Consider the following 56,805-nt stretch of genomic DNA (forward strand, 5'->3'; position numbering starts at 1 on the left):
CGGCGTCGGCGATCAGGCGCTCGATCTGCGCGGGCTGGTCGGCCAGCTGATGGGCGCTGTCGCCCAGGTGGCCGCGGTCGGCACCAAGGAGCAGGCGGCCAAGGCGGCAGAGGTGCTCACCGAGGCGCGCCGCTCGCTCTACCGGATCCTCGCCGAGGATGACACACCCGAAAAGTAATGGCCGCGAAACACCCTCTTTCGCTGGAACTTTCGGCCTGTTTCGGGTCACTATCGTGACATGGGACAAAAGCGCCCCATGCGATCTTGTGACATGGGACAAAAGAGGAGCCGGACCCGCGCACTGCGTCGCGTGGCACCGGTGGGGGTGATGGCGCTGGCGGCCGCCATGATCGGTACGGCCGCCACACCGGCGGAGACATACGCACGGGCCGAGCCGGCCGTGAATCCGATACTCCAGGTGCCGACGCAACAGGGCCCGCCGCAGACCGAACATCTGGCGGCGGCCCGCTACCTCAGGGAGCATCCGGACGCGGCGCCCCAGGGCGCCAACGACTTCGGCTGCACACCGACCGCCGAACATCCGCGCCCGGTGGTGCTGGCGCACGGCACCGATTCCTCGGCCTATTCCGACTGGTCGGGCATCAGCCCGCTGCTGGCTCGGGCCGGGATCTGCGTGTTCGCCCTCAACTACGGCGGCAAGCCCGGCAAGGACAGCTTCGGCACCGAGGACGTGTGGGCCAGCTCCGCGCAGATCGGCACCTTCGTCGACCAGGTGCTCGCCGCGACCGGTGCCACCCAGGTGGATCTGGTCGGTTTCTCCCAGGGCGCCAGCGTGACTCGCTACTGGATCAACAAGCTCGGCGGCGCGCCCAAGGTCGGCCAGTGGATCGGCCTGGCCTCGCCCAGCTACGGCGGGATCATGTACGGGCTGGTGCCGGTGGCCGACGCGGTGCCGGGTATCTACACCATCGTCGAGATCGCGGCGTCCACCGCGGCGGTCCAGCAGGCGGCGGGGTCGCCGTTCATTCGGGACCTCAATGCCGGCGGCGACACGGTGCCCGGTGTGAAATACACGACCATCGGCAGTCGGGTGGATGAAATGATCCAGCCCAATACCAATATCGCGCTGCACGGCGCCGGCGCCACCAACATCGTGCTCCAGGAGCAGTGCGCGGACGATCTGACCGGGCATTTCCACCTCGTCTACGACCCGTACGTGCAGCAGCTGGTGGTCAATCTGCTCGATCCCGCCCACGCGGTGGCACCGACCTGCGTGCCGGTGGCGCTGGGCACCGGCATCAGCGATGTCGTGTTGGCGGCGCATTCCTGATCAGGGTGGTCACGGGCGTCCGTAAAATGAGACGACCGTATTCGTTCGCTACCGGGAGCTGCCCGTGACCATCCAGCCTGTCCGCCTGTTCGGCGATCCGATCCTGCGCGCCCGCGCGGCGGAGGTCGAGACGTTCGACCGGGAGGTGCGCCAGCTGGTCACCGACCTCATCGACACCATGTACGAAAGCGGGGGTGTCGGCATGGCCGCCCCCCAGATCGGGGTCGGGCTGCGGGTATTCGTCTACGACACCGGCGATGCCCAGGGCCATCTCATCAACCCGGTCTTCGAGGTCGTGGGCAAGGAGACCCAGACCGGGCCGGAGGGCTGCCTGTCGATTCCCGGGGTGCGCTTCGACGTCACGCGACCGCTGACCGTGCTCGCGCGCGGTGTCGACATGCACGGCGAGCCGGTGGAGTTCCGGGCCGAGGGGCTGCTGGCGCGCTGCGTCCAGCATGAGACCGACCACCTTGACGGCGTGCTGTTCCTGCAGCGGTTGGACTCGGCCTCGCGCAAGGAGGCCATGCGTACGATCCGCGAATCCGGTTGGTTCACACAGGGAATCACGGTGCTGCCCGCGTCCGAAATCGGCGGCGGCCGCATCTCGGCCGGCAGCCGGGAACGGAGCCGCTGATATGCGTCTGGTCTTCGCGGGAACCCCCGAACCGGCGGTGCCGTCGCTGCGGCGGCTCATCGAATCCGAAAGGCATGAGGTGGTCGGGGTGGTGACCCGGCCGGACGCGGTGGCCGGGCGCGGCCGCAAGATCACCCGCTCGCCCATCGGCCGGCTGGCCGACGAGCACGGGATTCCGGTGTTCACGCCCAAGCGGCCGTCGGAGCCAGAATTCATCGAGCAGCTCACGGCTCTGGCGCCCGACTGCTGCCCCGTGGTGGCCTACGGCGCGCTGCTGCCCGAACCGGTACTCGACATTCCCCGGTACGGCTGGATCAACCTGCACTTCTCGCTGCTGCCCGCCTGGCGCGGCGCGGCCCCGGTGCAGGCCGCCATTCTCGCCGGTGACGAATACACCGGCGCCTCGACCTTCCGCATCGAGAAGGGCCTGGACACGGGCCCGGTCTTCGGCACCATGACCGAGAAGATCGCCGTCACCGATACCGCGGGCACCCTGCTCGAGCGGCTCGCCGAGAGCGGTTCGGTCCTGCTGGAATCGACCCTCGACGGTGTGGAAGACGGTACCGTGCAGGCGATTCCGCAGCCCCTGGACGGCGTCTCCTACGCCCCCAAGGTGGAGTCCGAGGCCGGCCACATCCGCTGGGACCAGCCCGCCCTCGCTATCAGCCGCCGCATCCGCGCGGTCACCCCCGCCCCGGGCGCCTGGACCGAGATCGCCGGCAAACGCCTCAAACTCGGCCCCGTCGACATGGTGGAGGAGAACCTCCCCGTCCGCACCATCGACATCCGCAAGACCGGTGTCTACATCGGCACCGCCACCACGGCCGTCCGCCTCACCCAGGTCCAGCCTCAGGGCAAACGCATGATGCCCGCCCTGGACTGGGCCCGCGGCGCCCGCCTCGAACCCGGCACGGTGGTCGAGTGATCCGCCCCGAGGACGAAGGCCGCGACCGCGACTCCCGCAACGTCGGCGGCCCGCGGTCCGGCGACCCGGATCGGCGCCGCGGCTTCCGCCGTTCCGCATCCGCCGATTCGAGCGCGTCCCAGTCGCGCGCGGGCGGGCGATCAGAGGACGATCAGCGCCGCACGGCCGGATACCGAACCGACGACGCGCTCGGCGACCACCACAACGCGGACTCACGCGGCAGCGCTCGCGCACAGTCCGGGGACAGCGACCAGCGTCGCGGTTTCCGCCGCTCCACATCGTCCGGGTCGCCCGGGGATTCGGACGTGACGCGATCCTCCGGATCCCGCGGGACCGACAGGGGCGGGCAGCCGCGCGCGGGTTTCGGCCGCGGTGGACGCCCTGCGGGAGAACGTAACTCGGGGTCCAACCGGTCGGCCGGCGGCCTACGCGGGCGCGACGGCTACCAGCAGGGCTCGGGCCGCGGGAGCTTCGACGCCGGCCCGGATGAAACCGACACCGCCGCCGGTCGGAACCGGTCGGCCGCAGGCAACTCGGGCCGGTCGGGCGGTGGTCGGTCAGGCGATCGCCGGAATGACGACCGGCGCGGGGGATCCGCTGCGGACGACCGCGGTTCGCGGTCGAAGCGTTCGGCTCGGGACAGCGGCACACGCGGCTGGGACACGAGCGGTGAAGGCCGTGGTCGCACTTCGGGCGATCAGGGTCGCGGCGGCGATTCATTCGGGCGCGGCGGTGGCCGGAACGGCTCGTTGGACCGGGAAAGCGCTGCGGGGCAAGGAGATCGGGGCTCGAAGCGAACTGCAGCGGGTGCGCGGGGTGGCGACACGAGTACGGCCGCGGCGCGGCGGGCCGAGCGGGCGGGCGCGGATCCGGTGCGGGTCGTGGCGCGGGATGTGTTGCGGGCCGTGCGGGAGCGCGACGCGTACGCGAATCTGGTGCTGCCGGGGTTGTTGCGGGAGCGGAAAATCAGTGGGCGGGATGCCGCGCTGGCGACCGAATTGGCCTATGGGGCTTCGCGGTCGCAGGGGCTGCTGGATGCGGTGATCGCGGAGTGCGCGGGGCGGAGCGTCGAGGAGATCGACGGGCCGTTGCTGGATGCGTTGCGGCTGGGGACGTACCAGTTGCTGCGGACTCGGATCGGGGCGCATGCGGCGGTGGATACGTCGGTGGCGCTGGTGCGGGCGGAGTACGGGCAGGGGCGGGCCGGGTTCGTGAACGCGGTGCTGCGGCGGGTGGCCGAGCACACTCCGGAGGAATGGGTGGAGCGGCTGGCGCCGCGGGATCCATTGGGGCACTTGGCATTCGAGTACGCTCATCCGGTGTGGATCGCTCAGGCGTTCGCGGACGCGCTGGGAGCGCGGGCGGGTGAACTCCGCGATGTGCTGGAGGCCGACGACGCGCGACCCGCGGTGCACCTGGTGGCGCGGCCCGGCGATATCACCGCCGAGGAGCTGGCCCTGGTCACCGGTGGTGAGGAAGGGCGCTGGTCACCGTACGCGGTGTATCTCGAGGGCGGTGATCCGGCGAAGCTGGAACCGGTCCGGGAGGGGATGGCCGGCGTGCAGGACGAGGGCAGCCAGCTGGTGGCCCTGGCCCTCACCCGCGCACCTCTCGAAGGTCCGGACACCGGACGCTGGCTCGACCTGTGCGCGGGTCCGGGCGGAAAGACCGCTCTATTGGCTGCGATCGCCGATATCGACGGCTTCCGAGTCGACGCCGTCGAACCCGCCGAGCATCGCGCCGACCTGGTCCGCCAGGCCACCCGTGGTTTGCCGGTCGACGTCCATGTCGCCGACGGCCGCGACAGCGGACTCACTCCGGGCTTCGACCGCATTCTCGTCGACGCCCCGTGTACCGGCCTCGGCGCGCTGCGCCGGCGCCCGGAGGCTCGCTGGCGTCGCCGGCCTTCCGACGTCCGCGACCTGGTCACCCTGCAACGCGAACTTCTCACCGCCGCATGGGATCTCCTCCGCCCCGGCGGTGTGGTGGTCTACTCGACCTGCTCTCCGCACCTCCCGGAAACGGTCTCCGTGGTGGCCGATATGGTGCGTCGCACCGGCGCGGAGCAGCTCGACACGCGCGCTCTGCTCCCGGGTGTCCCCGAACTCGGCGACGGCCCCGGCGCACAGCTGTGGCCCCATCGCCATGGTACGGACGCCATGTTCCTGGCCGCGCTGCGCAAACCCCTTCAGCCGCAATAAGACCTGGCACGGCCCACGGCGCACCCATGCGCCGGGGCCGGCGCCTGGTCGCGGTGGATTGTCGGCCTGTCGTCGCCGACCCCACCGGCCGTAGCGCGTCCAGCGGATAGTGCCGCAACGGTACTGAATCGCGTTCGTGCTGGTGGGTGTGTTGTGTGATGTTGGACCATATGGTGGCCGAGTTGGATTCGCCGACGACCGGGATCGGTGGCCGGTTCACCCCGTCCGAGTCGCGGGGGTGTGCGTCGGGGATGTGGTCCGGTTGGAGCGGAAGAAAGGGGGACCCGGGCCGAACACGCCGGTGATGTCGGTGAATTCTCCCGCTTTGCGTCAGTGGTGTTGCCTGCTTCGGTGGGCGTTGGAATGCGTGAACGGCGTGCGTCGAAGGGACCGGTCGGGATATCGTGGCTGGTGCCCTGCGGGTAGATCACGAGTAGCCGATGGCCGAGAGAGATCCGTTCAAGACGCAGCGTGATGTCGGTGTCGATGTCGTCACGGAGTTGCGCGCTGCCGGTTTCGAGGAGGCCGAGGAGATCGGGCGGGGCGGTTTCGGGAAGGTGTTCCGCTGTATCCAGCCTACCGCGGGTCGTACGGTCGCGGTGAAGGTGTTGACCGGCGAGCTGGATGAGAATCGGGAGCGTTTCTTTCGCGAGCAACGCGCGATGGGGCGGCTGACCGGGCACCCGAATATCGTCGACATGCTCGAAGTCGGTGAGACCGCAAGTGGTCACCCGTACTTGGTCATGCCATATCACGCTCGCGGGTCCCTGGATGCGCGCCTGCGCCGCGACGGTCCGTTGTCGGTGGCAGAGTTGCTGCATCTGGGGGTGAAGATCGCCGGCGCGCTGGAAACCGCGCATCGAGCCGAGGTGCTGCACCGCGATATCAAGCCGGGAAACATCCTGCTCACCGACTACGGTGAGCCCGCGTTGACCGACTTCGGGATCGCCCATATCACCGGTGGATTCGAAACCGCGACGGGCACGATCACCGGATCACCGGCGTTCACCGCACCGGAGGTCCTCGGTGGTGACGCCCCGAGCCGAGCCTCGGATGTGTACGGCCTGGGAGCCACACTGTTCTGCGCGCTCACCGGGCATGCGGCCTTCGAACGCCGCAGCGGCGAGGAGGTCGTCGCGCAATTTCTGCGAATCACGCAGCAACCGGTACCGGATCTGCGTGAGCAAGGAATTCCCGACGACGTCTGCGCTGCGATCGAGGCGGCCATGTCACGCGAACCACGCGGCCGCCCCACCGCCGCGGAGTTGGGTGAGCGACTGCGCCGGATAGAGCGCGATCACGGTTTCGCGGTCGATGCGATGGCGCTGCCGACCGAACCAGGAGCCGAGCCCGCATCGGTTGTCACGTCGGTGCCCGCGGCGGGGAATCGTACTGGAAACCTGCCGCTCGAGCTGACCAGCTTTGTCGACCGGCGGGTCCAGATGACCGAGATCAAGAACCTGCTGGCGGGGTCACGCCTGGTGACGCTGACCGGTATCGGCGGGGTCGGCAAGTCACGGCTCGCGCTGCGCGTCGCCGACAAGGTGCAGCGAAGTTTCACCGCAGGCGTGCGGCTGGTCGAGTTGGGTGATCTGCACGATGAAACATTGTTGGTCGACGTCGTGGCCACCGCCCTCGGTCTGCGAAACCAGAGCGCCCGGCCGATGCTCGAGGCGCTTGTGGAGTTCTTGTCCGCGCGCAATCTGCTGCTCGTACTGGACAATTGCGAGCACATGATCGAAGCGGTCGCGGCGCTGGCCGAATCACTGCTACGGACCTGCCCGCACGTGCGGATTCTGGCGACCAGTCGAGAGGCACTCGGCGTCGGCGGGGAATCGGTGTTCGCGGTGCCCCCACTGGCGATTCCCGATATGGCGAGCAATCCCGGGCTGCGCGGGGTGACCCGCCACGACGCGGTGACATTGTTCGCCGAGCGAGCCGCCGCGGCCGTGCCGGGCTTCGAGGTGACCGATGACTCCATGCTCAGCGTGGCCGGGATCTGCACTCGACTCGACGGGCTACCGTTGGCGATCGAACTGGCCGCGGCCCGGCTGCGCACGATGTCGCCCGAGCAGATCCTGACCCGGCTCGACGACCGCTATGCTCTGTTGACTCGCGGGAGTCGTGGGGCCCCGATGCGGCAGCAGACCCTGCGGTGGTGCATCGGCTGGAGCTATGACCTGTGCGTACCGGCCGAGCAGCGGTTGTGGGACCAGCTGTCGGTGTTCGCGGGCAGTTTCGAGCTCGATGCGGTCGAGCAGGTGTGCGGCACCGATCTGACCGAGACGCAATTGCTCGACGGATTGTCCGCGCTGGTGGACAAGTCGATCCTGATCCGCGAGGAAACCCGGGGCACGGTCCGCTTCCGGATGCTCGAGACCGTTCAAGAATACGGCAGGGAGCAAGCCCAGGACGGCGGGAGGTACCCGGAATACGTTCGGCGGCATCGAGATTGGTGTGCGCGGTTGGCACTCCAGGCGGAAGCGGAGTGGATCGGTCCGAACCAGCTGCAGTGGGTTGCCCGGCTGGAGCGGGAGCTGCCGAATTTGCGAAACGCGCTGGAATTCAGCCTGTCCGAGTCGGGCGAAACGGCGTTGCGGATCGTCACCGCCCTGTACATGTTCTGGACATTGCGTGGGCGGCTCGACGAGGGACGTCGTTGGTACGAGCGCGCGCTGGCCCAATCGACCGATACACAGCCGCTGGGGCGGGCCAAGGCTTGTTGCGGGGCCGCCACGATGGCTGTCCTGCAGGGTGACCTACCGGCCGCCGCCGAGCACGTGGCGCAGCTCGAGACCCTGGCCGAGCAGAAGATGGACCCGCTGGTCGCAGCGCTGCTCGCCCACGCCAAGGGAAACTATTGTCTCGCGCGCGGTGCTGACGATCTGGCTCGTGCGGGTACCGCCCTGCTGGCCGATGCCATCGACGCCTACGAGGCATCCGGTGACCTCAAATCGCAGCTGGACGCGCGGATCTCACTCGGCTGGGCTTACGCGCAACAGGGCGACATCGCGCGGGCTCTCGCGGGCCTCGAGAAGGCGCTCGCGATCACCGAATCCGCCGGTGAAACGATGCTTCGGTCCTGGGTGCTGTGGGCAATGGGATTCGCCGTATGGCGAACGGGTGAGCCCGATCGCGCTGTAGCTCTGTTACAGGAGGGCATTCGAGCGGCCCGACTGGTGTCCGATCCGGTCGTCGCCACCGTCTGTTTGGAGGCATTGGCTTGGATCGCGACCGAGCAGCGCCATGCCCGCCGCGCCGCTATCTTGCTGGGCGCCGCCGATACGCTGAGCCGCATCGGCGCCAGCTCCGTCTCCATGTTGCCCAATCTGCTTGTCTACCATAAGGAATTCACCCGCGGCAGTCGCGAGATGCTCGGTACGCGGGCGTTCGAGGCGGCCCATCAGGAAGGCGCCGCAATGAGTTTCGACGCCGCGGCGAGCTTCGCGCTCGGCGAGCGAGCCGAAGCGACCGCGCCGCCCCTGCGTTCAGGAGGGAAACTGACCAAGCGTGAGCGCCAGGTCGCCGATCTCGTCGCGCGCGGCCTGACCAACAGGGCGATCGCGGCCCGGCTCGTGATCTCACCGCGCACCGCCGATGGACACGTGGAACATATCCTGACCAAACTGGGGTTCATCTCGCGCGCACAGATTGCGGCATGGGCCGCCGAGCAGCCTGAACTCTGAACTGTGTCATCGATTCGCCACGCCGACATCAGCTCGCCTCAACCCATACCGATCAGCCGCAAGAGCCTTACCTCCGTCTGACGCCCAGCGCATCGCCGGCATCTGCGCTCAGTCGCCGATCCGGGTCGTAGATATCACGCATACCCGACAACTCCGTCGGCTGACAGTGTTGTGGAGTTTGCCCGCCATGCCTCGCTCAACGACTGCTTCAGCTGACGCTTGAGCCCGCGAACCATAGCGGTATCGGTCCGTCTGAGGTTCAATGCGTCATCGACGACCCGGAGGAACCGCCGACGGCTCATACCGAAGGTCACGAGTAACTCGGCTGCGGTGGCACCGCCGAACGGCGCCCACCGAACGGCAAAGCCGAGAACGGACTTCGTGCTCGGATCGAGGCAATGTGCTCGCTCGAGCAGATCACAGTTGTGCAGAGCGTCTCGAATCCAGGAAGTGTCGTAGAGACGGCCGGCCTCCGGCCTCGGTAGTCGTCGCGCCTGGTCGAAAGCGGTCGTGGGTTGCGAACCAGCCCCCGTCGCAGCCGATGTGGCGCAGACCGTGAACACCGGAAAGCTGTCCGTTCGAGGTCGCGGCTGAAATCGGACGCGAACAGGTCCATCCGCTACCGGCGGAACGTCGCCCTCGATCGTCGTGTACATCCATGGACCTTCGTCCAATTCAACGATGGCGATGGTGGACGGAACCACGTCGGTGGATCCTCTATCCATTGCCCGGTACACCAGCCTCCACGAGACGATGGAACCGAAACCGGACGAGTCGGCCCACTCGAAATCCTCCGACCGACATGACGAACACGTCGCGATGAACGGCGCGTGCAATGTTCGGCAAACCACACAGCGCCGCAGCGTCAATGCCTCATCACCTGTGGAATTTCGACTTACGAATCGTTGGAGCTCATTCATGGCTACCTCTGGGCAACATGTTCCATACGGTTGGTTCCAGACTCACCCTCGCGCCGCGAAATCACGACGGTAGAACGACCCGTGCGATACCTATTTCTTGGTACACCGCCGCTACCTATTTCCGGATGCACCGCACTGCTCTGCGGATTCACCGGGCTGCCGGCCGCGCCCGATATCGGGACAGAGCAGCTGCGTCGACTGCGACGAGGGTACGGCAGCAGATGGCCTCCGCCAGAGCCCGAACCGCTCGATACCGCACGGTAGCCGCCGGCGAATCCGTCGGGGACTCGGAGTTGGGCAGTCGTTGGGTCAGACCCGGGCGGAGGCGTTCACCCCCATCCTCTCTGTCAGTCGGGGACGTTGCGGTCGAGCTCTTCGAGCCAGGCGGCGGCCGACGCGTCGCTCGGCGCGCGCCAATCACCCCGCGGGGACAGGGATCCGCCCGAGCCGACCTTGGGGGCATTCGGCAGAGTGGAGCGTTTGAACTGGCTGGTCTGGATGAAGCGGCGCAGGAATTCGGCCAGCCAGCGCTTGATGGTGGGCAGATCGTACTCGTGGCGCTGATCGGCGGGGACGAGGTCGGGCCAGCGGCCGCGGGTCCGGTCGGACCACACGTGGTGGGACAGGTAGGCGATGCGGCTGGGCAGGTCGCCGAAGCGAAGCAGGTGGTAGAGGTGGAAGTCCTGGAGTTCATAGGGGCCGACGGTGGCCTCGGAGCTCTGGGCGGGGGCGTCGCCGTCACCGGGGATTAGCTCCGGGGAGATCTCGGTGGCGAGAATGGAGGTCAGGACCTCGCCCGCCTCGCGGCCCAGGCCGCCGGTGTCGATCGTCCAGGCCACCAGGTATTTGATCAATGTCTTGGGGACCGAGGCGTTCACGCTGTAGTGGGCCATATGGTCGCCGACACCGAATGTGCACCAGCCCAGCGCGAGTTCGCTCAGGTCGCCGGTGCCGACCACCAGGGCGTCATGCGTATTGGCCAACCGGAACAGATGCGAGGTGCGTTCACCCGCCTGCACGTTCTCGTAGGTGACGTCGTACTGCGGAACCCCTTCGGCGGCAGGGTGTTTCAGGTCGCGCAGCATCTGCATGGCCGATGGCCGGATGTCGATCTCGTGCGCCGTGGCCCCGACCGCCCGCATGAGCCGCCGCGCGTCCTGCAGGGTTCGGCTGCTGGTGGCGAAGCCGGGCATGGTGTAGGCCAGCACATTCGAGCGCGGCAGTCCCAGCCGGTCCATGGTCTTGGCCGCGACGATCAGCGCGACCGTGGAGTCCAGTCCGCCGGACACCCCGATCACCACCCGCTGCGAGCCGGTGGCCGCCAGCCGCGTGCTCAAACCCTCCACCTGGATGCGGTGCACCTCCGCGCACCGCTCGTTGCGGCGGGCCGGATCGGCGGGGACATAAGGAAAGCGCGGGATTTCGCGCCACAGCGGCACCGTCCCGGCGGGGACGGGCAGCTCGACCTCGATGCGCCGGAAGCGCGCGAGCCGTTCCCGGTGATCGTGGACGTTGTCGGCGAAGCTGGTCGTGCGCAGCCGGTCCGCGGCCAGCCGTCGCAGGTCGACATCGGCGGTGATGACCTGCGGGTGCTCGGCGAACCGCTCGCCCTCGGCCAGCACATTGCCGTTCTCGCACACCAGCGCCTGTCCGTCCCAGGCCATGTCGGTGGTCGACTCGCCATGCCCGGCAGCCGAATACAGGTACGCGGCGATGTACCGCGCTGAATGCGAGCCGCACAGTTCGCGCCGGTAGTCGGCCTTGCCGATGACGATATTGCTGGCCGACAGGTTCACCAGCACGGTCGCCCCGGCAAGCGCGGCGAAACCGCTGGGCGGCAAGGGGACCCAGCCGTCCTCGCAGATCTCGAGATGGAACACGAAATCCGGCAGGTTGCTCGCGGTGAACAGCAGATCCGCCCCGAACGGCACCCGCTGCCCGGCGATCACGACATGGTCGTCGAGCGCCTCCCGCGCCGCCGCGAACTGGCGTTTCTCGTAGAACTCCCGATAGTTGGGCAGATAGCTCTTGGGTGCGGCGCCCAGAACCCGTCCCCGGTGAACCGCGATGCCGCAGTTGAACAGCCGCCCCTGCGTCCGCACCGGCGCGCCCACCACCAGTACGGTGTCGATTCCGGTGCTTTCCTCGACGACGCGCTCGAGCGCCGAGCCCACCGCCGCGTCGAGCGCGTCCTGATGGAACAGGTCGTCGGCGGTGTAACTCGACAGTCCGAGCTCGGGGAAGACCGTCAGCACCACGTGCTCGGCTGCCGCGCGCCGGGCCAGCAGCAGGGTCTGCTCGGCATTGAAGCCCGGATCGGCGACCCGTATCGGTGGCACCGCCACCGCGACCCGCGCGAAGCCGTGCCGATACAGCGAATCGAACGGCAGTTGCTGTGACAACACCGACCCCTTTGCGTCCGGCCGAGGTGATCATGGTCTCCGCCCGCAATCTACCCATGCCGGGCACGCGGCGGGGGCCAGGCCACGCCACACTCACTCGCGGGCGGACTGCTCCCGCAGGCGGGCAAGGGTTTTCGACAGGATGCGGGACACGTGCATCTGGGAGATGCCCATCTGCTGGGCGATCTGGGTCTGGGTCATGGATTCGAAGAACCGCATGGTCAGGATTCGGCGTTCGCGTTCGGGCAGCCCCGCCAGCAGCGGGCGGATGGCCACATACTCCTCGACCCGGTCGAATTGCGATTCCTCCTCGCCCAGGGTGTCGAGCAGGGAGGCCTCGGTATCGCGGCCGACGGAAACGGCGTCGATGCTGCTGGGCTGGTAGGCGTTTCCGGCGATGACCGCCTGGGTGACCTCATCGGCGTCGATGTCGAGTGCGGCGGCGATCTCCTTGGCGGTGGGGGAGCGGCCCAGCTGCTGGGAGAGCGCGTCGATGGCCGAGCCGATGCGCAGGTGGGTTTCCTTGACGCGCCGGGGAACCCGCATGGCCCAGGTATTGTCGCGGAAGTAGCGGCGGACCTCGCCCATGATGGTGGGCACCGCGAAGGACAGGAAGTTGGAGCCGCGGGAGATGTCGAAGCGGTCCACCGCATGGACGAGGCCGACCCGTGCGACCTGGGTGAGGTCGTCGAAAGGCTCACCGCGGCCGCTGAATTTGCGGGCGATGTGGTCGGCCAAGGGAATACAGCGATTGATCAGCTCGGTGCGCAGCGCGGCGCGGCGCGCGGATTCCGGTGCGGCGGCGGCCAGTTCCTCGAACAGCGTGGTGACGTCGTCGTAGCCGGAGACGCTGCGCGCGACCTCCTCAGCCTCCTCGGCGTCGGCGCCGTCCTCCGTGTCGGTCTCTTCCGGTTCCCTCTCCTCGCGCGGATCCTCGGGCTCGGGTCCGTCGATGGATGTGGCGAACACGTTGTCTCCGTCGGTCACTACGCCTTCCCCCGGACCCGCCGGAACTCCACTGCCGTCGGGTATCCGGAGATCGCCGGATCGAAGGGCTCCTGGGTGGCGGTGACCTCGTCGGACAGGGTCCGCAGCACATGCCAGCCGAAGCTGCGCTGATCCGGTAGTCCCGCGGCGGCGGCGATGCCGCTCACCCGGACGATCAAATCGGACTCCCCGACGGTGAACAGGCACTGCAGCGTGGTATCCGGGGCGGCCAACGCGATCAGCGTGGAGGCGGCCTCGTCGACGGCGAGCCGGATGTCGGCCACTTCGTCGAGGGTGAAATCACTGAGCAGCACCAGGGTTTCGGCGAGTCCGCGCACGATGGGCAACTGGGATACGGAAGCGGCGACACCGATCTCGACCGGTGTCCCGCGCAACCCTTGTTCCGCCGAAATGTTGATCACCCTGTAGAGGCTACCCATTCCGGTACGCGGCAATCAGCCATTCACGGTTCACGCTGACGCCGGGACCACGGGTGGCTCCCGATAGACTTCCGCCCGTGTGCACCTCTTTCTCCCCCTTTCAGCGGCCCGCGCCGATGATCGCCCCGTCCATCCTGTCCGCCGATTTCGCGAACCTCGCGGCCGAGCTGCAAGCGATCGAGGGCGCCGACTGGGTGCACGTCGATGTGATGGACAACCACTTCGTGCCCAACCTCACGCTGGGCCCGCCGGTGGTGCAGAGCCTGCTGAAGGTGACCGACATTCCGATGGACTGCCACCTCATGATCGAGAACCCGGAGCGCTGGGCCCCGGGGTACGCGGAGGCAGGCGCCTACAACGTCACCTTCCACGCCGAGGCCACCGACAACCCCATCGCCGTGGCTCGCGACATTCGCGCCGCGGGCGCCAAGGCCGGGCTTTCGGTCAAGCCGAACACCCCGATCGAGCCCTACCTCGACATCCTGCGCGAATTCGACACCCTGCTGGTGATGAGCGTCGAACCCGGTTTCGGCGGGCAGTCTTTCATCGCGCACGTGCTCGACAAGGCCCGTCAGGTGCGCCGCCTCGTCGACGCCGGTGAGCTGCGCCTGGTGGTGGAGATCGACGGCGGCATCAATATGGACACCATCGAGCAGGCCGCCGAGGCCGGCATCGACTGCTTCGTCGCGGGTTCCGCGGTGTACGGCACGCCGGACCCGGCTGCGACCGTGGAAGCCTTGCGGCAGAAGGTGATCGCGGTCGGGGCGGCGTCCGCCCAGTAACCCGGTCAGCGCCGCAGCAGCGCCTCGATCACCGATTCCAGCGGCGGCACGGTGTCGATGGTCTCGGGGGAGTGGATCCAGATGCGGTATCCCGTCCGCTCGTCGTCGGCGGACGGGAGCACGACCTGTGCTCCCGGGCACGCGACGGTGGCGTAGAGCCGGAACAGCGCGGCGGCCACCGATTTGGTCAGGGACTCCGGTCTGGCGGGTCCGGTGATGAAGGTCCACCGCCGTGCCCGGGGATGGTGCACCACCGGCCCGGCCAGATCGGCCTGTGCCAGCTGCTGCTGGACGCGTTCGCCGAGGTCGGCGGGCATGGTGATGGCTCCGTAACGATTGCCTATATCGAGCAGGATGTGCCGTGACGTCGGATCGATCGATGCCGGCAGGTGAAATTCGCGTCGATACTGCATGCAGCGAACTTCGAGCGTCGAATCGAGAAGCGTGGTCACGCTGCACCCCCAACTGTGCCGATTGTGTTGTCTGCCACCTGGATCCGACCCGCGTGGGTCCAACTGTCGTTCGATTCGGCTTGCTCGCGATGACGTCACCGGCCCGGATCGGCCGGGGACGCGTTGACCATTCTGCGTTGAAGCTCGCGGAGACGTTGAGCTGCCGTAATCAACTGCATAACAATCTTGCGACCGTTTTCGCCGCTGCGCAAGATTCCGGTGTAAGCGAGTTGCGAATTGGGTATCAAGCAGTGTTCAGCCTGGTCAGGCCATCCATTGAACCGGTAGAGACCATTGAACCGGTAGAGACCGGAATTCCAATCATCGATCTCGAGTGGTGCGGACAATTTAGCGATCGCGAGTTGGCTTACGTCCGATTTCGTCCACCCACCGGTATCGAACGCCCCACTGAACGAGGCCGCATGTCGCCTACGACCCAGCGTCGTTAGGCTGAGGGAGACGGCCGTTCGCGCGGGGAATACCGCGTACCGCACCGGCTGTTGGCTCGAGCGGAGCACGCACAGGTGATCAGGGAGAGGTACGCATGTTCACAGGCATCGTCGAGGAGCTGGGCGAGATCGTCGCCACCGAGCAGCTGGACGATTCGGCGCGGCTGACCATTCGCGGCCCCCTGGTGACCTCCGATGCCGGACACGGCGATTCGATCGCGGTCAACGGCGTCTGCCTCACCGTGGTGGACCGGACGATCGAGGGCGACACCTTCACCGTGGACGTCATGGCCGAGACCCTGGACCGCTCCAGCATCGGCGCGTTGGCCGTCGGTTCCCGGGTGAACCTCGAGCGCGCCGCGGCGGTGAACAGCCGCCTGGGCGGGCACATCGTGCAGGGCCACGTCGACGGCACCGGCACCATCGTCTCCCGCACCCCTCACGAGAACTGGGAGGTCGTGCGAATCTCCCTGCCCGACAGCATCGCTCGCTATGTCGTGGAGAAGGGCTCCATCACCGTGGACGGCATCTCACTGACCGTCTCCGGCATAGGCGTCGCCGAGGACGCCTTCGCCGACGGCGCCAAGGACTGGTTCGAGGTTTCCCTCATTCCCACAACCCGCGAACTCACCACATTGGGCACTGCCCCGGTCGGCACCACCGTCAATCTCGAGGCCGACATCATCGCCAAGTACGTCGAGCGGCTCGTACAGCGTGGCTGACCTGCAAGTTCGCGGCCCGTCTCGGTCTGGACCGCGGGTTGACAGACCTCCGCGGTGGAGCGGGGGAGCGAAGCGGAGGAGGGAAGACCGAGACCTCGCAGGTCGCGAACTCGCGACGCCGGAGGCGGCGCAAATTGGGCACTGCCCTACTGTAGTGGGGCACCTAATTCGAGATGGAGCACAACAGACGTGACCAGGTTCGACACCATCGAGCGCGCAGTCGCCGACATCGCCGCCGGTAAAGCGGTCGTCGTCGTCGACGACGAGGGCCGGGAGAACGAGGGCGACCTCATCTTCGCGGCGGAGAAGGCGACCTCCGAGCTCGTGGCCTTCATGATCCGCTACACCTCCGGTTACATCTGTGTGCCGCTCACCGGGGAGGACTGCGATCGCCTGGGCCTGCCGCCCATGTACGCGGTCAACCAGGACAAACACGGCACCGCGTACACCGTGTCCGTCGATGCCCGCGAGGGCATCAGCACCGGTATCTCGGCCGCCGATCGGGCCACCACCATGCGCGTGCTGGCCGACCGCAACGCCAAGTCCGACGACCTGACCCGCCCGGGTCACGTGGTTCCGTTGCGCGCCAAGGATGGTGGCGTCCTACGTCGGCCCGGCCACACCGAGGCCGCCGTGGATCTGGCCCGGATGGCCGGGCTCAGCCCCGCCGGCGTCATCTGCGAGATCGTCAGCCAGAAGAACGAGGGCGATATGGCGCGCACCGAAGAGCTGCGCATCTTCGCCGACGAGCACGACCTGGCGCTGATCTCCATCGCCGACATGATCGCCTGGCGCCGCCGCAACGAGAAGCACGTCAAACAGGTGGCCGAGGCCAAGCTGCCCACCGAGTTCGGCGACTTCCGGGCCATCGGCTACGAGAGCGAATACGACGACGCCGAGCACGTGGCCCTGGTCATGGGCGACATCGGCGACGGTCGGGACGTACTCGTGCGCGTGCACTCCGAATGCCTCACCGGCGACGCCTTCGGTTCGCTGCGCTGCGACTGCGGTCCGCAGCTCGACGCCGCCATGGAGATGATCGCCCAGCAGGGCCGCGGCGTGCTGCTGTACATGCGCGGCCATGAGGGCCGCGGCATCGGCCTGCTGCACAAGCTGCAGGCCTACCAGCTGCAGGACGACGGCGCCGACACCGTCGACGCCAACCTGGACCTGGGCCTGCCCGCCGACGCGCGCGACTACGGCATCGGCGCGCAGATCCTCGTGGATCTGGGCATCACCTCGATGCGGCTGCTCACCAACAATCCCGACAAGCGCGCCGGGATCGAGGGCTACGGTCTGAGCATCAGCGAGCGGGTGGCGATGCCGGTGCGCGCCAATAAGCACAATCTGCGGTACCTGCGCACCAAGCGGGATCGGATGGGCCACGACCTGGTCGGCCTGGAAGACTTGGATCTGGGCGAAACCGCGAACTGACGCGCGGCACACCGACTACCGAGAGGGCGGAACAACGATGAGCGGTACGGGCGTACCGACTTTCGAGCTCGCCGACGCCAATGATCTGAAAGTCGGGATCGTGGCGTCGCGCTGGCACACCACCATCTGCGACGCGCTGGTCGCGAACGCGGAGAAGACCGCGCGCGACGCGGGCGTCGCCGATATCACCGTGGTCCGGGTCGCCGGCGCCATGGAGCTGCCGGTCGTGGCGCAGGCGCTGGCCCGCAGCCACGACGCGGTGGTCGCGCTGGGTGTCGTGATCCGCGGTGAGACACCGCATTTCGATTATGTGTGTGATTCGGTGACCGCCGGGCTGACCCGGGTGTCGCTGGATGAGAGCACCCCGGTCACCAATGGCGTGCTCACCGTGAACACCGAGCAGCAGGCTCTGGATCGCGCGGGCCTGCCCGGCTCCACCGAGAACAAGGGTGAGCAGGCCGCGGCCGCCGCCCTCGACGCGGCGCTCACCCTGCGCGAGCTGACCCAGACCGTCTAGCCATGCCGGTCGTGCGGATCTGGAAGCGGGACGGCTCCGACGAGCCGCCCCGCAAGCCTGCCGCCACGACGGAAGCGCCTGCGGCGCGTGAGCGACCGCGGGCCGGTGCCGAGCAGAGAGCGGAGTCCGAGGAACCCATGGCAGAAACGGAACCAGACGTGGCCCCGAAGCCCGCCACCGGCGACGGCGAGTGGGATCTCGAGGTGCGGCCGCACCGCGCCATCGTCACCGTGCGGATCGTGGCGGCGGTCCTGGCGGCCATCTTCATCTTCGGCGGCATAGTGCTGCGGCACGGCTCCACCGGCGTGAACTTCCGGGTCTCCGACCAGATCGGCCTGATGGTGTTCGGCCTGCTGCTGGCCGGTGGCGTCCTGACGCTCACCCGGCCGCGGGTACGGGTCGGCAAGCGCGGGGTGAGGGTGCGGAACATCGTGGGGGACAGCGAGTTCCAGTGGAAGGACATTCGCGGGATTTCCTTCCCGGACAAGAAGTCCTGGGCCCGGCTGGAACTGGTGCACGACGAATACGTGCCCATGATGGCCATCCGCTCCAATGACAAGATGCGCGCCGCCGAGGCCATGGACCGGTTCCGGGAACTCGGCGCGAAGTACAGTGCGCAGAACTAGGGCTGAGCAACCGGATCCGACAGCGCGATCGCGAAGGGCCCGCCATCCGCCTACCGGATGGCGGGCCCTTTCACGGCGGAGTGGCTAGCGCGGGCCGCCCAGCACCGCACCCTCCCGACGCGGGTCCGCGCCGCCGATCCAGCCGTTGCCGTCACGGACCAGCGCCGACAGGCCACTGGACTGCGGGGCGACCGAGACCTGGTCGCCGTACTGCCGCAACTTCTGAACCAGCGGATCGTGGTCGCCATTGTCGGCGGCATTCACCGCGGGATGCTCACCGCCCACATACGTGGTGGGGGAGTTGGCCGCGCCGAAGTCGATCATCGACACCGCCTGCTGCGGGTTCATGCCCCAATCCAGCATGCCAACCAGGGTTTTCACCACGAACTGGATGATGACCGCCCCGCCGGGCGAGCCGGTGACGTAGCTGAGCCCGCCGCGGGTGCCGTCCGGATTGCGGTCGAACACCAGCGTCGGGGCCATGGAGCTGCGCGGCCGCTTGCCGGGATCGAGCCGGTTGGCGACGGGGGTGCCGTCCTTGTCCACCGGTTCGGCCGAGAAGTCGGTGAGCTGGTTGTTGAGAATGAATCCGTCCACGAAATGGAATGACCCGAACGCGGATTCGACCGTCGTCGTCATGGACGCCGCATTGCCGTACTTGTCGACGATGGAGATGTGACTGGTGCCGTGCTCGGGCTGCTGCGGGCCGTCGCCGACCGGCACCGGGCCGAAGTCACCGGGCTTGGCGGTGCCCAGGCTCTTGGTCGGATCGATGAGCGCCGCGCGCTGTTTCAGATAGTTCGGGTCCAGCAGGGCCTGCGGCGAATTGCCCGGCAGCGGAACGAAATCCGAGTCCGCGATGTATTTGTCACGGTCGGCGTAGGCCAGGCGCTCGGCCTCGGCGATCAGGTGCACGGCCTCCGCGGTCGGCTTGCCGCCGTCGCGGGCGGTATCGCTGTCACCACCGAGGTCGGTCGGCTTCATCGACGCCAGATCGAAGTTGGACAGGATGCCCAGCGCGGCCTCCACCGTGATGCCGCCCGAGGATGGGTTGGGCATGCCGCAGATCTCGTGGGCGCGATACGGCGAGCACACCGCGGTACGCTTCTTCGCCTGGTAGGACTGCAAATCCGCCAGGGACAGCAGGCCCGGGGTGCGCCCGCCGGAGGTAGTGGCGGCGGTGTCCACGATGTCGGCGGCGATGGCCCCGGTGTAGAAGGCGTTCGCGCCGTCGGAGGCGATGGCCGAGAGCGTCTTGGCGAAGGCCGGATTGGTGAGCGTGGTGCCGGACGGCTTCGGGCTGCCGTCGGGCTGCAGGAAATACGCTCTGGCGTTGGCGTCGCGCGCGAGATCGGTCTTGGAGTCCGAGATCTGGCCGGCCATGCGCGGTGAGATCTCGAAGCCCTGATCCGCCAGGTTGATCGCCGGCGCGAACAGGTCCTTCCAGGCCTGTTTGCCGTGCTCGTTGTGGGCCAGTTCCAGCATCCGCAGCACGCCCGGCGTGCCTATGGAGCGGCCGCTGGCGCGCGCATTCGGCTGCGGCACAGTGTGATCGGCGGCGCTGATGTAGCGCAGGTAGTCCTCGGTAGCGGCCGCCGGGGCGGTCTCGCGGCCGTCGTAGGCGTCCACGGTCTTGCCCGCGGCGTCGTAGTACATCAGGAACGCGCCGCCGCCGATGCCGGTGGCCTGCGGCTCCACCAGGTTCAGCACGGTCTGCGCGACGATGAGCGCGTCCGCGGCGGTGCCGCCGTCGCGCAGTACCCGGCAAGCCGCCTCGGTGGCAACGGGATTGGCGGTGGAGACGGCGAAGTCACCAGTGCGCACGGCCGTCATGCCGGTGCGGTAGCCGGTGGCGACCTCGGGGTGGAGGGCGAGATTGGTGCTGCTGGGCTCGGCGGGCACTCCGGAGGTGACCGGAGTTCCGTTGGGGGACACAGTGCACGACGCGCTCTGGTTCGTCGATGACGAACAGGCGGTGAGCAATCCGACCAGCAGCAGCAGGGCGGCAGCGCCGCTCCCGATTCGTCGCAAGCGCCTCATTACCGGACTGTAGCGCCGTGGGCTCGCGCGGGCGGGGCTTTGGCGGGGCCCGATCGGTGGGTTGCCAGGATGACTCACCATCAGAGGTCATGTATGGACGAGTGGCGATTTCATGGCAATCTCCGGTGAATCTCTTGATAGGTCACTTGAACAGCTGAATTCGCGACAGGTGGCACAGATCGGAGCGCCGATGCGGTTCTCGGCAAACAACAAGGTACCCTCGGGCTGCCTCACTTCACGAATGCGGAGGGTCAACCGGCGAATGACCGAGATCCGGACCACTGCCACCAGCCTCAACGCCGAGGACAGCGGCTATCACAAAGCGCTCAAACCTCGGCAGCTGCAAATGATCGCCATCGGCGGTGCCATCGGCACCGGCCTGTTCCTGGGCGCCGGCGGCCGGCTGCACAGTGCCGGCCCCTCGCTGTTCCTGGTGTACCTGATCTGCGGCACCTTCGTCTTCTTCATCCTGCGCGCGCTCGGCGAACTGGTCGTGCACCGCCCCTCCTCGGGTTCGTTCGTCTCCTACGCCCGCGAATTCTTCGGGGAGAAGGCCGCATTCGTGGCCGGCTGGATGTACTTCCTGAACTGGTCCATGACAGGCATCGTCGATACCACCGCGATCGCCACCTATCTGCACTACTGGGGACCCTTCCAGCCCATCGCGCAATGGATTCTGGCACTGGGCGCGCTGATCATCGTGCTGAGCATCAACCTGGTCTCGGTGAAATGGTTCGGCGAGATGGAATTCTGGGCCGCCATGATCAAGGTGCTGGCCCTGGTCACCTTCCTGATCGTCGGCACCGTCTTCCTGGCCGGGCGTTTCGACGTCGACGGCCAGAGCGCCGGCCTGCGCATGGTCTCCGACGCCGGCGGCTGGTTCCCGACCGGCGCGCTGCCGCTGGTCACCGTCACCTCGGGCGTGGTGTTCGCCTACGCGGCCGTGGAAATGGTCGGCATCGCCGCGGGCGAGACCGAGAATCCGGCGCGGATCATGCCGCGCGCCATCAATTCCGTGATCATGCGAATCGCGCTGTTCTATTGCGGCTCGGTGATTCTGCTGGCGCTGCTGCTGCCGTATACCGAATACAGGGGCGGCGAGAGCCCTTTTGTCACCTTCTTCGCCAAACTCGGTGTCGCGCACATGGGCTCGATCATGAACTTCGTGGTACTCACCGCGGCGCTGTCGAGTTTGAATGCCGGACTGTATTCGACCGGCCGCATTCTGCGTTCGATGGCGATGAGCGGCAGCGCGCCGAGCTTCACCTCGCGCATGTCGAGTGCCGGTGTGCCCTACGGCGGCATTCTGCTCACCGCCCTCATCGCGCTGTTCGGCATCTGGCTGAATTACATTGTGCCGTCCCGGGCGTTCGAAATCGTGCTGAACGTCGCCTCGCTCGGCATTCTGGCGTCCTGGGCCACCATCGTGCTGTGCCAGTTGAAGCTGTTCCACCTGTGGAGAAAGGGTCGGGCGGAGCGTCCGGCGTTCCGGATGTTCGGCGCGCCCTACACCGGCATCGCGACGTTGGTATTCCTTTTCGCGGTGCTGGTGCTCATGGCTTTTGACCGTCCGGTCGGTACTTGGACTGTCGCCAGCCTGGTGATCATCGTGCCCGCGCTGGCGATCGGCTGGAAGGTCGCCAGTCCGCGGGTGCTGGCCATCGCCGAGATCCGCAAGGGCTACACCGGCGAGTTCTCGGAGATTCCACCCATCCCGATGGACGACAAGTAGTTTCCAGCTTTCGGTGTACACTGGAAATCTCCTCTGGACCTGGTCTTTTCAACGGCCGCACGCGAAATCGCGTGCGGCCGTTATGTGTTCGAGATCACTGTGCCGGTCGCCGGCTATCGGCTGTGGCCATGGTCATAACTTGGTTAACCGGATTGTCCGGAATCCGAACATTTGGTTAGCGTCAGGTTCAGCGCGTTCGCAGGGGGCGCGTGACCAGGGGTTACTCGATGAGGAGTGCTGTGAGTTCGCAAACGGCCGTTGCCGGCGAGGTGGATATGACACCCGTCGCCGCGGAGAACGGCGGTCCAGCCACATTTTTCGAGCGGGTGCTCGACGGGGTGCGGGGGTTGCGCCGTGATGGTTCCGAGATCGACGTGCCCGCCAAGGTCCGGGAAACGCGATACGCCGCGCTCGGCGCGATGGGACTGGCGATGCTGCACAGCCTGCTGTCCATCACCGGCGGTCTGCCCTGTGTGATCGGCAGCGTCGGTCATTTCTTCGCCGCGTGGGTGACCGGCGGGGTGGCACTGCTGTTCGGGCTGCGTTCGCGCTGGATCTGGGTGACCTCGCTGGGATTGGCCAGCCTGCAGGCGTTCCTGGGCATCTTCACCCTGGTGGCGGCCGACATGCCGACGGGAGTAGGGCCGTTCACCGTGCTCTTCGGCGTGATGGTGTCCGGGGTGGTGCTCGCGCTGCTGCTCCGCCGCGACTGCTACCGATGGTTCACTCCCGCCTCTCCGGAACTTCAGCGGGCGGCCGGGTGCCGCTGACCGCTCCGCACCCGTGGCGGCGGTCGGGCGCCGAACCGATTCAGGCGGTACCCGGCGAGTTACCCCGATGGGCGCGAAATCAGTTGTCGCCCACCGCCCGGACGTTGTCCTGGCGGTGGGGTCGGATCTTCTACGCCAGGTTACGGCTCAGCGCCCGGCCGGCGGCGCGGCCGGAGAAGATGCAGCCGCCCAGGAAGGTGCCCTCCAGCGCGTTGTAGCCGTGCACGCCACCGCCGCCGAAACCGGCGACCTCACCCGCGGCGTACAGACCCGGGAAGGGGGTGCCGTCGGGGCGGATGACCTGGGAGTCCAGGTTGGTCTGCAAGCCGCCCAATGTCTTCCGGGTCAGGATGTTGAGCCGAACGCCGATGAGCGGACCGTGCGCGGGGTCGAGGATCTTGTGCGGGGTCGCGACCCGGCCCAGCTTGTCGCCCAGGTAGCGGCGGGCATTGTTGACGGCCATGAGCTGGGCGTCCTTGCTGAACTTGTGCTCGACGTCCCGGTCGCGGGCCACGATCTGGCGTTCGATGTCGGCGAGGTCCAGGTGCGGGCCGCGTGAGATCTTGTTCATGCCCGCGATGAGCTCGGCCAGGGTATCGGCGACGACGAAGTCCACGCCGTGCTGCTTGAACGCCTCCACCGGCGCGGGCGCGCCCTTGGCCACCCGGCTCTTGAGGGTGAGCTTGAGGTCCTTGCCGGTGATATCGGGATTCTGTTCCGAGCCCGAGAGCGCGAACTCCTTCTCGATGATCGACTGGGTGAGGATGAACCAGGAGTAGTCGTAGCCGGTCGACAGGATTTGCTTCATGGTGGCGTTGGTGTCGAAACCCGGGAAAGCCGGTGCCGTCATGCGCTTTCCATGGGCGTCGAACCACAGCGACGACGGGCCTGGAATGATGCGGATGGCGTGATCGGGCCACACCGGATCCCAGTCGTGGATGCCCTCGGTGTAGTGCCACATGCGATCGCGGTTCACGATGCGCCCGCCCGCGGCCTCGGTGATGCCGAGCATGCGGCCGTCCACATAGGCGGGCACGCCCGCGATCATGTGCTCCGGACACGGCCCGAGCCGGTCCACGGGCCAATTGCGGCGCACGAGTTCGTGATTGTGCCCGATGCCGCCGGAGGAGACGATCACCGCCTTGGCGCGCAGTTCGAACTCGCCCTCGATATTCCGTGACGACGCGACGCCGCGGGCCTCGGTGGAGGGCTCCAACACGCTCCCGCGCACGCCGGTCACCGCGTCGTCCTCCACGATCAGTTCATCGACGCGATGCCGGAAGGCGAAGCCGACCTGCCCGCGCTTCTCGGCCTCCAGCACGGGTTCGAGGAACACCCGCACCACCTCTGGTCCGGTGCCCCAGGTGATGTGGAAGCGCGGCACCGAATTGCCGTGTCCGTCGGCGGCTACGCCGCCGCGCTCGGCCCAGCCGACGAGCGGGGTCACCCGCAGCCCGAGGTCGTAGAGGTATTGCCGCTTCTCGGTGGCCGCGAATTCCACGTACGCGCGCGCCCATTGCCGGGCCCAGTGGTCCTCGTCCTCGCGGTCGAAGCCGGCCGAGCCGAACCAGTCCTGCATGGCGAGCTCGAGGCTGTCCTTGACGCCGAGCCGCCGCTGTTCGGGACTGTCCACGAAGAACAGTCCGCCCAGCGACCAGAACGCCTGACCGCCCAGGTTGGCGCGGTTCTCCTGGTCCAGCACGAGTACGCGGCGACCGGCCTTGACCAGCTCGTGTGTGGCGACGAGACCGGCCAGACCGGCCCCGACCACGATGACATCCGGGTTCTCGATCATGCCCATTTCCTTGGTGTCGAAGTTCGATACACGAATGTATCGAACGAGGTCGCTGCTGTACAGACATCCGATACAACGGTGTATCGAATGAGGTTGTCGGTGGGACATGGCATGGTTCGAGTGTGCCGACTTCCTCGACCGGATCCATGCCACTCGCGACGGCGCGCCGCACCGCGCTCGCGGCGCAGGGGTTCGCCGCGGCCCGTCCGAGCGCGACACCCACGCGGCGCACGGTCATGAAGGTGCTCGACAGTACGCGGCTGTTGCAACTGGACTCGGTGTCGGCGGTGGTGCGCGCGCACTACGCGCCCGTGTTCAGCCGGATCGGGGCCTACGACCGGACGCTGCTGGACGAGGCGGCGTGGGGGCATACCGGGCGGCGGCCGCGGCAGCTCATCGAGTACTGGGCGCACGAGGCGGCGCTGATTCCGGTCGCGGACTGGTCGCTCATGCGGTGGCGCATGGTGGAGTACCGGCACGGACGTTGGAAGGGTATGCGGCAGGTGCTGGAACGCAATCCGGCGCTGGCCGACGATGTGCTCGGCGTGGTCAAGGAGTTCGGGGCCAGCACGGCGGGGGAGATCGAGCGGCACCTGGAGCTGGATCGGCCACGGGCCAAGGACAATTGGGGCTGGAACTACAGCGACACCAAGGTGGTGTGCGAGGCGCTCTTCGCGGCGGGGGAACTGACGGCGCCGAAACGGGTCGGCTTCCAACGTCATTACGACTTGGCCGCGAATGTCCTTCCGGCCGAGGTGCTCTCGCGCGAACCCGACGAGGCCGACGCGGTCCGGGAGCTGGTGCGGCGGGCGGCGCGGGCGCACGGCATCGGCACCGAGACCGATCTGCGGGACTACTACCGGTTGAATCGCCGCCAAACCGAGCCCGCCATCGCGGAACTCCTCGAGGCGGGGGAGTTGGAGCGGGTGACCGTCGAAGGCTGGGACAAACCCGCCTACCTGCACGCGGAGGCGCGCACCCCGCGCCGGGTGACGGGAGCGGCACTGCTGTGCCCGTTCGATCCGCTCATCTTCTTCCGCGCCCGCACCGAGCGACTCTTCGACTTCCACTACCGAATCGAGATCTACACACCGGAACACAAACGCGTGCACGGGTATTACGTCTTCCCATTCCTACTCGACGGTGACCTGGTGGCCCGAGCGGACCTGCGCGCCGAGCGGGCGACCGGACGCCTGTTGGTGCCGGGCGCGTTCGCCGAGCCGGGCCACGACACGGTGCGGGTTGCGGGCGCGCTGGCCGGCGCGCTGCGGGAGATGGCCGACTGGCTGGAACTGGACACCGTGGAGGTGGGCGAAAAGGGCGATCTCGCACCGGAATTGCGGCGCGAGATCGCCTAGTTCCGCGCCGAGCGGATCAGCGCATCGAAGCTACGGGTCAGAACGGCCCGTCGGTCCAGGCATTGAGCACGATGCCGTTCTTGCCGTCACCCTTGCACTCGATGGTCATCGGGATGAGCGGTCGCGGCGAGTCGCCCACGATATAGGTGGGCGCCTGGTAGCCGCTGCCCACCTGCCGGGCGCCCAGGCATTGCACCACCGCGGCGTACCAGGTGTCGGCGGGACAAGTGAAGGTGGCGGTGTCGAGCGTCCGATCGATGCGGCAGGCCGCGTCCGCGCCGGCGGCCGGGGCCGTCACCGCGATCAGACCGGCCGCGCCGACGCCGAGTGCGGAACCGATCGCGAGTGACCGGCGGCGCAGGTGGAGATGGTGATGGTTCGTCATCGAACAAACTCCCTCGTATACGGACAGATCAAGCAGAACAGTTCGTCCCATACTGACCGCGAGACCCGCTCGACAGCCGAAACTCGCGGAGATCGGTGTTGCGGCGTGGCGCGTCGTCCGGGACAGGGCGGGCGGCGCAATGGTGCACGCGATGCGTGGTCGCATAGGAGGCGACCACGCGCGCACTGCGGTTCCGGGCCTGCTCTTCCGCCGGTCCCGTGCTGAGCGACCACCCTCTCCTGCCGCGAATTCGCCAGGGCCGCAGCGCAGATCAGCATCGGCGGCGCGTGCTTAGGGTAGTCCCCGTACAACGAAGTGCGGCCCGGCCTGGGCCTCGGTGGCGGCCGGTACGGAGACCATGACCGGCGCGGCGACGGCCGGGCGGACCGCATCCGCGATGACGAGCGGGCGGCGGCGCGAACACAGTCCGGTCATGGCCTTCCCTCCTGGTGACCGACCCTGTCGATGCTTCGTCGCCGTGGGCACCGGATGATCCGCGACGGGCCCGCGGGTGTGTCGGAGGAAGTGACTAACCTGGACCCGTGGCAGATCCCGCGACCTACCGGCCCGCCCCGGGCACCATCCCCGTCGAACCGGGTGTCTACAAGTTCCGGGACAAGTTCGGGCAGGTCATCTATGTCGGCAAGGCGAAAAGCCTGCGCCAGCGACTGAACTCGTACTTCGCGGACGTGGCCGGGCTGCACCCGCGCACCCGCCAGATGGTGACCACGGCGGCCGGGGTCGAGTGGACCGTGGTATCCACCGAGGTGGAAGCGCTGCAGTTGGAATACAACTGGATCAAGGAATTCGATCCGCGCTTCAATGTCCGCTATCGCGACGACAAGTCGTATCCGGTGCTGGCGGTCAGCCTCGACGAGGAATACCCACGCGTGTTCGTCTACCGCGGCGCGCGCAAGAAGGGCGTTCGGTACTTCGGCCCGTACGCGCACGCCTGGGCCATCCGCGAGACCCTGGATCTGCTGCTGCGAGTGTTCCCGGTGCGCACCTGCTCGGCGGGAGTGTTCAAGCGGCACAGTCAGATCGGGCGACCGTGCTTGCTCGGCTACATCGACAAGTGCTCCGCGCCGTGCATCGGCCGGGTGACCGCCGCCGAGCACCGGCAGATCGTGGACGACTTCTGCGACTTCCTCGCCGGCAAGACCGACCGCCTGGTCAAGCAGCTCGAGCGCCGCATGCACGAGGCCGCCGACGAGTTGGATTTCGAACTGGCCGCGCGCCTGCGCGACGATGTGCAGGCGCTCAAGCGCGCACTGGAGAAGCAGGCCGTGGTGCTGGGCACCGGCACCGACGCCGATGTCATCGACTTCGCCGTGGACGAGCTCGAGGTCGCGGTCCAGATCTTCCATGTGCGCGACGGCCGGGTGCGCGGTCAGCGCGGCTGGGTGGTCGACAAATCCGGTGACGCCCTGGACCTGGACCGGTCCGGCCCTGAGGCGTCGCTTCCCGCGCTTGCCGATGAGGGCTCCGGTCCAGGTCGAAATGGGCGCGACGCGGTGGAATCCGGCGGCGAGCTGCCCGCCCTGGTCGAGCAGTTCCTCACCCAGTTCTACGGCGAGCAGACCACGGTCGCCGCGCAGAGCGGGGACGAACAGCCAGGGACCGTCGTCCCCCGCGAGGTGCTGGTCCCGGCCCTGCCCAACGACCATGAGCAGGTGCAGCAGTGGCTATCCGACCTGCGGGGATCGGCCGTCCAGCTGCGGGTGCCGCAGCGCGGGGACAAGAAGGCCCTCGCCGAGACCGTGCAGCGCAATGCCCAGGAGGCCCTCGCCCAGCACAAGCTCAAACGCGCGGGCGACCTGACCGCGCGTTCGGCCGCGCTGCAGGAACTCCAGGACGCCCTGGATCTGGACAGCGCGCCGCTGCGGATCGAATGCGTCGACATCTCGCATGTCCAGGGCACCGATGTGGTGGCGTCGCTGGTCGTGTTCGAGGACGGCCTGGCGCGCAAATCGGAATACCGGCACTACACCATCAAGGAGGCCGCCGGCGACGGCCGCTCCGACGATGTCGGCAGTATCGCCGAGGTGACCCGGCGGCGCTTCGGCAAGCTCCGCCGCGACCTCGACGCCGCCGAGGCCGCGGACCTCGAATCCGGTTCGGAACCAATCGAATCCAGCCTGCCGGGCATCGACCCCAGGACCGGCAAGCCGCGCCGCTTCGCCTACCCGCCCAATCTGTACGTGGTCGACGGCGGTGCGCCGCAGGTGAACGCGGCAGCCGAGGTGCTCGACGAACTCGGCATCACCGATGTCGCGGTCATCGGGCTGGCCAAGCGCCTGGAAGAGGTGTGGATCCCCAACGAGCCGGACCCGGTGATCATGCCGCGCACCAGCGAGGCGCTCTATCTGCTGCAGCGCGTCCGCGACGAGGCGCACCGGTTCGCCATCACCTTCCACCGCTCCAAGCGCTCGCGGCGGATGACCGAATCGGTGCTCGACTCGGTGCCCGGACTGGGCTCGGCGCGAAGGACCGCGCTGGTTACCCACTTCGGATCGGTGGCCAAGCTCAAGCAGGCTACGGTGGAGCAGATCACCGAGGTCCCGGGCATCGGCGTTGCCACGGCCAAGGCGGTCCTGGCCGCATTGCAGCAGCAGTAGTCGGTGCGGCAGAAGCAGCAATAGCCCTGTCGCGGACCGACAGCCCGCCGTGCGGCGAGTCGAATCGGGGCGCACCGGGTAGAGTGCGACACGCCGAGCGGGAAAATTGCGACACGCCGTGTGTGCAGGTCGGGAGCGGAAATCACAGCTAGGTTTCGCTCCCGTCGTGTGCCTGCCGCGTTTCCCGGCATCGGTGCAGGATGATCGAGGGAACCCCAGCTACGAACCGGTAGGACATGACGCGCGTCGAAGCCAGTACTGATACGGCTGGAAACAGCAAGGCAACCGATACAGGCGACTCCCAGTCGACCACTCGCCGCGGGCGGTCCGGATCCGATTCGGCACCGGTCGAGGTCGTCATCGTGACGGGCCTGTCCGGCGCCGGGCGCGGCACGGCGGCCCGGGTGCTCGAGGATCTCGGCTACTACGTGGCCGACAACCTCCCACCCGAATTGATCGTTCGCATGGTCGATCTCGGCCGCGGCGCCGAACCCCCCATCCGCAAACTCGCGCTCGTCATGGACGTGCGCAACCGCTTCTTCACCGGGAACCTCGCCGTGGTCGGCGAGCAGCTACGGGCCGCGGGCGTGCGCACCCGCATCTTGTTCTTGGAGGCCTCCGACGATGTGCTGATCCGCCGCTTCGGCTTCGCGCGCCGCCGCCATCCGCTGCAGAGCGAGAGCGCCGACGGGACGCTGACCGCCGGCATCGCCGCCGAGCGGCAGCGCCTGGACCCGGTGAAGACGGCCGCCGACGTGGTCATCGACACCACCGCGCTGTCCATCCACCAGCTGCACCGAAAGCTCGAGGAGGTGTACGGCGGAGACGCCGCCACCGTGCTGCAGCTGACCGTTCAATCGTTCGGTTTCAAGTACGGAGTCCCGCTCGACGCCGATATGGTGTTCGATTTGCGTTTCCTGCCGAATCCACATTGGATTTCCGAACTCCGCGAAAAGACCGGACAGGACGCCCCGGTCAGCGAGTATGTGTTGTCGCGTCCGGGCGCCCAGGACTACCTGGGCACCGCGCGGCATCTCGTCGACCTGACCACCGAGGGCTACCGCCAAGAGGGGAAGCGATACATGACCGTGGCAGTGGGCTGCACCGGCGGCAAGCACCGCAGCGTGGCGATAGCGGAGGCGCTGGGCGACGCCCTCGCGGACAACGACGCGGGTGACGTGGTGCGCGTGGTCCATCGGGATCTGGGGCGGGAATGAGTGAGACCGACTCCGGCCGCACCACCAATCCGGCCATCGTGGCGCTCGGTGGTGGCCACGGCCTGTATTCGACGCTGAGCGCCGTCCGGCGGCTCACGCGCAAGATCACCGCGGTGGTCACGGTCGCCGACGACGGCGGCTCCTCGGGGCGGCTCCGGTCCGAATTGGGCATGCTGCCCCCGGGTGATCTGCGAATGGCCTTGGCGGCCTTGGCCGAAGAGGCCGACGGCATCTGGGCGCGAACCTTGCAACACCGCTTCGGCGGTACCGGGGCGCTGGCCGGGCATTCGGTCGGCAATCTGATTCTGGCGGGTCTCACCGAGGAGCTCGGCGATCCGGTCGCGGCCCTCGACGAGGCCGGGCGGATCCTGCGCATTACCGGCCGCGTGCTGCCCATGTCGCCCATCGCGCTGACCATCGAGGCGGATGTCTCTGGGCTGGAAGGCGATCCGCGCGTGAGCCGCTGCATCCGCGGTCAGGTGGCGGTGGCGACCACCCCGGGCAAGGTGCGCCGGGTGCGCCTGATCCCCTCGGATCCGCCCGCCTGCCCCGAAGCGACCTCGGCCATCGAGCACGCCGACGTGGTGGTGCTGGGGCCCGGCAGCTGGTTCACGAGTGTCATCCCGCATGTGCTGGTGCCCGAATTGCACGAAGCGCTGTTGTATACGCGGGCACGGAAGGTGCTGGTGCTCAACCTCGCTGCCGAACCGGGCGAAACGGCCGGATTCTCCGCCGAACGACACCTGCATGTATTGTCCCAGCACGCACCGGATTTCACAGTCGACCACGTTGTGGTGGACTCCGGTTCCGTACCCGAGGGTAGGGAACGCGAACATCTGGCAAGAGCTGCCGAACAGCTGCGTGCGCGAGTAACCTTCGCTGATGTCGCCGAGGCGGGGACGGACCGGCACCACCCCGGAAAGCTTGCCGCCGCACTGGATCAGGTGATCCGGCAACCTCGGCCGGAATTGGCAGGGCTTCGAGTCGAAGGACGGCATATGGGCCAACGTGTGCGGTCCGGGTTGGGTGGAAAGGAGCGCGTCTCGTGGCGATGACAGCGGAAGTGAAGGACGAGCTGAGCCGACTCTCTGTATCACAGGTGAGCTCGCGCAAGGCGGAATTGTCCGCGCTACTGCGGTTCGCCGGTGGATTGCACATCGTCGGCGGTCGAGTGATCGTCGAAGCCGAGGTGGATATGGGTTCCATAGCGCGTCGGCTGCGTCGAGAGATCTTCGAGCTGTACGGCTACGGCTCGGACGTGCATGTCCTCGGTGCCGGTGGACTCCGGAAAACCTCCCGGTACGTGGTACGGGTTTCCAAGGAGGGTGAGGCGCTGGCGCGCCAGACCGGTTTACTGGATGTGCGCGGCCGCCCGGTGCGCGGACTGCCCGCCCAGGTGGTGGGCGGCAGCATCGGCGATGCCGAAGCCGCTTGGCGCGGAGCGTTTCTCGCGCACGGCTCGCTCACCGAGCCGGGCCGGTCCTCCGCGCTGGAGGTGAGCTGCCCCGGGCCGGAGGCGGCGCTCGCCCTCGTCGGCGCCGCGCGGCGCATGGGCATCTCGGCCAAGGCACGCGAGGTGCGCGGCACCGATCGTGTGGTGGTGCGCGACGGTGAGGCCATCGGCGCGCTGCTCACCCGCATGGGTGCGCAGGACACCCGGCTCACCTGGGAGGAGCGGCGCATGCGCCGCGAGGTCCGGGCGACCGCCAACCGGCTGGCCAATTTCGACGACGCGAACCTGCGGCGCTCGGCCCGGGCGGCCGTGGCCGCCGCGGCCCGCGTGGAGCGCGCGCTCGAGATACTGAGCGACGATGTGCCCGACCACCTGGCCGCCGCCGGTAAGCTGCGCGTGCTGCACCGCCAGGCCTCCCTGGAGGAGCTGGGCCAGCTGGCCGATCCGCCGATGACGAAAGACGCTGTGGCGGGCCGGATCCGGCGGCTGCTGTCGATGGCGGACCGGCGCGCCAAGGAACTCGGCGTGCCCGACACCGAAAGCGCTGTCACCGCAGAGCTGCTCGAAGAGGCGTGAAACCCGCACGCCGCCGCATAAACTGATTATCACCGCGCCGGTGATTTCATCCGGAAGCGTCGCAACCCTAAGGGTCGCGGCGCTTCCGGTCGTTCGTGACGAAAGTGAACGTTTCGTAGTTCACCGTGGCGGGGGTGTGTCCGTGATGTTTCTGTTACAGGTCTAGGGTTAACGACGCAACGGAAACGATCCGCGAAGCTGAGGAGCGAAAACGTGACTGTCCGGGTAGGTATCAACGGCTTCGGCCGCATCGGGCGAAACTTCTTCCGAGCCGTCGAGGCGCAGAAGGCCCTCGGCACCACCGACATCGAGATCGTGGCGGTCAACGACCTGACCGACAACAAGTCGCTGGCGACGCTGCTGAAGTACGACTCGATCCTCGGTCGCCTGCCGCAGGACGTTTCCCTGGATGGCGACGAGACCATCGTCGTTGGTGATCAGCGCGTCACCGCGCTGGCCATCAAGGAGGGGCCCTCCGCGCTGCCCTGGGGTGACCTGGGTGTCGACGTGGTCGTCGAGTCCACCGGTATCTTCACCGACGCCACCAAGGCCAAGGGCCACCTGGCCGCCGGCGCGAAGAAGGTCATCATCTCCGCCCCCGCGAAGGGCGAGGACATCACCATCGTGATGGGCGTCAACGACGACAAGTACGACGGTTCGCAGAACATCATCTCCAACGCGTCCTGCACCACCAACTGCCTGGGCCCGATTGCCAAGGTGCTCAACGACTCCTTCGGCATCGAGCGCGGCCTGATGACCACCGTGCACGCCTACACCCAGGACCAGAACCTGCAGGACGGCCCGCACTCGGATCTGCGTCGCGCCCGTGCCGCCGCGCTGAACATCGTGCCCACCGGCACCGGCGCCGCCAAGGCCATCGGCCTGGTGCTGCCCGAGCTGCTCGGCAAGTTGAACGGCTACGCGCTGCGCGTGCCGGTCCCGACCGGTTCGCTCACCGACCTGACCGTGGACCTGGCCAAGGCCGCCTCGATCGACGAGATCAACGCCGCCATGAAGGCCGCCGCCGACGGCCCGATGAAGGGCATCCTGAAGTACAACGTCGATCCGATCGTCTCCTCCGACATCGTGACCGACCCGCACTCCTCGATCTACGACGCGCCGCTGACCCAGGTCATCGACAACCAGGTCAAGGTCGCCTCGTGGTACGACAACGAGTGGGGCTACTCCAACCGTCTCGCCGACCTCGTCGGTCTCGTCGGCAAGTCCCTCTAAGCGCCGATGACGATCAAGACACTCCAGGATCTGCTGAACGAGGGTGTCGAGGGGCGGGGCGTGCTGGTGCGCTCCGACCTCAATGTCCCCCTCGACTTCCCGGCTTCGAGCGACCCGCAAGCGATCGCAAGCGGCGGCGTCATCACCGATCCGGGCCGCATCATCGCGTCCGCGCCGACCATCAAGGCGCTGGCCGAGGCCGGTGCCAAGGTCATCGTGACCGCGCACCTCGGCCGTCCGAAGGGCGAGCCGGATCCCAAGCTCTCCCTCGCGCCCGTCGCGGCGCGGCTGTCGGAGGAGCTGGGCCGCAATGTCCAGCTGGCCGGCGACGTGGTGGGCCAGGACGCGCTCGCCCGCTCCGAGGGCCTCACCGACGGTGATGTGCTACTGCTGGAGAACATTCGCTTCGACGCGCGCGAGACCAGCAAGGACGACGCGGAACGGGCCAAGCTCGCCCGCGCTCTGGTCGAGCTGGTCGGCGACGACGGCGCGTTCGTGTCCGACGGTTTCGGTGTGGTGCACCGCAAGCAGGCGTCGGTCTACGACGTGGCCAAGCTGCTGCCGCACTACGCGGGCAACCTGGTCGCGGCCGAGACCGAGGTGCTGAAGAAGCTCACCGAGAACCCGGAGCGCCCGTACGCCGTGGTGCTCGGCGGTTCCAAGGTCTCCGACAAGCTGGCGGTCATCGAGGCGCTCGCGCCCAAGGTCGACACGCTGGTCATCGGCGGCGGCATGTGCTTCACCTTCCTTGCGGCACAGGGCCTTTCGGTGGGCGCCTCGCTGCTGCAGGAGGAGATGATCGACACCTGCAAGAAGCTGCTCGAAACCTATGCCGACGTCATCCACCTGCCGGTGGACATCGTGGCGGCCGACAAGTTCGCCGCCGACGCGGATTCGAGGGTGGTGGCCGCCAACGAGATTCCGGACGGCTGGATGGGTCTGGACATCGGTCCCGACTCGGTGGACCGCTTCTCGGCGCTGCTGACCGAGGCCAAGACGGTGTTCTGGAACGGTCCCATGGGTGTGTTCGAGTTCGAGAAGTTCTCGGCCGGCACCCGCGGTGTCGCCGAGGCCATCGCCACGGCCACCTCCAAGGGCGCGTTCACGGTCGTCGGTGGCGGTGACTCGGCCGCGGCCGTCCGTAGCCTGGGTCTGCCCGACGACGGTTTCTCGCACATCTCCACCGGTGGCGGCGCGTCGCTGGAATACCTGGAGGGCAAGGAACTTCCCGGGCTCAGCGTCTTGGAAGACTCTGCGCTGGAGGGCCGCTGAATGGCACGTAAGCCTTTGATCGCCGGCAACTGGAAGATGAACCTCAATCACCTCGAGGCCATCGCTCTGGTGCAGAAGATCGCATTCGCGTTGCCGGAGAAGTACTTCGACAAGGTCGACGTGACGGTGATCCCGCCCTTCGTCGACCTGCGCAGCGTGCAGACGCTGGTCGAGGGTGACCGCCTTCTGATCACCTACGGTGCCCAGGACTTGTCCACCCACGACGAGGGCGCCTACACCGGCGAGATCAGCGGCTCGATGTTGGCCAAGCTGGGCTGCACCTTCGTCGTGGTGGGTCACTCGGAGCGGCGTCAGTACCACAACGAGGACGATGCGACCGTGCTGGCCAAGGCCAAGCAGGCGCTCAAGTACGGCATCACCCCGATCGTCTGCATCGGTGAGGGCCTGGGCGTCCGCGAGACCAAGACCCACGTCGAGTACAACCTCGAACAGCTCCGCGGCTCGTTGAAGGGCCTGAGCGCCGAGGAGATCTCGAAGATCGTTATCGCCTACGAGCCGGTCTGGGCCATCGGCACCGGCAAGGTCGCCACCCCGGCCGATGCGCAGGAAGTGTGTGGCGCCATTCGCAAGGAACTCGCCGAACTGGCGAATCCCGAAGTGGCGGCCGGTGTCCGAGTCCTCTACGGCGGCTCGGTCAACGCCAAGAATGTCGGCGAGCTGGTCGGCCAGACCGACATCGACGGCGCTCTCGTGGGCGGCGCGTCCCTGAAGGGTGACGAGTTCGCCACCCTCTCCGCGATCGCCGCCGGCGGTCCCCTGCCGTAACGGTTTCCGTAGCCGAGGGCCGGGCATCCGATCGGATGCCCGGCTCTTTCGCTGTGCGCGAGCGGATGACGTCGCGGCGGGGTGCTCTCGTCGGCGGCCCGTCGTCATACAGAAGAATGATCGGTATGAGCGACTGGAATACGAACATCATCAACGAGTTTCGGGCCAACGAGGGCCGGGTGGGCGGTCCGTTCGAGGGCGCGCCGATGGTCCTGGTTCACCACCGCGGCCGTAAGACCGGCCGTGAGCTGGTGACGCCCATGATGTACCTGGCCGACGATCGGGACCCGGCCACTGTCTACATCTTCGCCTCCAAGGCGGGGGCACCCACCAACCCCGACTGGTACTACAACCTGACCGCTGCCGGCAAGGCCGAGGTCGAGATCGGCACCGAGACCTATCCGGTCGTCGTCACCGAGGTGACCGGTGCGGACCGCGACCGCGTCTACGCCGAGCAGGCCCGCCGCTATCCGGGTTTCGCCGAGTACGCCGAGAAGACCGCGGGTATCCGCGTCATCCCCGTGCTCGCACTACGTCGGGACTGAGAATTCGTGCATGGATCTCGCGCGCGGAGCGTGCGCTGAGGTCATGGCCTCACGAATTGTGTCCGTGCGCAGGGTGAACGCATCGACGTGATCGATCCGGTGGTCATGGATATGGTCGAGATGACGCTTCGCGCGGTATCCGACCTCCGGTAGTCACGCGGGCGCGGCTGGTTGATCCCGGCCGCGCCCGTTCCTGCGTTCTGTTGCGGCCGTGAGGGAGTCGGCGGTGAGTCGTTGGCGCACATTCGGCTGGAAGCGTCGGAGCGATTCTATCTGGGACATCCTCCTCCGTAATGACAACTAATCCCTTCTTGACAGTAACTGTCATCTAGGCAGATACTCGCTGTAATGAAGGAGGCGACGAATGTCATTGCGAGAGCGGCAGCGCCAGCAGATTCGGGGCGAAATTCAGCGGGCGGCATACGAGTTGTTCGCGGAGAAGGGCTTCGGGGAGGTGACGACCGAGCAGATCGCCGCCGCCGCGGGCGTGTCGGCCAGCACGTACTTCCGGCACGTCCGGAGCAAGGAGGATCTGCTGCTGGATCCGGTCCGCGAGGGCGGCACCGGGATCGTGGCGCTGCTGGAGGAGCGAGCCCCGGATGAGCCCGCGGATGTGGCTCTGGCGCAGTCGATTCTGGCGCGGTCCACCGCGCTCGCTCCCGAGGAGCTCGAGCACTGGCGGGCCGCCTTCCGTACCGCGCCGCACCTGCTGGAGCGGGTGGCGTTGATCACCCCCGAGCATCGGACGCGCCTGGTCGAGCTGGTCGCGCAGCGCATGGGCCGAGACGCGCGGCAGGACAGCACTCCGGGTTTGCTGGTACATCTCATGCTGGCGGCGGCGGAGTTCGGATATCTGCAGTGGCTGCGTGATTCGGCGCGGCCGCAAATGTCGCTGGCGGTGTGCGTCGAGGGTGCGCTCGACGCCGTGGTCGGTGATCGCTGGCGGCCTCACGGCTGAAAGCCGTTGGCACGCGGGCAGATAGCTACAACAGAACACCTGGATTGGGGAAACATGCAGCACGACAGGGCAACTGCCGAGACGTTCGATCTGATCGTCGTGGGGTCGGGTGCGGCGGGCATGACCGCCGCGGTGACCGCCGCTCGCCTGGGACTGTCGACGGTCGTTGTCGAGAAGGCGGGGAGATGGGGCGGATCCACGTCCCGATCGGGCGGCGGCGTGTGGATTCCGGGCAACGCGGTACTCCGGCGCGAAGCGCCCGCCGATGACCTCGAGTCCGCACGGACCTACCTGAAGCACATCGTCGGACCGGGCGTCGACCCCGAACGCATCGACACCTTCCTCGACCGTGGCCCCGAGGCCTTCGACTTCCTGACAGAGCACGCGCAGCTTCGGATGCGCTGGGTGCCGGGCTATTCCGACTACTACCCGGAGGCTCCGGGCGGTCGTGCGCATGGCCGATCCGTGGAGCCCGTGCCCTACTACGCCGAGGGCCTCGGCGCCGAATTGGACACGCTGGAGGCCGATTACGCGAAGGCCCCCAAGAACGTCGTCATCACCGCGGCCGAATTCCGGCAGCTGCACCTGGGATTACGCAACCCACGGAGTCCGCTCACCGCGCTCGGCATCGCCGGTCGATGGCTGGCGGCGACCGTTCTGCGCCGCCGTGTGCTCGCCCGCGGCCAGGCGCTGAGCGCCATGCTGCGGGGCGGCCTGCTCGCGGCGAATGTGCCGCTGTGGCTGGGCACTCCGTTGATCGAGCTCTGCACCCAGGACGGACGGGTGACCGGCGCGGTGGTGCTGCGCGACGGGCAGGAGCGGATACTCACCGCGCGGCGCGGTGTCGTCATCGCGGCCGGCGGCTTCGAGCACAACGAGGTGATGCGCAAGCAGTACCAGCGCGAACCCATCGGCACCGAGTGGACCGTCGGCGCGGCGGCCAATACCGGTGACGGCATTCGCGCGGGCCAGGCCGTCGGCGCCGCACTGGAATTCATGGATGACGCCTGGTGGGGTCCGTCCATCCCGCTGCCCCGCGAGGCCTGGTTCTGCCTGGCCGAGCGCAACCTGCCCGGCAGTCTCGTGGTCAATGATCGCGGCGAGCGCTTCATGAACGAGTGCCTGCCCTACGTCGAGGCCACCCATCGCATGTACGGCGGCGAGCACGGCCAGGGCGAGGGACCGGGCGAAAACCTGCCCGCCTGGCTGATTTTCGACCAGCGGTACCGCAACCGCTATCAGTTCGCGGGCATCCCGCCCCGCCAAGCCCTGCCCGGCCGGTGGTTCAAGTCCGGCGCGCTCGCGCGCGCCGACTCGCTCCCCGAACTCGCCGAGAAGATCGGTGTCCCGGTCGAGAAACTCCGGGCGACGGTGACGCGTTTCAATGAATTCTCCGCCGCCGGTACCGATCTCGACTTCGGCCGCGGCGACAGCGCCTACGACAACTACTATGGCGATCCGCGCAACCGCCCGAACCCGAATCTCGGTGCGCTGGACACGGGTCCGTTCTACGCGGCGAAACTGGTGCCCGGCGACCTGGGTACCAAGGGCGGCCTGCTCACCGATGTCGACGGCCGCGTCCTGCGCGAGGACGGTTCGGTCATCGAGGGCCTGTACGCGGCGGGCAATGCGAGCGCCCCGGTCATGGGCCACACCTACGCCGGTCCCGGCGCGACCATCGGACCCGCAATGGTCTTCGCCTACCTGGCGGCGCGGCACGCCGCCCGGCGGTAGCGAGCGATCAGGCCAGCACCGCGCCGCCGTCGAGGGGCAGCACCGAGCCGGTGGCGTGGGGTTGGGCGAGGAAGAAGACGAAGGCCCGCGCGATATCGTCCACTTCCGCGATGCGTCGCAAGGGGGTGGCGGCCGCCGTGTCGGAGTAGAACCGGTCGCGCAGATCGTCGGGGAAGTTCCACAGCGGGGAGCGGACGACACCGGGCATGACCGCGTTCACCCGGATCGGGGCGAGTTCCACCGCCAGCGCCCGGGTCAGCGCCTCCACCGCACCGCAGACACTGGACGTGACCGCGGAACCGGGCAGCGGGCGCGGCCCGGCGGTTCCGGTGGTCAGGGTGATCGACCCTTCGGCCCGCAGACGCGGAGCCGCCGCCTGGACCGCCGCGAGCACGCTGAAGTAGCGCAGCTCGAAGAACGTCCGGGCGGCCTCCAGATCCAGATCCGCGACGGGCGAGAGCAGCAGCGGCTCGCCGGCGGTGTAGACGAGGTGGTCGAGCGTGCCGAGCTCATCGAACACCGACCGAATCCGGGCGATGTCGTTGAGATCCGCGACCACGCCGCTCGTTCCGGCCGGGAGTCCGGCCACGGCCCGGTCCACCCTGTCCCGGCGGCTGGAGACGACGGTGACCTTCGCGCCCTGTGCGGCGGTCGCCGCCGCCACGGCATAGCCGATTCCGGAGGTGCCGCCCAGGATGACGACGTGCTGTCCGTCGAGGGACATCGGATTTCCTTTCGGGGGATGGCTGTTCGTGATTGCCTGTCCACCTTCGGTTCTCCGGCACGTTCCCGTCCAAGACCTATCCCGCCGCCTGTAATACCCTGAAGGCATCATGAGCGATGTCGATCTGCGCAAACTGCGCTACTTCGTGGCGGTGGCCGAACACCTGCACTTCGGTCGCGCCGCCGAGCGGCTGTTCATCGCGCAACCGGTGCTGTCGCGGCAGATCCGCGCGCTCGAGGAGGAGCTGGGCGCGCGGCTGTTCGCACGGGATCGGCGGGGGACCGCGTTGACGGCGGCGGGGGAGCAGCTGCTGATCGACGCCGAGCCGCTGCTGGCCGCCGCGGAAGCCCTGCAGCGCAGGGTGATTCGGGCGGCCGAGGGCACGCGTACCTTCACCGTCGGTTTCATGCCGGGCCTCATGGTGACCGGCGCCGTGCGCGCGCTCACCGAGCGCCACCCAGGCCTCACCGTCGATCTGGTCCGCACCAACTGGGATGACCAGGTCGAGGTCGTGCACGACGGCCGCGTGGACGTCAGCGTCATACGCCTGCCGGTGGAACCGCGCGGCCTCGCGATCCGCCCGCTCTACTCCGAGCCCCGGGTGGTGGCGCTGCCCGCCGACCATCGCCTCGCGGGCAAGGAGGCCGTCGCCGTCACCGATCTCGCCGACGAGCATCTACTCCAGGATCCCGCCCTGGTCCCCGAATGGACCGCTGTGGCAAGCGAATTGCGCACGGACCGGCCGGCCGTGCCGGTCTTCCACAGCGTGGAGGAGAAGCTCGAGCATGTGGCCGCGGGCCTGGGCATCATCTTCCTGCCGCTGTCGGTCATGACCTTCTACACCCGCCCGGACATCGCCTATCTCCCGGTCCCCGACCTCGCGCCCAATCAGGTGAGCCTGGCGTGGTCGGCGCAACGCCCGGTCCCGCTCGCCGAGGAGTTCGCCGACCTGGCCGTCCAGTGAGATGTTGCGGCCCAGTGATATTCGTTCTGTGCCATCGGATGGCGCTGATCTCGATTCCGCACGACGAAACCCGCGCGAGCGGTTACCTTCGATGGTGTGTTCGGCATCATCCGCCCCTGCCGTCATCGGCTGGGCGAGGAACTCGGGCGGGCCTGGCTGGCGCAACTGTGCGGACTGTGTCTGGCACTGCGCGACGACCATGGTCAAAGCGCGCGCATGGCAACCAATTACGATGGGCTGATCGTCTCGGCCTTGGTGGAGGCGCAGTCGACCGCGCCGCCCACACGCCGCGCGGCCGGGCCCTGTCCGCTGCGCGGCATGAAACGTGCCGACGTCGCCACCGGCGACTGCGTCCGGCTGGCCGCCACGGTCTCGCTGGTTCTGGCCGCCGCCAAGGTGCGCGACCACGTCGAGGACCACGACGGCGTGGCGGGCACGGCCGGATTCCGGCCCGCCGCCCGGCGGATCGCTCAGCGCTGGGCCCGGCAGGGCGAATCCACCGGCGCAGGACTGGGTTTCGATACCGGCATCCTGATGACGGCGGTGGACCGGCAATCCGAGATCGAGGCCGCGGCCGTGGTCGGCACCTCGCTGCTCGAGGTCACCGAACCCACCGAGACCGCGACGGCGGCGGCGTTCGGTCATACCGCCATCCTGGCCGGACGGCCGGGCAATGCGGCGGCGCTGACCGAGGTCGGCCGATTGTTCGGCCGCATAGCGCATCTCGTGGACGCGGTCGAGGACCTGGACGATGATCACGCGCGCGGCAAGTGGAATCCTCTGGCCGCCACGGGAGCCGGGATCGCCGAGGCGCAACGGCTGTGTACGGATGCCCTGATCGGGATCGAATTGGCTTTGGCCGATGTGCAATTCACCGATGGGCGGCTGATTCACAAGCTGCTGAAGCACGAATTGAAGCGCTCGGTGACCCGCGCCTTCGGCGGACCCGAGCGTGCATGCGCGAATCACGGCACCGCCACGTCACCGATCGGCCGCTGGCGTCGTCGCGGCCCGGAACCGGGGCCGTGGGGTCCGCCGCCGCCCGGTTACGGCCCGCCTCCGGGCTACGGCGTGGGGCCCGGCTACTACGGGCCCGCTCCGCGTCGCCGCGCTGGCTTCTGCCTGCCGTGCTGTGAGGGCTGCGTCTGCTGTGGCGAAGGATGCTGCTGCTGCGAGGAATCGTGTTGTTGCTGTGAGGAAACCTGCTGCGACTGCTGAATTCCGCTGTCACCGCGAGAAGGTGCGGCGGCCTCGGCGCCGGCGTGGGTGTTCCCCGTGAGGGGCGGGCACCGCGGATTGCCCGGCCCTCACGGCTCGATGATTCCGCCACCTCCGGGTGGGCGGCTCACCGGCGCCGGATCCGCTAGCTGGAGGCGGAGGAGGAGCCGGTCGGGAACAGGCCGCTGCCGCTCGCGCTGCCGCTGGTCAGGCCCGACGAGCCGGACGTCGTGGTGGTGGTCTGCAGGGTCCAGGTACCGCAGCCGCTGGTGAAGAAGGCGACGTCGGTCGGCTTGATCTCGACGGTGGCAGTACCGTTGACCGCGCCGCCGGTCTGGATGGTGGCGCTGGCGTCGGGGGTGATGGCCGACAGCCGCGCCCAGGCGCACACGCTGGCCGCGGTCGTGGTCTTGTAGATGCCGGGCTGGATATCGACGCCGACCTTGAAGGTGGCGTCGGTGCCCATGCTGGTCGCGGCGGCATCGGCGGTGCCGGTGGAGGCCAGGATGGCGGCGGCGGTGAGAGCGAGGCCGTTGGCCCAGACTGTCTTTCTCATAACGCGTCCTCAGTGTGTGAAACGAGAGCGTTTCGGAGAGTAGTGGGTGGACGGGTGGGCCGGGTGCGTTTTCCATAACCCGGCGTGAATGGCGATCGGGGCCATCCGCCCGGCCGCCTCCGCACGCGGACGCGGGAATTGCGGCGTCTCGGGCGGTGGTCGGCACTACCGTGGACCCATGACCTCGGAGTATCGGCATCTACTCGTGAAGAGCGACGGCAAGACCATTACCGTCACCATGAACCGCCCGGACCGCCGCAACGCGTTGTCGGCCGATCATCTGGCCGAACTGCTGACCGCGTTCCGTGCCGCGGGTGATACGGAGGCCTCCGGCATCGTGCTCGCCGCGACCGGGCCGGTGTTCAGCGCGGGCCACGATTTCGCCGATGTGGCCGCGCGCGATCTCCTCGCCGTGCGCGACCTGCTCACCCTCTGCCAGCAGGTCATGACCACCATGGAGTCGGTCCCGCAGGTGGTGATCGCCCGCGTTCACGGACTGGCCACCGCCGCCGGCTGTCAGCTCGTCGCCTCCTGCGATCTGGCCGTCGCCGCCGAGTCCGCGGGCTTCGCCCTCCCCGGCGGCAAGGGCGGCTGGTTCTGCCACACCCCCGCCGTCCCGGTCGCCCGCTCCATCGGCCGCAAACGCCTCATGGAACTCGCGCTCACCGGCGATGTCATCGACGCTCGCACGGCCGTCGACTGGGGTCTGATCAACTACGCCGTCCCCGACGCCGACCTCGACGCGGCCGTCGCCGACCTCCTGGATCGCGCCACTCGCGGCAGCCGCTCCAGCAAGGCCCTCGGCAAGCGCACCCTCTACGCGCAGCTCGACCGTCCCGAAGCCGACGCCTACACCGTGGCCCGCGAGGTCATGGCCGCGGCTTCCCAATTGCCCGGCGCGCGTGAGGGAATGGCCGCCTTTCTGGAGAAGCGCCCGCCAGTCTGGCCCGACTGACCGGTTCACCGGAACAGCGCACGGCCGATGGCGCCCGGTGCGGCGACGATGCCGCCGCACTCGACGCGCATGGGGAAACTCGCACGGCTGTTCCCTGACCGTCTGGTTGCCCCAGACCTGCGCGGGCAGCTTTGGGAGCGGGACATCCACATGCCCTATGAGCGGGTTGACCGGCGTGGGTGGAGTAATCCGGGGCCGGAATCCACCCGGTCTCCACCCTCGGGTGGTGGGAGGAAGGTTCTCGCGGCGCGACCGTAGAGACATGAACGTGCAGAATGCGGTGGTCGACGGGGCCGTGGCGGCACTGGTGATCGGGTGGATCATGTACCGGCAGACCCGGTGGCAGGAGCTCGACGCCAATCGGTTGTGGCGGGGGCCGATCATTCTCGGGCTGATCGGGTTCGTGCAGATGAAGTCCGTGGTCGCCGGCAGCGGGATCGGAGTGATGGCGGTGGCGCTGCTGGCCCTGTCGGCGCTGCTGGGGATCGGTATCGGCGTGGTGATGGGCCTGCTGTCGCAGGTGCGCGCCGGCGCTTCGGGATTGGAGGCGCGGACCGGGTGGGCCGGGACGCTGCTGTGGGTGGCGCTGCTGGCGGTGCGGATCGGCGTGGATGTGGTCGCGCACCTCAGCGGCGCGGTCGCCGTCACCTCCGTCGGGGCGATTCTGCTGGTCGTGGCACTCAACCGGGCCGGGCGGGCCCTGGTGCTGGCACGGCGTGCCGAGCAGTTGCGAATCGTTGCGGCACACTGAGAGCGATGTCGATCGTCGATCCACCCACGAGCCTGTCCAGGTTGTTGCGCCTGGTCGGGCTCGTGTCCGTGGTCTCCTCATCGGCGAGTGTGGAGCTGTTCCATCACCGGTGTGTAGCGGCGTTGGTGGTGCTGTCCTGGCTGGGATGGGCGGGGTGGGTGGTGATGCCCGCCCGCGAGTGGCGGCTGGAGCGAATCTGCCTGTGCGCCATGGCGATCGGCGGGGGACTGACCGTCGCTCAGTCACTCGGCTCCGGAATCACCGCGCTGGCCACGGTCTTCATCGCCCTGGGGCTGTTGAGTTCCCCGCTGTGGTTCGGCCTGATGATCGCGGCGTCCACCTCCGTGTTCATGTGCGTCTCGGTGCTGGTGGCGGGAGCGCGCCCGAAGGCGCTGCTGGGACTGCTGGTCGGGGTGGTCGTCGTGGGCATGGCGGGCTGGAGTCGCCGGCAGGCGCGGATCGGCGCCGAGCGCAATCGCGTGCTGGTGGAACAGAATCGGATCATTCGCGCCGAGCGGGACCGGGCCGCCGCCCTGGCCGAGCGCGGGCGCATCGCCCGCGACATGCACGACGTCCTGGCCCACACCCTGGGCGGTCTGGTGCTCCAGCTGGACGCGGCCGACGCGCTGCTCGAGGCCGGGGAGGTGGGCCAGGCCGCCGAACGGGTCAAGGCGTCCCATCGGCTGGCGGTGTCCGGCCTGGCCGATGCCCGGGACGTGGTGAGTACGCTGCGCTCGGGTGGCTTCGACACGGCGGCCGAGCTGCGCCGGATGGTCGATGAACATCGCGCCGCCGGTGGACAGGTGGCCGAACGGTTCGATGTCGCGGTGGATCCGGCCAACGAGCAGGCGGCGGTGGCCTTGACCCGGGCGGTGCAGGAGGCGCTCACCAATGCCCGCAAACACGCACCCGGGCAACCGGTTACGCTGACACTGCGCGAGGACGGCCGATCGATCGAAGCAATCGTTTCGAATCCGCTTGCGGCGCAACTGATGCCGCTCGGATGCTCGGGTTCGGGGGCGGGATTGCTGGGTATGCGCGAGCGGATCGAAGCGGCGGGCGGCACACTGGCCGCCGGGAAGGAGGGCGGTCGGTGGACGGTGCGAATCCTGCTGCCGGGGAGGTGATCACCGTGGTGGTGGCCGACGATCAGACCACGGTCCGAGACGGGCTCACCACGGTGTTGTCGCTGCTGCCCGATATACGGGTGGTGGGGGAGGCCCGCGACGGCGCGGAAGCGGTCGAGCTGGTACGGCAGACGAAACCCCGTGTGGTGCTGATGGATCTGCGCATGCCCGGCATCGACGGCGTGGCCGCGACCGCAGCCATTACCGCCCAGCATTCGAAGACCGCGGTGCTGGTGCTCACCACCTATGCCGATGACGCCTCGATCGCGGGCGCGCTGCGCGCGGGTGCGCGCGGCTATCTCACCAAGGACTCCGGGCGCGCCGAGATCGCGGCGGCCATTCGTTCCGTCGCCAGCGGGCACACCACCCTGGCCGCCGACGTGGGACGCCGTCTGCTCTCCGCCCTCGACGCACCGCCCGAACCGCCGGTCGACCTCACCGACCGCGAGCGAGACGTGCTGCGGCTGATGGCGCAGGGGCGCAACAACCCCGAGATCGCCAAGGAGCTGTTCATCGGCGTCAGCACGGTGAAGACGCACATCAACTCCCTGTTCGCCAAACTCGGTGTGCGCGATCGCGGGCAAGCCATCGCGTACGCACACCGGACCGGTCTGGCTCGCTGAGCACTGACTGCGAGGAAGTAGGCCGAGATTGAGGAACATATCTGGGTCTGTAGATATTGCGATCTGAGCATGGATTACCGCCATGTCGCCGTTGCCGGACGACTCGGCCTGCGTGGTCGACCGGACCGCTAGGAGGACGCATGCCCGAAACGGGCCTCGAAGGCGGCGCGATTGGCGGAGTCGGGGGAGCGGTCCCAGATGGCGAAGACGACGCGGTCGAAGGCGGCCCCGCGCACCCGGAGCGCACGGTCGAATGCTGCCGCAACCTCGTTCGGGTTATTGCGGAAGACGCCGCATCCCCAAGCCCCGAGGACCAATTCGCGCATGCCCTCATGGGCGGCGACGGCGAGCACGCGGTCGGCGCGTTCGGTGAGGATCTCGCGCACGTCGACCGGATGTCCCGAACGGTTCGCCAGCGCACCGGCATTCGGGGCGGGGGAGGTCAGGAACGAGGTGGTGAACGGGTGTGCGGTGAGCGTGCCGCGGTCGTCGCGGATGACCGGAACCTCGCGGGAGAAGATGACGCGATGGCTGTACCGCAGGTCGTCGGATGCGCGATGCGCCTCGTAATAGCGGGGCGTCTCCAGCAGGCAGCGGTACAGCAGGGCGCTGCGGCACAGGTCTTCCTCCTGGGCGCGCGCACCGCCGAGGTATCCACCGCCGGGGTTGCGGGCGGAGGCGAAATTCAAGACGGCGCTGGCCTTTCCGTTGTCGTCGTGCAGTCGGCGCGCCGCTTGCATACTGCCTTCGGCGGTGATTTCGAGGCGTCCGGTGAACGGTCCGCTGACCTTCGAAGACACCTCGTCCTCGGGCTCGAAGCAGTGTGTCGAGGCGCGTGCCGCGGACAGCGCGGCGCTGATGTCGATGATGGCCCCGTCGGCCGCGCGATAGGTGCCGCGGGCGGCGATCTGCTCGTTCTCGGCGGCGATTTGCTTTGGGCTGGTATTCATTTCACTGACCATACGGGCCGGGCTCGGCCGTGGCATCCCAATTTTAGTCATAGGCACCAATACTGGTCGGGCGCGGTGCGATTCGCTGGCTTGTCCGACCTCCCGCCTACGATGTCGCCATGACCGGCTCCCAGCGCTTGCGGATCGTCCCGTCGCAGTTCGCGGTGGATCATCTGCCGAATTCCACCTTCCCGGAGGACGATGACTGGATCGCCCTGGTGCGGGCGCCGGAGGGCCTCACCGTGATTCGCGAAGCGCCGGCGTGGGCCGAGGGTGAGACCTGGAGGGGCTTCTACGGCGTGGATGCGGGCAGTCCGAATGCGCCCGGCACGCTGTGCGCATTGATCGGGCCGCTCGCGGAGTCGTCCATCCCGGTGTTCGTCGCCTCCACCTTCCACGCGGATCTGGTGCTGGTACCCGCGCATCGGCTGGCGGAGGCGTCCGCGGTGCTCCGGGACGCGGGACATCGCATCGCGGACTGATTGCATGCGCGCGGGGAGGCGTCGAGACCGGGAAAGGGTCGGTCGGCGGGTCCTTCTCGATAGTGCGTGGGAGGGCTCCCGGGCGCACCAGATTACTGACTACGTACGCGAAACGTATATGTGGGCGTGACCCGGCGCGGCTCTCGAGTCCTCACCGGCGATGCCCTACGATCGGGTGCGCACCAGGACAGTGGCCCGGCACGCGATGCGGAATCGGCTGAGTCGTGAGGTGAGGAGACGTCGGACGTGAGTGCGCGAGGCTTCGGAGATTTGGAAGCGGTTGTCATCGAACGTATCTGGGACCGCCCCGAGAAGACGACGGTCCGGCAATTGTTCGACGAGTTGGCTGCCGAACGTGGCATCGCGTATACCACCGTCATGTCCACAATGGACAATTTGCATCGCAAGGGCTGGCTGGACCGGGAACGCATCGGCAAGGCGTATCGATATTGGGCCACTCTGAGCCGCGAGGAATACAGCGCCCGCCTCATGCGGGAGGCGCTGGGCAGCGGCGGCCGTTCGGACCTGGTGCTCGCGCACTTCGTGGAGCAGATGAGCGCCGAGGAGTCCGAGGGCCTGCGGGCGGCCCTGCGTAAACTCTCGCGCTCCAGACGGCGCTGACCGAACCGGCCTGCGCGCCAACGCTGTTCCGGCTGCCAGGGCCGGATCAGCTGACCGGCGGCGCACGCGGGGAAGCAGTGTGGCCTCGGCCGTGGTCGGTCGGCGTGGAAGTGCGGAAAGAATCAGCAGGTCCTGTCGGACGGTGGCACGGCTCCGCGAGCAGGCCCGACCCCCGTTGTCAGCAGGGCCAGGGCCGCGGCCTCGATCGCCGACTCGTCCAGCAGCACCGTGGACGCCGCCGGACCCAGCGGCACGAAACTGTCAGCGCTGGTGACGCGGGCGAGGCGACCGTCGAAACCGGCATCGAGCAGCACCGCGGACACCGCCTCGGAAACGCCTCCGCTGCGGCGGGTTTCGTCGGCGATGAGGACCCGGCCGGTGGCGCGCGCATGGTCGAGCAGATCCGGGACCGGCAGCGGCGCCAGCCAGCGCAGGTCCAGCACCCGCGCGTGAACGCCGCGCGCGGCCAGCCGCCGCGCCACCCGCAGGCTCATCGGCACGCCATTGGCGAAGCTCACGATCGTCAGATCCGAGCCGGTGCCGTGCGCGCGGGCACGGCCGATCTCGGCATGCGGCACAGCGGAAATCGGGGCCAGCCAGCCGCCGTCCCCGTCGTGGTGCAGGTCCCGAGTGTGATAGAGCGCGATCGGCTCGAGAAACACGCACACCCGCCCGTCCACTCGCGCCGCCGACACACACGTGCGCAGCATGGCCGCCGCGTCATCGGCTCGCGCCGGGGCCGCGATCACCAGTCCGGGGATATCCCGCAGCGCCGCAAGGGAATTGTCATTGTGGAAATGCCCCCCGAACCCCTTCTGATAAGCCAGCCCCGCGATCCGCGCCACCACCGGATTGCGATACCGGCCGCCGGAGAAGAACGACAACGTCGCCGCCTCCCCGCGCAGCTGATCCTCGGCATTGTGCACATACGCCAGATATTGGATCTCCGGAATCGGCACGAACCCTGCCAGCCCCGCCCCCAGTGCGGTCCCCAGCACGCTCTGCTCATCCAACAGCGTGTCGAAAACCCTTCGCACCCCGAATTTCTGCTGCAATCCCTTGGTCACGCCGTACACCCCGCCCTTGCGCCCCACATCCTCCCCGAAGACCAGCACATCGGGATCCCGTTCGAGCAGCTGCGCCAGCGTCTGATTGACGGCCTGGGCCAGAGTGAGCGGTTCGCCCGAGGCCGCATCCGGGGGAACGGACCAGTTCGCCGGGGATGACTGAGAAACCGACCGGGATCCGGGAATGGCATCCGCCGCGAGCGCAGCGGATGCAGGAGCCGGCTGAGTGGCCCCGGCTGGCTCGGAGGTGTCCGGCGGCACGGTCAGCGCCGGGGACGCCGTCGCCTCCGGAACACGCTGCGCGGAATCGGGGCTACCCGCGTGCGCCGTGGTGGCGCCGAGGGGAGGGGACATGGGTCCGGTGCGCAGGGCGTCGATGCGCACCAATGCGGAACGGGCAGGTGCGAGTGGAGCCATCACCTCGGCGGCGGAGCCCAATTTCGGTTCGTGCCGGGCGGTTTCGGCGGCCTCGGCGACCTGTTCGGCGATCTCGTCGTAGCGGCTGATGATCGCCTCGGGGGTGGCGACACCGGTGGTGACGAGCAGGCGGCCGGTGGCGGTCACCGGGTCGCGGCGCAGGTCGGCGGCGATGTCGGCGGGGCGGCGGTAGGCCGATTCCACATCCGAGCCCGCGTGGCCGAGCAGTCGGACCGTGCGTAGCCGCAGGAAGGCTGGTTTCCGTTGTGCGCGTACGTAATCCGCGGCTGCTGTCGCCGTCGCGAGCGCCGCGGGCAGGTCCGCGCCGTCGGCGTCGAAATAGGCCAGCCCGGGTCTGGATCCGTAGGCCTGCTCGATCCACGTGCGCGGGGTGGGCACGCTGATGCCCAGGCCATTGTCCTCGCACACGAACAGGATCGGCATCGGCACGCCCTGGTGAGCGGTGTGGATCGCGGCATTGATGGCCCCGGCCGCGGTCGAATGATTGGCCGAGGCGTCGCCGAAACTGCACACCACCACCGAATCCCGGGGCCACTCCGTTTCCAGTCGCAGCTGGGTGGCGCGCTCCAGGGCGAAGGCCAACCCGACCGCGCGCGGCAGATGCGAGGCGATGGTGGAGGTCTGCGGAATGATGTGGGCGGGCTTGTTGCCGAAAACCTTGTGCCGCCCACCGGAAATCGGGTCTGTGGCCGCCGCCGCGACGCCCCGCATCACATCGAGGATCGGATCCAGGCCGGGTACCTGCCGGGCCCGGTGCACGAAGAACGCACCCGAGCGGTAGTGCAGCAGCGCCGGATCGGTGACCCGCAGGGCCGCCGCCACCGCCACATTGCTCTCGTGCCCGGAGGATCCGATGCTGTAGTAGCCGTGCCCTTCCCGTGTCAGCCGCCGCGCGGCCAGATCGAGATGCCGGGAGGCGGCCTGGGCGTGGAACAACTCCAGGCAGCGTTCACCTGTCAGTCCGGTGGCGTCGATCGGTTCCTGCTGTGCGCGAGCCGGACCCGGCGTCGTCGCGGCCACCTCCGCGCGAAACCACCGATCCAGATCAACGTCCCGGTCGTTGATGATGCCCTCCCGTATGGTCCATATGTCGCGCACGCGGGGTTCAGCGCAGATGCGAAGTGGCGTCGTCGCGGCAACTTCCGATCCATCGGCCAGTCCGTTCAGGGTTGCCGCGCGTCGGACCGGTACCGCACACTCTTCCACCATTTCGCGGATCCGTGTGGAAATATTCCCGGTGAAGTCGCTGACCGATTGACGGATTTCCATGGCCCAGCGTCAGCCCGGCCACGCATCCTTGTCCATCATGTCGGCGATCAATGCCGCGATATTCCAGGCATCATCTCCACCGCGATGGTGCGTCCCCTCCAATGGCAACCCGGCCAGCCGCAGCGCACCCGCCATCCCGTATCGGCGCGTGGTCTCGCGTGCCGCGGAGAAGGCGAGTTTGGCATTGGTATGCCTGCTGCCGAACGGATACCGCACCCCGGTCCCCTCGCACTGCGCAAGAAACTGCTTACGGTCGTAGTCACCCCAACTCGCCCACGCCCGCGAATCCGCATGGAACTCGGTCCGCAACAACGTACACGCCTCATCGAAGCCGATCCCCTCCGCCACCTGCTCGGGCGTGAGAGTGGTCAGCCGCGTACAGAACTCACTGACACTCGAGCGCTCCGGCCGCACCAGAATGCTGTGCTTGCTCACCCGCTCCCGCTTCACGACATCGAGCACGCACATCCCGATCTCGATGATCTCATTCGGCTGCCCCGGCGGATTGGGCCCTTCCCAACAGGTGGCCTCCACATCCACCACATTCAGATATCTGTCGTTCATGTGACCGGACGCTAGCGCGGGGATAGCATCCGGCGACAACGATTTTCGGCCGGGGTCAGCTCGGGCCGGCTCCATGCCGGCCATTCATGCTGAGGTCAGGGGTGTGGTCGAGGAACATTTCGAAGGTGGTCCTGTGGTCTTCGGCATTGGGCGGTGTGCCGGGGGGCGAGGCCGTGATGCTTCGGACAGGTTCTGGGCCAGGCCCCTCACGACGGATTGCACGGTCTCGCCGTGGGGCGGCGCATCCCGCAGGGTGACCGACGCGACGGCTGGATCCCGCGAATATCCGGCCCCGGAACCGTTCTCACTCCGCGCGCAGCTCGAGCCCCGTGTTGTTGCCCGTATTGCGGATTGTCAGTTCGTCGGAATCGATGGTGGCCTTGGTCTTTCCGTCCAGCGCCTGCAGGACCTGCCGCTCGACCTCCATGACCTGCGAGTCGCACATCATGCGGGTGGTGGCGATCTGGAAGGTGACGTCGTCGCCGTCGATCTGGGCGGACCCGGTGACGGTGTTGCAGCCCGCGCTGCCGGAGACCTTGCCGTCGGGGGTGATGGTGAGGGCTGGACGGACCTCGTCGAGGGTGGTCGAACGGACCTCGGCGTCCGGGCGCAGGAGTGCGGTGACGATCCAGGTGGTGCCGGTCAGGGGCTTGTCCGGGTGGGCAACCTTGCGGTCGAGCATGGTCACGGTGGAGCCGTTGCCCTTCAGGGTGAGAGTGTCGCCGACCAGTGTCCAGTTCGGCTGGGAGCGCAGCAGGCCGTCCTGCCAGTTGTCGGTGCCCGCGACATCGTCGGGGCACACCGTGAGAGTGCTCGCCATCTCACCGACCTGGAGGGTGTTTCCTTGCAGGTCAACCGGTCCGGTGGCGGTATTGCAGCCGGAGGTGGCCGAGACGCGCCCGTCGGCGAAGGTCAGGGTCAGTGGCCCACCGCCCGGGATCGGGGTGCCGGCCACGGCGGTCGAGACGAACGAGCGGCCCATGAGCGAGGCGGAGGGGATGTCGTTGCCGTCGCCGCTGGACGAGCATCCGGCGGCGGCCACGGCGGTTGCGAGCAAAACCCATATGCGAATTGCTGGCATATGTCCGATCGTACGACGATCGCACGGGCATCCTCGGCGCGGATGCGAGCCGCTGCCCGATCGCATTCACGAATACGCCGATCACGCCCGGGGCCAGAATGCCGGAATGCAGGCGGAATGTCGTGGGGGTAGCTCGCCGCGGCATGCCGCAGAACACGGTGTACGCCTGTGCCACTTTCCGTTGATACAAACCCGCTGGACTTGTTAGAGATGCCGGCGACCGGGTAAGCGCTCGACAGGAGGTGTAAAGAAATGGTTGCTCTGCTACTTGTGCTCCTGCTTGCTCTGATTCTGTTCGGAGCGGGCTTCGCACTGAAAGCGCTGTGGTGGGTCGCGATCGCCGTCCTGGTGATCTGGGCGCTCGGATTCGTTTTCCGTACCGCCGATACCGCCGGGACCCGCGGCCGCTGGTACCGGTGGTGAGGTCGAACGCCCCGATACTCAACAGAATTCGACCGACGACCAGCGCACACGGATGTGTCCATGCGATTGCCGCAGACCTGATGCGTGCGGCGTCGAGGAACCCGCGTTCAGGTAGTTTCGGTCGCTGATCCCGGACCCCGCGAACCGATGTTCGCGGGGTCCGCTGCAGCTACCAGCGTGGGGACATCATGAACCGGTCCCGCAACCGAAGGGGCTCACCCTACGCGGTGTGCAGGGCTTTCGGCGACAGGGTCGTGGGCCGGCTGACGTCATTGTCATCGTCTCTTTCTGGACCTCGTTGTCCGCGAAGAGGCCCGACCGGCGGTCCACGACGAAATCGATCAGAACATTGCCGCTCACCCGGTCCGGCGCATGCCGAGCGCCATCGAGCCCAGCCCGAACAGCAAGGCCACCGCACCGGCCACTACGTTGCTCCAGATCGTCGCGGTATGGGCGACATCGCCGCTGACCACCCAGGGGGCGATGATCGTCCATACGCCGATCAGCGGAGCGACCCAGACGATGCCGTGGATCCGCCCGTACATCGAGGCGCACCCCAGTGCCAGCACCGCCAGGGTGATCCCGACGATCAGGTTGTTCACGGTCAAGGTCGGGAACCGGGTGAATCCAACTACCCATGCGGAGATCGCGATGTAGAGCCCGGTCAGGAACATCAGGCCGGTGACTGCTTGGGCGGCCGGTTCCATCGCGGCGAGTTCGTACTTCTCATGCTTGGCCCGCAACTCCACGATGTCGGGATGCAAGCTCATGTTCATGGCCTCAGTAGCCATGTCTTCCACCACCCTTCGGACGCACAGTGAAGGCACTCGAACCGGGCGGCTGCGATCGGTCACCGCGTGAGGCGGAACCGGTCGGGGATCACCGCCGGTTCATATGTCATGGTGTGATAATATCATGCTGTGATGTATGAGTCGATGTCATCACCCGAACTCACCGACCAGGAGTATTCGACTCTGTTGGTGTTCCGTGCCGAACTGCGCCGGTTCTTGCGCTGGAGTGAGCAGCGGGCGGGCGATGTGGGACTCACTGCCGCCCAGCACCAACTGCTGCTGGCGATCCGAGGCCATCTCGACCCGGGCGGGCCCAGCATCGGCGAGATCGCGGAGTATCTGTGCGCCCGGCACCACAGCGTGGTGCAACTGATCGATCGCACCGAGCAACTCGGCCTCGTCGCCCGCAATCGGGAGGAGGGCAAGGACCGCCGCGTCGTCCGCCTCACGCTGACCGAGGCGGGCGAGCAAACACTCGCCCTGCTCAGCGCCACGCATGTGGAAGAACTTCGGCGACTGACCCCCCTCGTCGATGTGCTGGCCGACCTGATCGCCATGCCGCGGGCACGATAGCCACACCCTCCCCACATCCTTCGTGCGCGGAGTCTTTCAACGACCCGATGCGGACACCGCCGTGCTGCGCCTCGTCGCGGACATGCCGGCGGTTCACTCCTGGCGCACTCGCCCCGAACGCCGCCGTGAGCAACGACCGGTGGCACGGCAAGTCGCTGCGCGGCGGCGGAAAGCGGAAGCGCGACACCGACGATCTGGTCTGTGCGCGTCGCACACCGTAAGCCCTGCCGGGCCCCGAAGAGCGTGCCCGGCAGGGCTTTTCACGCGAGTACGGCTCAGCTGCCGTAGACCTGGCTGGAATTGAAGGAGAACTGGTGCCCCATCGAGGTGCACTGCACCGCGCCGCGGTAGCCCTGAGCGCACGTCGCGCCCGCGTAACTGATGCTCGCCGGGGTCCACACATCACCGCTGAACGGCAGCGTCTGATTGCCGCCGGGCTGGGTGTGGCTGCTGCCGCCGGCCCATTCCGGATGGGCGGGCCAGGCGGCGTTGTCGATGATCACGGCCGGGGCGTACGGCACCGGGTAGGCCTGGCCATTGGGTCCTGACAGCGACACGTACGTCACCGCGGCCGCCGGGTTGATGTCGCAGCCGGCGACGCCATTGGCGGCGATGGAACAGTTGAAGCCGCCGATGTTGAAGAAGGCGGTGTCACCGACGAGGAAGCCCGAGAGGTCGGTGGGGTCGGCGGAAGCGATACCCGTGCTGAGGAACAGGGCGCTCCCGGCCGCGGCGGCGAGCAGGACAGATCGAGCTTTCAACGTCATGGATCATCTCCCTGAGTGAACGACCTTCGTTAGCTGATCATGTGCTATTCGTATCAAGACTGATCAGCGGATGTTACAGATCGTTCGCTCGTCCCAGCGTGACGGCAGCGAGTGACGAAGCCCGGTCGGGCTGCTCGACATCGGTCGGGGGGACGTGACCCACGTCCGCATGATCGCGATCTCCCGAACCTCGTCTCGGAAAGCTGTTCATCGCAAGCGGTTCCACCGCCATCGCGATAATCTCGGCCGTGCCCGCCCGGAGCCGCGAACGCCGCGATCCCCCAAAAGCATTGTCAGCGGCTTTCATTCCACTCACGTTCGCTGAACAAGCGTCTCCCGGCACCGATCCTGGACCTCCGGACCGCGCTCGGGCATACTACCGGGACACGATTGTTTACCGGCGCCCCTGCCCATCCGACGTGGCTGTGGAGTAGTGGATTCCGCGGGCCTCGGCGACCGCTGGTCCACCGCCGGTCCCGCCGTTGTCGCCGTTGTCGCCGCAGCCGTCGCCGGTTCCGTTGGGGTCGTCGCACCCGCTATTGCCCCCGCCGTTATCCCCGCAGTTATCGTTGTCGCAGCCGCGCGGCGGGACCGGCGGAGGTGGCGCGGGTGCAGGGGCGGCCTCGTGACCAGCCCACCCCCCAGGCCGATCGACCTGCACCACATCGGGCGCTGCGCTGGGCGCGGCCACGGCCGGAACCGCCGCCATCGTGGGGACTGCCATCGCTACGCCCGCCAGCACGACCATGGTGAACAGCGGGCGCGTGGCACGTCGGTAAGTCTCGTTGGTCATCATCATTGCCTTCCGAACCGGGTGAACCGACTGGTACGCCTTTACGCCTTATCGAATTCGTCACCTCGCATGTCTCGTACGCGTAACGACTACTCGTCGCGACCATCCGGGTTTGCGGTGCGGTCGATGGTGAATCCCGCTTCAGCAGGGCGTGATCCGAGCAAGCCGATCTGCTGGCCGGCCTCGGCGAGACCATCGTCTTTCCGACCCGATGCGGCGACCTCATCTGGTTTGTCGCCGTCGCGGCCCCCGATCCGGCAGCCGCGCCCCGCACTCTCGTTACCGGCTGCGAACGGTTTCAGCATGTCTGGGAGTGCCTTCCATGAGATGGCCCTATCTGCGATCTCCCTGTACCGAATCCTACTCAGGTGATCAACAGCGGAGAATAGCGCTTCGGTGGCGATACTCGTTCCATTGCTACACGGTTGCTGCAGGAGGATCGCGATCGGGTTCGGATCCGCCTGTGAACGCAATAATCGATCTTGTTCCACATCTGGCAGCCCGGAACGTGGCAGGGCGTGCGGTGTCAGATCACGTGCCACTTTTTTGCGGGACACGGCGGGCCGTGCTGTGACATGCTGGGGCGCAACGGATCGGGAGCCCGCAACCAGGGGGCTCTGCGAAAGCCGCCCTGACGACCGCATACACTTCACCGTATGCGGATGTTCCTGGATATCCTCCTCGTTATCACCAGCGTGCTGCTGGTGCTGCTGGTGCTGCTGCACCGGGCCAAGGGCGGAGGTCTGTCCAGCCTCTTCGGCGGTGGCGTGCAGTCGAGCTTGTCGGGATCCACCGTTGTCGAGAAGAACCTCGATCGCATCACGATTTTCCTCGGGGTGATCTGGCTGATCTCCATCCTCGGCATCGGCCTGGAAATCAAGTTCTCCTAGCCCCCAAGGTCATGAAATCGCCCGGGCGCCCCATCAGGTGCCCGGGCGATTCGTCGTGCACGGCAGAATCACTTCGGATGACGCTGCACGGGCGACAGATTCGCGAGGGCGGCGCTGAGCGCCCGGCGGGCGTCGGCGCGGCTGATGGGGGTGTCGTCGTCCAGGGCGGCCAGCTCGATGGTGAGGAAGTCGCGGATCAGGTCTGACATGCTCACGCCACGGTGGTCGGCCTCGGCGC

At 67.8% G+C, this 56,805-nt stretch carries 54 protein-coding genes (2 of these 54 running past the window's edge); 35 read left to right on the forward strand and 19 right to left on the reverse strand.

Going from position 1 to position 56,805, the window contains the following annotated elements:
* The 6 genes from GLP40_RS20035 to GLP40_RS20060 form a co-directional block, all read left to right on the forward strand.
* Positions 1 to 178: the 3' portion of a PadR family transcriptional regulator gene (locus GLP40_RS20035; RefSeq protein WP_154789720.1), read on the forward strand. Its footprint begins 419 nt before the window's first position; only the last 178 of its 597 coding nucleotides appear in the window; its start codon lies beyond the left edge, outside the window; the stop codon is at positions 176 to 178.
* Positions 179 to 328: 150 nt separating this feature from the next.
* Positions 329 to 1,291, forward strand: a complete 963-nt coding sequence (locus GLP40_RS20040) for a lipase family alpha/beta hydrolase (protein WP_456094003.1) — start codon at positions 329 to 331, stop codon at positions 1,289 to 1,291.
* 64 nt (positions 1,292 to 1,355) lie between these two features.
* On the forward strand, positions 1,356 to 1,925 hold the full coding sequence (gene def, locus GLP40_RS20045) for a peptide deformylase (protein WP_328290426.1): 570 nt from the start codon (positions 1,356 to 1,358) through the stop codon (positions 1,923 to 1,925).
* A 1-nt stretch (position 1,926) separates the two neighbouring features.
* Entirely contained in the window at positions 1,927 to 2,850 is a 924-nt protein-coding gene (fmt, locus tag GLP40_RS20050; protein ID WP_154789492.1) for a methionyl-tRNA formyltransferase, read from the forward strand.
* Between the two features lie 749 nt (positions 2,851 to 3,599).
* Positions 3,600 to 5,051, forward strand: a complete 1,452-nt coding sequence (locus tag GLP40_RS20055; protein ID WP_154789493.1) for an RsmB/NOP family class I SAM-dependent RNA methyltransferase — start codon at positions 3,600 to 3,602, stop codon at positions 5,049 to 5,051.
* A gap of 440 nt (positions 5,052 to 5,491) precedes the next feature.
* On the forward strand, positions 5,492 to 8,737 hold the full coding sequence (locus GLP40_RS20060; RefSeq protein WP_154789494.1) for a protein kinase domain-containing protein: 3,246 nt from the start codon (positions 5,492 to 5,494) through the stop codon (positions 8,735 to 8,737).
* Between the two features lie 134 nt (positions 8,738 to 8,871).
* Here GLP40_RS20060 and GLP40_RS20065 read toward each other — a convergent pair whose 3' ends face one another.
* The 4 genes from GLP40_RS20065 to GLP40_RS20080 all read right to left on the reverse strand — a co-directional run bounded on the left by GLP40_RS20065 (position 8,872) and on the right by GLP40_RS20080 (position 13,468).
* Positions 8,872 to 9,657, reverse strand: coding sequence for a Zn-ribbon domain-containing OB-fold protein (locus GLP40_RS20065; protein ID WP_154789495.1), 786 nt, complete (start codon positions 9,655 to 9,657; stop codon positions 8,872 to 8,874).
* A gap of 347 nt (positions 9,658 to 10,004) precedes the next feature.
* The gene (locus GLP40_RS20070) at positions 10,005 to 12,059 is read right to left on the reverse strand and encodes an NAD(+) synthase (protein WP_230329746.1); all 2,055 of its coding nucleotides are present in this window, start codon (positions 12,057 to 12,059) and stop codon (positions 10,005 to 10,007) included.
* A 93-nt stretch (positions 12,060 to 12,152) separates the two neighbouring features.
* Entirely contained in the window at positions 12,153 to 13,046 is an 894-nt protein-coding gene (locus tag GLP40_RS20075; RefSeq protein WP_328290428.1) for an RNA polymerase sigma factor SigF, read from the reverse strand.
* Positions 13,046 to 13,468 carry an anti-sigma factor gene (locus GLP40_RS20080; protein WP_328290429.1) on the reverse strand — a complete coding sequence of 141 codons (423 nt, stop codon included), beginning with the start codon at positions 13,466 to 13,468 and terminating at the stop codon, positions 13,046 to 13,048. Before GLP40_RS20080 ends, GLP40_RS20075 begins: the two co-directional genes overlap by 1 nt.
* Positions 13,469 to 13,602: 134 nt before the next feature.
* On the opposite strand from GLP40_RS20080, the gene rpe reads away from it, so the two are divergent.
* Positions 13,603 to 14,268, forward strand: a complete 666-nt coding sequence (gene rpe, locus GLP40_RS20085) for a ribulose-phosphate 3-epimerase (protein WP_154789723.1) — start codon at positions 13,603 to 13,605, stop codon at positions 14,266 to 14,268.
* A gap of 5 nt (positions 14,269 to 14,273) precedes the next feature.
* Here rpe and GLP40_RS20090 read toward each other — a convergent pair whose 3' ends face one another.
* A complete protein-coding gene (locus GLP40_RS20090) occupies positions 14,274 to 14,720 on the reverse strand; it encodes a hypothetical protein (RefSeq protein WP_328290430.1) in 447 nt (148 codons plus the stop codon).
* A 544-nt stretch (positions 14,721 to 15,264) separates the two neighbouring features.
* Here GLP40_RS20090 and GLP40_RS20095 point away from each other — a divergent pair.
* The 4 genes from GLP40_RS20095 to GLP40_RS20110 all read left to right on the forward strand — a co-directional run bounded on the left by GLP40_RS20095 (position 15,265) and on the right by GLP40_RS20110 (position 18,468).
* Positions 15,265 to 15,891: a riboflavin synthase gene (locus tag GLP40_RS20095; RefSeq protein WP_154789497.1), complete on the forward strand. Its 627-nt coding sequence runs from the start codon at positions 15,265 to 15,267 to the stop codon at positions 15,889 to 15,891.
* A gap of 189 nt (positions 15,892 to 16,080) precedes the next feature.
* Positions 16,081 to 17,325, forward strand: coding sequence for a bifunctional 3,4-dihydroxy-2-butanone-4-phosphate synthase/GTP cyclohydrolase II (locus GLP40_RS20100; RefSeq protein ID WP_328290431.1), 1,245 nt, complete (start codon positions 16,081 to 16,083; stop codon positions 17,323 to 17,325).
* A gap of 37 nt (positions 17,326 to 17,362) precedes the next feature.
* Positions 17,363 to 17,842, forward strand: coding sequence for a 6,7-dimethyl-8-ribityllumazine synthase (ribH, locus tag GLP40_RS20105; RefSeq protein ID WP_154789498.1), 480 nt, complete (start codon positions 17,363 to 17,365; stop codon positions 17,840 to 17,842).
* A gap of 137 nt (positions 17,843 to 17,979) precedes the next feature.
* Positions 17,980 to 18,468 (forward strand): PH domain-containing protein, encoded by a 489-nt coding sequence (locus tag GLP40_RS20110; protein ID WP_154789499.1) that lies wholly within the window; start codon positions 17,980 to 17,982, stop codon positions 18,466 to 18,468.
* 84 nt (positions 18,469 to 18,552) lie between these two features.
* On the opposite strand, the gene GLP40_RS20115 is transcribed toward GLP40_RS20110, so the two are convergent.
* Positions 18,553 to 20,508, reverse strand: a complete 1,956-nt coding sequence (locus tag GLP40_RS20115) for a gamma-glutamyltransferase family protein (RefSeq protein WP_154789500.1) — start codon at positions 20,506 to 20,508, stop codon at positions 18,553 to 18,555.
* Between the two features lie 262 nt (positions 20,509 to 20,770).
* Here GLP40_RS20115 and GLP40_RS20120 point away from each other — a divergent pair, with 262 nt between their 5' ends.
* Complete coding sequence (locus GLP40_RS20120; RefSeq protein WP_154789501.1) at positions 20,771 to 22,240, forward strand: amino acid permease; 1,470 nt, start codon at positions 20,771 to 20,773, stop codon at positions 22,238 to 22,240.
* 239 nt (positions 22,241 to 22,479) lie between these two features.
* The gene (locus tag GLP40_RS20125; RefSeq protein ID WP_154789502.1) at positions 22,480 to 23,010 is read left to right on the forward strand and encodes a hypothetical protein; all 531 of its coding nucleotides are present in this window, start codon (positions 22,480 to 22,482) and stop codon (positions 23,008 to 23,010) included.
* 130 nt (positions 23,011 to 23,140) lie between these two features.
* On the opposite strand, the gene GLP40_RS20130 is transcribed toward GLP40_RS20125, so the two are convergent.
* Positions 23,141 to 24,805 (reverse strand): FAD-binding dehydrogenase, encoded by a 1,665-nt coding sequence (locus GLP40_RS20130; RefSeq protein WP_154789503.1) that lies wholly within the window; start codon positions 24,803 to 24,805, stop codon positions 23,141 to 23,143.
* A 146-nt stretch (positions 24,806 to 24,951) separates the two neighbouring features.
* Between GLP40_RS20130 and GLP40_RS20135 the strand changes: the two genes are divergently transcribed.
* Positions 24,952 to 26,163, forward strand: a complete 1,212-nt coding sequence (locus GLP40_RS20135) for a winged helix-turn-helix domain-containing protein (protein ID WP_154789504.1) — start codon at positions 24,952 to 24,954, stop codon at positions 26,161 to 26,163.
* Positions 26,164 to 26,200: 37 nt separating this feature from the next.
* Here the strand turns inward: GLP40_RS20135 and GLP40_RS20140 are convergent, their stop codons facing one another.
* Positions 26,201 to 26,548, reverse strand: a complete 348-nt coding sequence (locus tag GLP40_RS20140) for a hypothetical protein (RefSeq protein WP_154789505.1) — start codon at positions 26,546 to 26,548, stop codon at positions 26,201 to 26,203.
* A 291-nt stretch (positions 26,549 to 26,839) separates the two neighbouring features.
* Positions 26,840 to 26,983, reverse strand: coding sequence for a hypothetical protein (locus GLP40_RS20145; protein ID WP_154789506.1), 144 nt, complete (start codon positions 26,981 to 26,983; stop codon positions 26,840 to 26,842).
* A gap of 107 nt (positions 26,984 to 27,090) precedes the next feature.
* Here GLP40_RS20145 and uvrC point away from each other — a divergent pair, with 107 nt between their 5' ends.
* The 10 genes from uvrC (at position 27,091) to kstD (ending at position 38,940) form a co-directional block, all read left to right on the forward strand.
* Positions 27,091 to 29,166 (forward strand): excinuclease ABC subunit UvrC, encoded by a 2,076-nt coding sequence (gene uvrC / locus GLP40_RS20150; protein WP_328290432.1) that lies wholly within the window; start codon positions 27,091 to 27,093, stop codon positions 29,164 to 29,166.
* Positions 29,167 to 29,402: 236 nt separating this feature from the next.
* Positions 29,403 to 30,383, forward strand: coding sequence for an RNase adapter RapZ (rapZ, locus tag GLP40_RS20155; RefSeq protein WP_154789507.1), 981 nt, complete (start codon positions 29,403 to 29,405; stop codon positions 30,381 to 30,383).
* Entirely contained in the window at positions 30,380 to 31,438 is a 1,059-nt protein-coding gene (locus tag GLP40_RS20160) for a gluconeogenesis factor YvcK family protein (RefSeq protein WP_154789508.1), read from the forward strand. The genes rapZ and GLP40_RS20160 overlap by 4 nt, the downstream gene beginning before the upstream one ends.
* The gene (gene whiA, locus GLP40_RS20165) at positions 31,429 to 32,412 is read left to right on the forward strand and encodes a DNA-binding protein WhiA (RefSeq protein WP_120736392.1); all 984 of its coding nucleotides are present in this window, start codon (positions 31,429 to 31,431) and stop codon (positions 32,410 to 32,412) included. Before GLP40_RS20160 ends, whiA begins: the two co-directional genes overlap by 10 nt.
* A gap of 213 nt (positions 32,413 to 32,625) precedes the next feature.
* Positions 32,626 to 33,645: a type I glyceraldehyde-3-phosphate dehydrogenase gene (gene gap / locus GLP40_RS20170; protein ID WP_328290433.1), complete on the forward strand. Its 1,020-nt coding sequence runs from the start codon at positions 32,626 to 32,628 to the stop codon at positions 33,643 to 33,645.
* Between the two features lie 6 nt (positions 33,646 to 33,651).
* Entirely contained in the window at positions 33,652 to 34,917 is a 1,266-nt protein-coding gene (locus tag GLP40_RS20175) for a phosphoglycerate kinase (RefSeq protein ID WP_154789511.1), read from the forward strand.
* Positions 34,918 to 35,703, forward strand: a complete 786-nt coding sequence (tpiA, locus tag GLP40_RS20180) for a triose-phosphate isomerase (protein WP_154789512.1) — start codon at positions 34,918 to 34,920, stop codon at positions 35,701 to 35,703.
* 116 nt (positions 35,704 to 35,819) lie between these two features.
* On the forward strand, positions 35,820 to 36,248 hold the full coding sequence (locus GLP40_RS20185; RefSeq protein WP_154789513.1) for a nitroreductase/quinone reductase family protein: 429 nt from the start codon (positions 35,820 to 35,822) through the stop codon (positions 36,246 to 36,248).
* 364 nt (positions 36,249 to 36,612) lie between these two features.
* Positions 36,613 to 37,206, forward strand: a complete 594-nt coding sequence (locus GLP40_RS20190; protein ID WP_154789514.1) for a TetR/AcrR family transcriptional regulator — start codon at positions 36,613 to 36,615, stop codon at positions 37,204 to 37,206.
* Between the two features lie 54 nt (positions 37,207 to 37,260).
* Entirely contained in the window at positions 37,261 to 38,940 is a 1,680-nt protein-coding gene (gene kstD, locus GLP40_RS20195) for a 3-oxosteroid 1-dehydrogenase (RefSeq protein WP_154789515.1), read from the forward strand.
* Positions 38,941 to 38,947: 7 nt separating this feature from the next.
* Here kstD and GLP40_RS20200 read toward each other — a convergent pair whose 3' ends face one another.
* On the reverse strand, positions 38,948 to 39,664 hold the full coding sequence (locus GLP40_RS20200) for an SDR family oxidoreductase (protein ID WP_154789516.1): 717 nt from the start codon (positions 39,662 to 39,664) through the stop codon (positions 38,948 to 38,950).
* 109 nt (positions 39,665 to 39,773) lie between these two features.
* Here GLP40_RS20200 and GLP40_RS20205 point away from each other — a divergent pair, with 109 nt between their 5' ends.
* Both GLP40_RS20205 and GLP40_RS20210 read left to right on the forward strand, forming a co-directional pair.
* Positions 39,774 to 40,628 (forward strand): LysR family transcriptional regulator, encoded by an 855-nt coding sequence (locus GLP40_RS20205; RefSeq protein ID WP_154789517.1) that lies wholly within the window; start codon positions 39,774 to 39,776, stop codon positions 40,626 to 40,628.
* A 96-nt stretch (positions 40,629 to 40,724) separates the two neighbouring features.
* Positions 40,725 to 41,846, forward strand: coding sequence for a DUF5685 family protein (locus tag GLP40_RS20210; protein ID WP_328290434.1), 1,122 nt, complete (start codon positions 40,725 to 40,727; stop codon positions 41,844 to 41,846).
* A gap of 145 nt (positions 41,847 to 41,991) precedes the next feature.
* On the opposite strand, the gene GLP40_RS20215 is transcribed toward GLP40_RS20210, so the two are convergent.
* Entirely contained in the window at positions 41,992 to 42,402 is a 411-nt protein-coding gene (locus GLP40_RS20215; protein WP_154789518.1) for a hypothetical protein, read from the reverse strand.
* 178 nt (positions 42,403 to 42,580) lie between these two features.
* Here GLP40_RS20215 and GLP40_RS20220 point away from each other — a divergent pair, with 178 nt between their 5' ends.
* The 4 genes from GLP40_RS20220 to GLP40_RS20235 all read left to right on the forward strand — a co-directional run bounded on the left by GLP40_RS20220 (position 42,581) and on the right by GLP40_RS20235 (position 45,858).
* Positions 42,581 to 43,357: an enoyl-CoA hydratase-related protein gene (locus GLP40_RS20220; RefSeq protein ID WP_154789519.1), complete on the forward strand. Its 777-nt coding sequence runs from the start codon at positions 42,581 to 42,583 to the stop codon at positions 43,355 to 43,357.
* A 262-nt stretch (positions 43,358 to 43,619) separates the two neighbouring features.
* On the forward strand, positions 43,620 to 44,108 hold the full coding sequence (locus GLP40_RS20225; protein ID WP_154789520.1) for a hypothetical protein: 489 nt from the start codon (positions 43,620 to 43,622) through the stop codon (positions 44,106 to 44,108).
* Positions 44,109 to 44,113: 5 nt separating this feature from the next.
* Complete coding sequence (locus tag GLP40_RS33930; RefSeq protein WP_154789521.1) at positions 44,114 to 45,235, forward strand: sensor histidine kinase; 1,122 nt, start codon at positions 44,114 to 44,116, stop codon at positions 45,233 to 45,235.
* On the forward strand, positions 45,202 to 45,858 hold the full coding sequence (locus GLP40_RS20235; RefSeq protein ID WP_328290435.1) for a response regulator transcription factor: 657 nt from the start codon (positions 45,202 to 45,204) through the stop codon (positions 45,856 to 45,858). Before GLP40_RS33930 ends, GLP40_RS20235 begins: the two co-directional genes overlap by 34 nt.
* A gap of 128 nt (positions 45,859 to 45,986) precedes the next feature.
* Here the strand turns inward: GLP40_RS20235 and GLP40_RS20240 are convergent, their stop codons facing one another.
* The gene (locus GLP40_RS20240; RefSeq protein ID WP_154789523.1) at positions 45,987 to 46,808 is read right to left on the reverse strand and encodes a TIGR02452 family protein; all 822 of its coding nucleotides are present in this window, start codon (positions 46,806 to 46,808) and stop codon (positions 45,987 to 45,989) included.
* Positions 46,809 to 46,927: 119 nt separating this feature from the next.
* On the opposite strand from GLP40_RS20240, the gene GLP40_RS20245 reads away from it, so the two are divergent.
* A complete protein-coding gene (locus tag GLP40_RS20245; protein ID WP_154789524.1) occupies positions 46,928 to 47,290 on the forward strand; it encodes an ACT domain-containing protein in 363 nt (120 codons plus the stop codon).
* Between the two features lie 246 nt (positions 47,291 to 47,536).
* Positions 47,537 to 47,911: a BlaI/MecI/CopY family transcriptional regulator gene (locus GLP40_RS20250; RefSeq protein WP_328290436.1), complete on the forward strand. Its 375-nt coding sequence runs from the start codon at positions 47,537 to 47,539 to the stop codon at positions 47,909 to 47,911.
* Positions 47,912 to 48,033: 122 nt separating this feature from the next.
* Here GLP40_RS20250 and GLP40_RS33935 read toward each other — a convergent pair whose 3' ends face one another.
* The 3 genes from GLP40_RS33935 to GLP40_RS20270 form a co-directional block, all read right to left on the reverse strand.
* Complete coding sequence (locus GLP40_RS33935; RefSeq protein ID WP_407671635.1) at positions 48,034 to 50,514, reverse strand: thiamine pyrophosphate-dependent enzyme; 2,481 nt, start codon at positions 50,512 to 50,514, stop codon at positions 48,034 to 48,036.
* A 180-nt stretch (positions 50,515 to 50,694) separates the two neighbouring features.
* Entirely contained in the window at positions 50,695 to 51,249 is a 555-nt protein-coding gene (locus GLP40_RS20265) for a 3'-5' exonuclease (protein WP_154789525.1), read from the reverse strand.
* Positions 51,250 to 51,553: 304 nt separating this feature from the next.
* Positions 51,554 to 52,306: an META domain-containing protein gene (locus GLP40_RS20270; RefSeq protein WP_230329747.1), complete on the reverse strand. Its 753-nt coding sequence runs from the start codon at positions 52,304 to 52,306 to the stop codon at positions 51,554 to 51,556.
* 276 nt (positions 52,307 to 52,582) lie between these two features.
* On the opposite strand from GLP40_RS20270, the gene GLP40_RS20275 reads away from it, so the two are divergent.
* Positions 52,583 to 52,753 carry a hydrophobic protein gene (locus tag GLP40_RS20275; protein WP_154789527.1) on the forward strand — a complete coding sequence of 57 codons (171 nt, stop codon included), beginning with the start codon at positions 52,583 to 52,585 and terminating at the stop codon, positions 52,751 to 52,753.
* 356 nt (positions 52,754 to 53,109) lie between these two features.
* Here GLP40_RS20275 and GLP40_RS20280 read toward each other — a convergent pair whose 3' ends face one another.
* The gene (locus GLP40_RS20280; protein WP_154789528.1) at positions 53,110 to 53,544 is read right to left on the reverse strand and encodes an SPW repeat protein; all 435 of its coding nucleotides are present in this window, start codon (positions 53,542 to 53,544) and stop codon (positions 53,110 to 53,112) included.
* Between the two features lie 132 nt (positions 53,545 to 53,676).
* Here GLP40_RS20280 and GLP40_RS20285 point away from each other — a divergent pair, with 132 nt between their 5' ends.
* Complete coding sequence (locus GLP40_RS20285; protein WP_230329748.1) at positions 53,677 to 54,117, forward strand: MarR family winged helix-turn-helix transcriptional regulator; 441 nt, start codon at positions 53,677 to 53,679, stop codon at positions 54,115 to 54,117.
* Between the two features lie 275 nt (positions 54,118 to 54,392).
* On the opposite strand, the gene GLP40_RS20290 is transcribed toward GLP40_RS20285, so the two are convergent.
* Both GLP40_RS20290 and GLP40_RS20295 read right to left on the reverse strand, forming a co-directional pair.
* On the reverse strand, positions 54,393 to 54,884 hold the full coding sequence (locus tag GLP40_RS20290) for a hypothetical protein (protein ID WP_154789529.1): 492 nt from the start codon (positions 54,882 to 54,884) through the stop codon (positions 54,393 to 54,395).
* Between the two features lie 882 nt (positions 54,885 to 55,766).
* Positions 55,767 to 55,982: a hypothetical protein gene (locus GLP40_RS20295; protein WP_154789530.1), complete on the reverse strand. Its 216-nt coding sequence runs from the start codon at positions 55,980 to 55,982 to the stop codon at positions 55,767 to 55,769.
* Between the two features lie 351 nt (positions 55,983 to 56,333).
* Here GLP40_RS20295 and secG point away from each other — a divergent pair, with 351 nt between their 5' ends.
* Positions 56,334 to 56,567: a preprotein translocase subunit SecG gene (gene secG, locus GLP40_RS20300; RefSeq protein WP_154789531.1), complete on the forward strand. Its 234-nt coding sequence runs from the start codon at positions 56,334 to 56,336 to the stop codon at positions 56,565 to 56,567.
* A gap of 68 nt (positions 56,568 to 56,635) precedes the next feature.
* On the opposite strand, the gene GLP40_RS20305 is transcribed toward secG, so the two are convergent.
* Positions 56,636 to 56,805 carry the 3' portion of a ribbon-helix-helix protein, CopG family gene (locus GLP40_RS20305; protein ID WP_154789532.1) on the reverse strand. Its footprint extends 172 nt past the window's final position, so 170 of the gene's 342 nt are visible here — the last part of the coding sequence; its start codon lies off the right edge, out of view; its stop codon occupies positions 56,636 to 56,638.

This window comes from Nocardia aurantiaca, from assembly GCF_009708175.1.
Classification (GTDB): domain Bacteria; phylum Actinomycetota; class Actinomycetes; order Mycobacteriales; family Mycobacteriaceae; genus Nocardia; species Nocardia aurantiaca.

What these genes read in the sequence shown, in the direction of transcription:
- GLP40_RS20040 (WP_456094003.1), top strand. Translation starts at nt 329, where the DNA reads ATGGCGCTGGCGGCCGCCATGATCGGTACGGCCGCCACACCGGCGGAG.
- fmt (WP_154789492.1), top strand. Translation starts at nt 1,927, where the DNA reads ATGCGTCTGGTCTTCGCGGGAACCCCCGAACCGGCGGTGCCGTCGCTG.
- GLP40_RS20060 (WP_154789494.1), top strand. Translation starts at nt 5,492, where the DNA reads ATGGCCGAGAGAGATCCGTTCAAGACGCAGCGTGATGTCGGTGTCGAT.
- GLP40_RS20065 (WP_154789495.1), bottom strand. Translation starts at nt 9,657, where the DNA reads ATGAATGAGCTCCAACGATTCGTAAGTCGAAATTCCACAGGTGATGAG.
- rpe (WP_154789723.1), top strand. Translation starts at nt 13,603, where the DNA reads ATGATCGCCCCGTCCATCCTGTCCGCCGATTTCGCGAACCTCGCGGCC.
- GLP40_RS20095 (WP_154789497.1), top strand. Translation starts at nt 15,265, where the DNA reads ATGTTCACAGGCATCGTCGAGGAGCTGGGCGAGATCGTCGCCACCGAG.
- ribH (WP_154789498.1), top strand. Translation starts at nt 17,363, where the DNA reads ATGAGCGGTACGGGCGTACCGACTTTCGAGCTCGCCGACGCCAATGAT.
- GLP40_RS20110 (WP_154789499.1), top strand. Translation starts at nt 17,980, where the DNA reads ATGGCAGAAACGGAACCAGACGTGGCCCCGAAGCCCGCCACCGGCGAC.
- GLP40_RS20115 (WP_154789500.1), bottom strand. Translation starts at nt 20,508, where the DNA reads ATGAGGCGCTTGCGACGAATCGGGAGCGGCGCTGCCGCCCTGCTGCTG.
- GLP40_RS20120 (WP_154789501.1), top strand. Translation starts at nt 20,771, where the DNA reads ATGACCGAGATCCGGACCACTGCCACCAGCCTCAACGCCGAGGACAGC.
- GLP40_RS20130 (WP_154789503.1), bottom strand. Translation starts at nt 24,805, where the DNA reads ATGATCGAGAACCCGGATGTCATCGTGGTCGGGGCCGGTCTGGCCGGT.
- GLP40_RS20135 (WP_154789504.1), top strand. Translation starts at nt 24,952, where the DNA reads ATGCCACTCGCGACGGCGCGCCGCACCGCGCTCGCGGCGCAGGGGTTC.
- GLP40_RS20140 (WP_154789505.1), bottom strand. Translation starts at nt 26,548, where the DNA reads ATGACGAACCATCACCATCTCCACCTGCGCCGCCGGTCACTCGCGATC.
- GLP40_RS20145 (WP_154789506.1), bottom strand. Translation starts at nt 26,983, where the DNA reads ATGACCGGACTGTGTTCGCGCCGCCGCCCGCTCGTCATCGCGGATGCG.
- rapZ (WP_154789507.1), top strand. Translation starts at nt 29,403, where the DNA reads ATGACGCGCGTCGAAGCCAGTACTGATACGGCTGGAAACAGCAAGGCA.
- GLP40_RS20160 (WP_154789508.1), top strand. Translation starts at nt 30,380, where the DNA reads ATGAGTGAGACCGACTCCGGCCGCACCACCAATCCGGCCATCGTGGCG.
- GLP40_RS20175 (WP_154789511.1), top strand. Translation starts at nt 33,652, where the DNA reads ATGACGATCAAGACACTCCAGGATCTGCTGAACGAGGGTGTCGAGGGG.
- tpiA (WP_154789512.1), top strand. Translation starts at nt 34,918, where the DNA reads ATGGCACGTAAGCCTTTGATCGCCGGCAACTGGAAGATGAACCTCAAT.
- GLP40_RS20185 (WP_154789513.1), top strand. Translation starts at nt 35,820, where the DNA reads ATGATCGGTATGAGCGACTGGAATACGAACATCATCAACGAGTTTCGG.
- GLP40_RS20190 (WP_154789514.1), top strand. Translation starts at nt 36,613, where the DNA reads ATGTCATTGCGAGAGCGGCAGCGCCAGCAGATTCGGGGCGAAATTCAG.
- kstD (WP_154789515.1), top strand. Translation starts at nt 37,261, where the DNA reads ATGCAGCACGACAGGGCAACTGCCGAGACGTTCGATCTGATCGTCGTG.
- GLP40_RS20200 (WP_154789516.1), bottom strand. Translation starts at nt 39,664, where the DNA reads ATGTCCCTCGACGGACAGCACGTCGTCATCCTGGGCGGCACCTCCGGA.
- GLP40_RS20205 (WP_154789517.1), top strand. Translation starts at nt 39,774, where the DNA reads ATGAGCGATGTCGATCTGCGCAAACTGCGCTACTTCGTGGCGGTGGCC.
- GLP40_RS20215 (WP_154789518.1), bottom strand. Translation starts at nt 42,402, where the DNA reads ATGAGAAAGACAGTCTGGGCCAACGGCCTCGCTCTCACCGCCGCCGCC.
- GLP40_RS20220 (WP_154789519.1), top strand. Translation starts at nt 42,581, where the DNA reads ATGACCTCGGAGTATCGGCATCTACTCGTGAAGAGCGACGGCAAGACC.
- GLP40_RS20225 (WP_154789520.1), top strand. Translation starts at nt 43,620, where the DNA reads ATGAACGTGCAGAATGCGGTGGTCGACGGGGCCGTGGCGGCACTGGTG.
- GLP40_RS33930 (WP_154789521.1), top strand. Translation starts at nt 44,114, where the DNA reads ATGTCGATCGTCGATCCACCCACGAGCCTGTCCAGGTTGTTGCGCCTG.
- GLP40_RS20240 (WP_154789523.1), bottom strand. Translation starts at nt 46,808, where the DNA reads ATGAATACCAGCCCAAAGCAAATCGCCGCCGAGAACGAGCAGATCGCC.
- GLP40_RS20245 (WP_154789524.1), top strand. Translation starts at nt 46,928, where the DNA reads ATGACCGGCTCCCAGCGCTTGCGGATCGTCCCGTCGCAGTTCGCGGTG.
- GLP40_RS20265 (WP_154789525.1), bottom strand. Translation starts at nt 51,249, where the DNA reads ATGAACGACAGATATCTGAATGTGGTGGATGTGGAGGCCACCTGTTGG.
- GLP40_RS20275 (WP_154789527.1), top strand. Translation starts at nt 52,583, where the DNA reads ATGGTTGCTCTGCTACTTGTGCTCCTGCTTGCTCTGATTCTGTTCGGA.
- GLP40_RS20280 (WP_154789528.1), bottom strand. Translation starts at nt 53,544, where the DNA reads ATGGCTACTGAGGCCATGAACATGAGCTTGCATCCCGACATCGTGGAG.
- GLP40_RS20285 (WP_230329748.1), top strand. Translation starts at nt 53,677, where the DNA reads ATGTATGAGTCGATGTCATCACCCGAACTCACCGACCAGGAGTATTCG.
- GLP40_RS20290 (WP_154789529.1), bottom strand. Translation starts at nt 54,884, where the DNA reads ATGACGTTGAAAGCTCGATCTGTCCTGCTCGCCGCCGCGGCCGGGAGC.
- GLP40_RS20295 (WP_154789530.1), bottom strand. Translation starts at nt 55,982, where the DNA reads ATGCTGAAACCGTTCGCAGCCGGTAACGAGAGTGCGGGGCGCGGCTGC.
- secG (WP_154789531.1), top strand. Translation starts at nt 56,334, where the DNA reads ATGCGGATGTTCCTGGATATCCTCCTCGTTATCACCAGCGTGCTGCTG.